The following is a 57,671-nucleotide window of genomic DNA, read 5'->3' on the forward strand; positions in this document are numbered from 1 at the left end:
CCACACCAACCAGCACAAAAGCACCCCGCAGGCCTCCGTCCGCGCCGCCGGCAACATCCTGAACAAATTCCTGCACAAAGCCATGGCCGCCGCCTGATCGGCCCTGGTTTTCCGGTCCGGCACCGGAAATGCGTCAACAGTACATTGGGGGAAATGAAATGGCGGTAGAAGCTGCTTTGGAACAGACACGGGTACTGGTAGTCGACGACCATACGACCTTCGCGGAACTGCTCATGGGAGCGCTCAACCGGGAGTCGGACCTGGTCAGCATCGGCCATGCGGAAAGCGTGGAGGCCGGGGTCAGGATGTCGCTGAGCCTGCGTCCCGACGTCGTCGTCATGGATTACCACCTGGCGGACGGCAACGGGCTGACCGCCGCGGAGCAGATCCTGGCGCGGGAGCCCTCCACCCGGATCGTGATGCTTACCGGCGACCCGTCCATCGAGGTACTGGAACAGGCCGCCGCGCTGGGGGCCTGTGCCTTCCTGCCCAAGGACGGTTCGCTGGCCACCATGCTTGACACGCTGCGGCAGGCACGGCCGGGGAGCATGATCACGCATCCGGCACTGCTGGCGCAGCTGGCCACGCGGCGGCAGCAGTCGGAAACGGACTCATCCATCCCGGCACTGACCCAGCGGGAACTGGATGTGCTGCGGCTGATGGCCACGGGCCAGGATGTCCGGACCAACGCCAAGACCCTGGGCATTTCCCAGAACACCTGCCGCGGCTACGTCAAATCCATCCTGGCCAAGCTGGACGCGCATTCCCAGCTGGAGGCAGTGGTCACCGCCACACGGCTAAAGCTGCTGTAGCTGCAGTTGCTGCGGCAGCAGCAGGCATTAAACGCGGAAGCGCTCCGGCTCCCCGCAAGGCGGAGATACGGAGCGCATGCGCGTTGATGCTGCGGAAGAAGTCTTACTTGGCCGGCAGCTGCAGGACCTGACCCACGAAGATGAGGTCGGGGTCGGCCACGGTGGCGGTGTTGGCGGCAGCCAGCTGCTCCCAGCCGCCGGTGATGCCCAGGGCAGTGGCGATCTTGCTGAGAGTGTCGCCGGCCTTGACAGTGTAGGTCTCGCCGCTGACCTGGACGGCAGTCTGGGCCACCGGAGCCTGGGCAACGGGAGCAGCCGGAGCCTGGGCAACCGGAGCGGCCTGGACCTGGACCGGAGCCTGAACCGGAGCGGCAGCGGGGGCCGGAGCCGGGGCGGGAGCAGGGGTGCCGGTGGGGGCACCGGAGAGGCCAAGCTTGGCGGAGCAGGCGGGCCATGCGCCCCAGCCCTGACCGGCCAGAACCCGCTCGGCAACCGCGATCTGCTCGGACTTGCTGGCGTTGGCGGCCGAACCCTGGCCACCGAACGCAGCCCAGGTGCTCGGGCTGAACTGCAGGCCGCCCTGGTAACCGTTTCCGGTGTTGATGCCCCAGTTGCCGCCGCTCTCACACTGGGCAAGCGCGTCCCAGGTGCCGGTGGCGGGGGCGGGTGCGGCGTTGGCGGCGGTTCCGGCGAATCCTACGGTGAGGCCGGAAAGGGCTACGACGGCAAGGCTGCGGCGAACGTTGCGGCTGAAAGTGGAGTTCTTCATGGGTGCGATGCTCCGGCGGGCCACCTTCGCTCAGTCCGTCCCCGGACTTCTTAGCGCGCCGTCTACCCAGACTGTTTGAGGTCTGTTGCGGTGGCTGCCATGTCGACGGCGTGAGGTGTAGGGCAGCACCGAGCATATGTAGCTGCGCGCATGACGGCCGCAGCATTCTGTAGGGTCCCCCCAAGGGACGTGGTCTACCGTAAAACATCCTCGCGCCGATACCAAATCGATATCGAAATATCGGAATCGTTAGGTGCCTGTTACCGCTTTTCCTGAACGGAGGATGTAAGGGATCCGGAGAGCTGCCTCGAAGCTGCGGATCCTGTCTCGATTTCCGCGGAATTCCGCGGTTTCGGGACATGGGGAGACATCGGAAACCGGTGGCCAGATCCGAGGCTAACGGCTTCTTGGGACTGCCTGGAAATCGGCGACGCGCCGTCTCGCATTCTGGACACCAGGAGAGAGCGCGCCGGCCAAGTTAAGCCGCCTCGCCGCCGTCGTGCTTGTCCGCCGCAAGACCCTTGGCCGATGCCGTGGCGCCCAGCACCAGGCATGAAAACCAGATGGCTCCCGACGGCCCCAGCGGAGCCGCCACCAGGCCGGCGGCCAGCGGCAATACCACTTGGCCAACCCGGTTCCCCAGCATCCGGACAGCCAGTGCGGCGCCGCGGGACTGCGGGCTGACGGCCTGGGTAATCAGGGACATGGTCAGCGGTTGGCCCAGGCCCAGGAAGAAACCCCCGACAAACAGTGTGATTCCTGCTACCCAGAAGTTGTCCATGAAGAACGGCGTGATGGTCAGTGCAATCCCGGAACCGGCAAGGCTGGACGTCACCAGCTGGCTGCGGGACCAGGTGACGAGGAACCGGGAGAGCAGCAGGCGGGACAGGATGGAGGCGGAAGCACGGATGGCCAGCAGGATTCCAACCCACAGCGGAGCCACATTGCGTTCCTCTCCGATCAGCGGCAGGAACGCCACCAGGATGTCCGCCGTGCACAGCAGCGCGATGCTGGCAACCATGTTGGATTTGACGCCCGGCCGCGCCAGGATGCTGCCGGCCGATTCGGCCGGCACCGGCTTCGCTGCAGACCGCTTGCTCGCCTTCCGCGGTCCTCCGGCCGCTCTGAGCGCCATCACGGGCACCGCCAGCACCGCGATGCCCGCCGCCAGGAACAGCGCGGCGTTGATGTCCGCCAGCCGGGACGAAGGCGTACTGTCCAACTGCCCGCCCAGCAGGAGGCCTGCCAGCAGCGGCCCCAGCAGCTGCCCGAAGGAAAATGCCGCCGTGTACCACCCGAAGCCGCTGTCCAGCTGGCTCGCCGTGGAGTGCCGGGCAATGGTTGATTGCCCGGCAATGGTGAACACCAACTGCCCCAAACCCAGTGCCGCGCTGGCCAGGGCAAGCCAGGCGATGGACGGCATCAGCGCCAGCGCACCTGCCGCCGCACTGAAAAGCACGACGCCGGCAATCACCAGCCCGCGCAAGGACCCAAGGCGGTCGCTGAGCCGGCCAAGCCACAGCGCAGCGATCATGGGGAGGAAGGAAAAGAGCGCGGTGACCAGGCCGATGGCCGCGGCGTCCCCGCCGAGGGCGAGGATCTTGTAGGAGATGAGCGGACGCGCCAGGTTCAGCGCTGTCTGGGCCAGCACCGCCGCCGCGACCAGTGCCCACAGCCATCCGCTGGAATTGCTGCTTCCGGCCGGTCTCTTGTTCATTCCTCCGAGACTAATATGTGGAAGGCCCAGTCCCGCTCAACCTTGTGCGAGGAAGCCGATGAACCGCTGCGGATATCACGACCCTGGACCAGCTCGCCGCGCGGACGGAGGCACAGCTTGCCGCCCTTCACGGCATGGGGCCGAAGGCTCTGGGACAACTCCGGGACGCACTGGCTGCGGAGGGCCTGTCCTTCGCCGCCGAATAGCCCGCGCGTCCGGCCGGCACGCCGGATCAGAGCCTGCCGGCGCGGCGGCTACCCGTGCTCGACCGCCATGTTGGAGAAGCGCGAATAGTGGCCCTGGAAGCCGACCACGATGGTCTTGGTCGGGCCGTTTCGGTGCTTGGCCACGATCACATCGGCCTCGCCCGCGCGCGGAGATTCCTTGTCGTAGATGTCCTCGCGGTGGAGCAGGATGACCATGTCCGCATCCTGCTCGATCGATCCACTTTCGCGAAGGTCGGAGACCATCGGCTTCTTGTCGGTGCGCTGCTCCGAACCACGGTTCAGCTGCGACAGCGCGATGACCGGAACCTCGAGTTCCTTGGCCAGGAGCTTGAGGGCACGGGAGAACTCGGAGACTTCCTGCTGGCGGGATTCCACGCGCTTGCCTGAGGACATCAGCTGGAGGTAATCGAGCACGATCAGCTTAAGGTCGTGGCGCTGCTTCAGGCGGCGGCACTTGGCCCGGATCTCCATCAGGGACATATTCGGGCTGTCATCGATGAACAGCGGCGCCTCGTTCATGCGGCCCATGGTGGTCGCGATCTTGCCCCACTGCTCGTCCTTGATGGTGCCTTTGCGCAGGTCCTGCAGGCCGATGGTTGCCTCGGCTGACAACAGGCGCATGGCAATTTCGTTGCGGCCCATTTCGAGCGAGAAGAATACCGTCGTCAGGTTGTGCTTGATAGCCGCGGAACGGGCGAAATCCAATGCGAAGGTAGATTTGCCCACGGCGGGTCTCGCCGCGATGACGATCATCTGCCCGCCGTGGAGGCCCTGGGTCAGCTCGTCCAGTTCGTAGAAGCCGGTGGGGACGCCGGTCATGCCTTCGCCGCGGTGGCCAGCGGACTCGATCTCATCGACGGTGCTCTCGATGATGTCCTTCAGCGGAACGTAGTCCTCCGCGGTCCGGCGTTCAGCGACGGCATAGACCTCCGCCTGGGCGGCGTTGACAATGTCATCCACTTCGCCATCGTTGGAGTAGCCCAGCTGGACAATCTTGGTGCCGGCATCCACCAGGCGGCGCAGCACGGCCCGCTCCCGGACGATCTCCGCATAGAAACCGGCGTTGGCCGCGGTAGGGACGGCTTGGATCAGGGTGTGCAGGTAGGCAGGACCGCCGACCCGGGTGATTTCACCACGCTTGGTCAGCTCATCGGAGACAGTCACGGCGTCCGCGGGTTCACCCCGGCCGTAGAGGTCGATGATGGCCTCGTAGATCGCCTCATGGGCCGGCCGGTAAAAGTCCACGCCGCGCAGGACTTCCACACAGTCCGCAATGGCGTCCTTGGACAGCATCATGCCGCCGAGGACGGACTGCTCGGCGACGAGATCCTGGGGAGGGGTGCGGGCGAACTGCGGTTCCCGACCGGCGTCTACTGCGTCTGCATGGGTCAACGACATGGTGTTAAGCCCTTCTCTCCCTATGGTCCTGCGGTCCGCGCCTGTGATTGGCTGGGCATTCTTTCTATCAACCGGCACTGACAAAAATGGTCCGGCTTCCACCTCACTTGGTGGCAGAACGCTTTGGTGCGGCCGAAGCCCGGACCGCAATCCCCCGCGGGGATACCCGGCAACGTTAGCCCCCTATCGGCGCCGCGCCAAGCGAGTTATCCACAGGCCTTGTGCATAGGGTGTGGATTAGTGGGCATATCTTGTGCACAGGATGGGGAGAACCCTGTGGATAATCTTTGAAACTGGGCAGTAACAGGCCCCTGACCTGCGGAAACGTGTATTCACACCTGTGGAGGAAAAGTATTTTTCCACAATTTTCATCCACATTGGCCGTGTTGACAGAAGCCGGACCGAGGGCTTAACGGGCGCTATCCACAGGGAATATCCACAATGTGAGTTATAAAACACACTGGATGCGAGGCAGCAACGGCAACCGTTTGCCGATCAGCCTGTATGCCGTCTGCCGCATGTTATTCAGGAAGAGCCGAGGCGCCACGGCGGCTCAGAAATCGACTCAGAAATCGAAGAGCTCGCCCAGCCAGTTGTCCTTCTTCCGGCGCCGTCCCTGGTCTCCGTATTTGCCGTACTTGCGGTCATAGCCGCGCTCGTCCCGGTGGTACCGGTCGTCGTCGTGCCTCGGCTGGTCGTAGCGCGGGCGGTCATAGCCGGGCTGTTCAAAGCGCTGGCCGTCGCGGGTCTGTTCACCGCGGGGCCGTTCATGGGTGGGCTGGCCAAAACGCTCTCCGCGCTCCCCGTACCGGCCGTCGCTGCCTGGTTCTTTCAGAAGCGGTGAAGGCAGGGGCGGCGGGGCCGCCGCGGGCCGGTACGTCGGCGGGGCGTCCTGCCCCGCTCCGGGATGGACCCGATCAGGCTGGACCTCCCGCATCAGCTGCGCAGAACGGTCGATGACCTTATCCAGTTCACCGCGGTCCAACCACACGCCGCGGCACTTGGGGCAGTAATCGATTTCCACTCCGGCGCGGTCCGTCATGACCAGGTCGGTATCGTCCACAGGACACTTCATTGTTCCTCCTCTGGCCTAAGAGGCCGGGACGCACTCCGGGCGGAAAAAGATCCGTCCGGAGAGTCCCACTGTAGTCCCCCAAAGGCCGGCACGACAGGGCAGGGGCGGTGCCGTCGTCGTGCTACCGGCTGCTGAGCTGTTCCTCGATCGGCACGCCGTTGACCAGGATCACCGCGAACCGCGCTCCTGCAGCCGTCAGAGCCGCCTGCTTCAGCATGTGCTCGATCCGCGGCACATCGCAGGTTCCGGCCGGCACCACCTCGCCGCCGAGTTCGACCGTGACCGTCGTCCCGTCGAACTGGCTGCCCATGTAGACGAGCCTGGATTGCCAGAGCGGGTTGTACAGCCCGGCCCGCCCCACGAAGGGCTGGGAGTTACCCAGGAGCCGGTCCATTGTCTCGGCCAGCGGATCGACGGTAGTAACCGGCTCAGTAGCAAGCGGGACCAGGCTGTCATTGCAGCCGATCAGCGCGCCGATGCGGCCGCCGTCGTCAATGGCAATGTAGAAGAGCGTCAGCGGAACAGAATAGCCGGCGGGGGTCCGCGGCATTTCAGGATCCGGAGCCGGCACCGGTGCGGGCACCGCGGTCGGAGGCAGCGCGGGAATCGGTGGCAGCGATGCGGACGGGGGCTCAGGGCCGAAGGATGGAGCCGGTGCAGGCTGCTGCGGGGAGGCAGACGGCGAAGGTTCCGCGGCCGTCGACGGCGTACCGGGCTGCAGGCCGTCGGCCGGCCCGGAGGCAGGCACCGAGGATGAGGCCGATGGCAGCTCCGACGGCATCCGGCCGTCGGGAACATCGATCTCGGGAGCGGATTCCGCGGGCGAGGACGCAGCGGGAGCGGATTCGCCAGGGCCGGATTCGTCAGGACCGGCCGCGCCCGGCGAGGAATCGGCCGGCACGGTGACCGCGGGGCCGGTATCGGCCGCTTCCGGCGGACTGCTGGCCGGCACGTTTGAGCCGGTACAGCCGGCAAGAGCCACGCAGACCAGCGCGGACGCGACTGCCAACCGAGGGGTCTTCATGGTTGCTCTCCAGCGTGCTTCAGCCCAGATACTGTGGATCGGCGGCTGAGGAAGGGGCGAGGGGAGACCGGCCGCGGAGTCCACCTATGGCAAGATTACGCCCGGAACCGCGGGCCGGACCGGGCCGCACCATTACCTTTTCATTGCAACTGCGTCTCGAGCCCGCCGTCCGAAGCGCACCGGCCTCCGTCGGCGGCTGGGATACTGGTGCCATGGCCGAAAACAAGACACAGCCCACTTCCGTCCCCGTCGAGGAGTTCCTCGCGGGGGTGGAAAACGACCGCCGCCGAAGCGATGCCGGCGTTCTGCTGGACATGATGAGCCGACTGACCGGCGAACCGGCCGTTATGTGGGGACCATCCATGGTCGGTTTCGGCGCCTACCACTACAAGTACGAAAGCGGCCGCGAAGGGGATGCCCTGGCCGTCGGCTTCTCGCCGCGCAAGTCGAACCTGGCGCTGTACGGCCTGACCTACGCGCCCGAGTCCGCTGGCCTGCTCGCCAGGCTCGGCAAGCACAAGACCGGCGCCGCCTGCCTCTACGTCAACAAGCTCGACGATGTGGACCTGCGGGTGCTGGAGGAGCTGATCACCATTGGATACCGGCACATGACGACGACACTGCAGCAGTCCCTGCAGAGCAGGAAGTAGCCCCTCCGGGACGGGGCTCAGATCCGGATGCTGCCGCGGATGCGCGTTTCGCTGTGTCCGCCCACCCAGATGTCGGCCCCCTCCTGCAGGATGTGGATGCGGCCGGCGTGCCCCACCCGGGTGCCCTGCCGGGCCGTGTACGACGACGGCGCGTGGCCGGCGTCGATCAGCCACCTCGCCACGCCGGCATTGAAGCTGCCGGTCACCGGGTCCTCGAAGCTCCCGTCGCCGACGAAGGTGCGGATCTCGAAGGCGTCCGATCCTTCTGCTACGGCTGCGCCGGCGTGGGGGCCGACCACGCCGACCTTCAGGCGGCCCAGGGCCTGCCAGTTGGGTTCTATCTCGAGGACCGTCCGGGCGGAGACCAGCCGCAGGCCGATCCATTCCGGCCCGTTCACCAGCCAGGAGGAGTCCAGCACATCCCAGGGCGAGAGCTGCAGTCCGTCCATGATCCGCTGCAGGGTGCCCTCATCCACCGGTTCGTAGCGGCTCAGCGGCGGGGCCGCAAAGGCCAGCCGGCCAGCGTCGCTGCGCAGCTGCACCAGTCCGACGCCGCACTCCTGCACCAGCAGGCCCGCGGTCCTCGGGGTTCCACCGGCCTCAAGCCAGGCGTGGGCGCTGCCGAGCGTCGGGTGCCCGGCGAACGGGAGTTCCTCCGCCGGCGTGAAAATACGCACCCGGAAGTCCGCCGAAGGGTCCGTCGGCGGCAGCAGGAACGTGGTTTCGGAGAGGTTGAGCCAGCGGGCCGTTGCCTGCAGCTGCGCGTCGGTCAGCCCCTGCGCCTCACTGATCACAGCCAGCGGATTACCGCTGAAGGCGTCCGTGGCGAAGACGTCCACCTGGGAAAACGCGTGTTCGGTCATGCGCTCCACCGTAGCAGCGGCCGGTGGGCATCTGCTGCGCACTGGCAGGGCAGGCCAAAGGCCGGGCTCCCGAAGGAACCCGGCCTCGTGCGGGATTCTGTGGTCGGCTCGACCGTCAGAAACTAGCTGGCAACAACATCCAGCTCGATGACGGCGGAAACGTCGTCATGCAGGCGGACGTTGGCCTGGTAGGAACCAACCGACTTGATGTGCGTCGGCAGTTCGACCTTGCGCTTGTCGATGGCGCCGAGGCCGGCGGCCTCAACGGCAGCGGCAACGTCGGCCGGCTTGACGGTACCGAACAGACGGCCGGCTTCGCCGGCCTTCACGACCAGCTTGACCGACTTGGAAGCCAGTGCGGCAGCCTGAGCCTGAGCGTCTTCCAGGGAAGCGTGCTCGCGAGCTGCGCGGGCAGCCTTGATGGACTCGACCTGCTTCTCGCCGCCCTTGGTCCAGGTCAGCGCGAAGCCGCGGGGCAGAAGGTAGTTACGGGCGTAACCGTTCTTCACCTCGACAACGTCGCCGGCAGCACCAAGACCGGTGACTTCATGGGTCAAAATGAGCTTTGCCATTGTTGTGGTTCCTTTCCTTAGCCGCGGCCAGCGCCGGAGTAGGGCAGGAGTGCAACTTCGCGGGCGTTCTTGATTGCCTGGGCGATCTTGCGCTGTTCCTGCACGGTTACGCCAGTTACGCGACGGGCGCGGATCTTGCCGCGGTCGGAAATGAACTTGCGCAGCAGTGCTACGTCCTTGTAGTCGATGACGGTGACGTCAGCGGCCTTCAGGGGGTTTTGCTTTGGTTTGGGCTTACGAAGTTCAGCCTTAGCCATCGTGGAGCTCCTTAGATCTGGTGGAGCCCGTGGATCTTTTCCACGGGATGGAATGGACGGCGGGTTCGCCGTCCGGGGTTGGAAGGTTTAGAAGGGCGGTTCGTTGGAATCCGGGCCGTTGCCCCAGCCACCGGAGGAGCTGCCGGAAGAGGCGCTCCACGGATCGTCTGCGGGCTGCGGCTGGCCGCCACCCTGGCCGTAGCCGGAGCCGCCCTGGTTGCCACCAAAGCCGCCCTGGTTCCCGCCGAAGCCGCCCTGGTTCCCGCCGAAGCCGCCGCCTCCACGCTGGGTGCGGTTGACCTTGGCGGACGCGTAGCGCAGCGAGGGGCCGATTTCGTCGACCTCAAGCTCAATTACGGTGCGCTTTTCGCCTTCCTTGGTTTCGTACGAACGCGACTTCAGGCGGCCCTGCGCAACGACACGGGTTCCCTTGGTCAGGGACTCCGCAACGTTTTCGGCAGCCTCACGCCAAACCGACGCACGGAGGAACAGCGTTTCGCCGTCCTTCCATTCGTTGGACTGGCGGTCGAAGGTCCGCGGCGTCGAGGCAATGGTGAAGTTCGCCACTGCTGAGCCGGACGGGGTGAACCGAAGTTCCGGATCGTTGGTGAGATTACCGACGACGGTAATCGTGGTCTCGCCTGCCATTGTGCCTCCTGAGATGTCGATTCAGCCCGTGCCCGGGCGAATCTGCGTTCCGAAGATTGAGTTCAGAATGAACCGCCAAACTACTTGGCGGAAACCTTCTGGTCTTCCGGGCGGATGATCTTGGTGCGCAGGATGGTCTCGTTGAGGCCAAGCTGGCGGTCAAGCTCAGCTGCAGTAGCAGGGGATGCGGTGAAGTTGACGACGGCGTAGATGCCCTCAGACTTCTTCTTGATGTCGTAGGCCAGGCGGCGACGGCCCCAGATGTCCACGTTGTCGATGGTTCCACCATCGTTGGTGACAACAGTCAGGAGCTTCTGAAGCGACGGCTCAACGGTACGCTCTTCGACCTCGGGGTCGATGATCACCATCAATTCATAAGGACGCATATGTGAACCCACCTCCTTTGGGCTAAGCGGTCACGGTCTTTCCGCAACAGGAGGTTCAATGCATATCCGTGCCGGATACCGGCGGAACCACTCAACCGCCGTCAGCACAGACTTCACCATCTTAGCGGATCAGCAGACCAGCTCCCAATTGCCTTCCTGCTTGCTCCCGCGCTCCGGGTTCCACTCTGGCAGGAACGCCTTGAGCAGCAGTAGCCGGGACGGCGGTTTGTGGACAAGACGGCCCGGCCAGGCTGCTGTGAAAGAGGAGACGCTCCGGACCGATGCGGACTGTGCTCCGAGTCGGACTACGCCGCCAGCCGGCCGAAGAAGGCCTGCACCACCCGCGCCAGCCGGTGGGGATCCTCCACCCCGCACAGTTCCCGGGCCGAATGCATGGACAGCAGGGGGATGCCGACGTCGACGGTGCGGATGCCCAGCCGCGTCGCCGTTAGCGGGCCGATCGTGGAACCGCACGGGATCCCGTTATGGGAAACGAATTCCTGGTACGGCACCTCCGCTTCCCGGCACAGCCGCGCCCACAGCGCCGCGCCGGCGGCGTCCGTGGCGTAGCGCTGGTTGGCGTTGATTTTCAGCAGTGGTCCGCCGTTGAGGACGGGTTGGTTGGCGGGATCATGCCGTTCCGCGTAGTTCGGGTGCACGGCGTGGCCGGCATCAGCGGACAGGCACACAGACGCGGCCAGGGCGCGACGGCGGCAGCTCGCCGAGGCGCCGAAGCCGTCACCGATGCGGAGCAGGACATCTTCCAGGAAGGGCCCGCTGGCACCGGAGCGAGAGGCGCTGCCGACCTCCTCATGGTCGAACGCGGCCAGGACGGGAATGGTTTCGGTACCTGCGCCGCCGTCGGCCACAGCCAACAGCGCAGCCAGTCCGGCATGCACCGAGGACAGATTGTCCAGCCGGCCGGAGGCGAAGAACTCACCCTTGGCCCCGAAGACCGCCGGTTCCTGCGCATCCGCCACGACGACGTCGTACCCGCCTACCTGGTCCGGCTCCAGCCCGGCCTCCGCCGCCAGCACGCCCAGGAGGTCCGCTTCCCCGGGGTGGCCGAGGCCCCAGACCGGGTTCAGATGGTACTGCTTGTCCAGCTTCAGCCCCTCGTTGACCTGCCGGTCCAGGTGGATGGCCAACTGCGGGAACCGCAGCAGGGGACCGGTGGCAACCAGGTGCTCGCCGCCGTCGTACGTCACCAGCCGCCCCGCCAGCCGCAGCTCGCGGTCCAGCCAGGAATTCAGCAGCGGTCCGCCGTAGATTTCGACGCCGGCCTGCAGCCAGCCGAACCGGCCCTGCGTGGGTTTGGGCTTGAGCTTGAAGGACGGCGAATCCGTGTGCGCACCCAGGATGCTGAAGCCGGTGGCTGCGGAGGCGCCCTCCGGGATCAGCCAGGCGATCAGCGCGCCGTCGCGGATGACGTAGTAGCCGCCGGGCGCGGAACCCCAGGCCTGAGCCTCGTCGAGGCGGGTGAAGCCCGCGGCGGCCAGGCGGGCGGCCGCTTCATGGGCGGCATGGAAGCTCGACGGCGACGCGGCGACGAACGCGCCCAGGTCGCGGATGTGGCTCAGGGCAGAAGACATACGTTGATTCAATCAGAAATCGAGCCCCCGGCTGGGCACCACCAGGCCCGTCTCGTAGGCATAGACCACCGCCTGGACGCGGTCGCGCAGGTGCAGCTTGGTCAGGATCCGCCGCACATGCGTCTTGACGGTCGCCTCGGACAGGAAAAGTTTGTGCGCGATCTCGGCGTTGGACAGGCCTTCGGCGATGGCCTCAAGCACTTCCAGCTCGCGTGGGGTCAGGTCGTCCAGCAACGGGTCGCGCCCCTGCCCGGCGGCCTGCAGGAGCTGCGGCTGGGCCCGGACATAGGTCTCCAGCAGCCGCTGGGTCACGCGCGGCGCCACGACGGCGTCGCCGCTGGCTACCAGCCGGACGGCCTGCACCAGTTCCGCGGGGCCCACGTCCTTGAGCAGGAAGGCCGAGGCCCCTGCATGCAGGCCGGCGAAGGCATATTCATCCAGGTCGAAGGTGGTCAGGATTATGATGCGCGGGCAGGAACCGGCCGAGGTGATCCGCCGCGTCGCCTCGATCCCGTCCATGACCGGCATCCGGATGTCCATCAGGACGACATCGGGTTTCAGGGCCGCCGTCTGGCTGATCGCCTGGGAGCCGTCGGAGGCCTCGCCGACGATGACCAGGTCCTCCTCGCCCTCGAGGATCAGCCGGAATCCCATCCGCAGCAGCGGCTGGTCATCCACCAGCAGGACCCTGGCCACGGGCTGCCCGCCTGGCTTCGGCCCTTCCACTGTTCCCCCATTCACTTGTCTTCCCCCGGTATCTCCAGCACGGCATGCACGGTCCAGCCGCCCTGCGGGGCCGGTCCGCAGTCGACGGTTCCGCCGTAGATTGCCGCACGTTCCTTCATCCCGGCGATACCGCGCCCCGTGCCCATGGGCGGCTGCGGCTCCAGAGCCGCATGGCCGTCGTCGGCCACGGTGATCCGCACCTGCCGGCCGGCACGCTCGATCTCCACGTCAACGATACCCACGCCCTTGGCGTAGCGAAGCACATTGGTCAGGGATTCCTGCACGATCCGGTAGATCGCCAGCCGGAAGTTTTGGTCCTGCGGAAGCGGCGGACCGGTCATGACGTAACGGAGGGGCAGCCCCGCTTTCCGGAAACCCTCCAGAAGGGATGCCAGCGACGTCGAGTCCGGCAGCGGCTGCAGCGGCGCGGCCTCCGAGCCGTTGGCTTCCCTGAGCACGCCCAGCACCCGCCGCATGTCCGCGAGGGCCGCCCGGCCGGTGGAGGACAGTTCCGCCAGCACGTCACCGGCCCGGGCCGGATCCTTCTTAAGTACGACGCCGGCCCCATCGGACAGCGCGATCATCACCGACAGTGAATGCGCCACTACATCGTGCATTTCCCGGGCGATCCGGTTGCGTTCATTGGCCGAGGCCAGCCGGGCATTGTCCTCGGCCCAGCGCTGGAGTTCGGCGTCGTGCAACCGGTCGCGGCGGACGGTGATGCCGATCCCGGCCGCGATGATGTTGAATAGCAGCAGGATCAGGCCGGAGATAACGCCGATGTAGGGCGGCAGGCGGCCCGCGGCAACCTCCTCGGCGATGCCTGGCGGGGTGAAACTGGCCAGCACCCCGATCATCGGCAGTCCGGCCAGCACCGCCGCGGCCAGGGCGAACTTGGCCGAACGGCTGACAGCCACGGTGTAGGCGGCGATCTGTGCTCCGATGGAACCGGCCGCCGTGGTGGTGGCCAGCACGCTGACCAGATCGCCGGCGCTCATCAGAACCAGCGTCAGCACCGGGACCCAGCGTCGGAACACCAGGACTGCGCCGCCGGCGAGCAGGACCACCAACGGAGTCCATTCGCCGAACATCACCTGGCTGGTGATCGCGTTGGGCAGGCCGAAGACCAGGTAGGCACCGATGACCACCCAGTCCATGGCGACCGGGTGGTCATGCAGGTAGCGGCGCAGCGGCCCCCTCCGCTGCGCCGCCAGTTCAGTGAAGGAGGCCGCGGCCGTTCGTTCCGTCGCCTCCTTGGCCGAACCCTCGTGCTTCACGGTGTCTTTGTCCATGAAGCGAGCTTAGCGAGGCTCAGACATCCCGCTGGCGGGTGACGATCAGGGAAACCACCAGGGCCACTACGGCCCAGGCCCCGAGCACCAGGCCGCCCTGGAACTGGGTCAGGGCGTCGTCGGTGATTTCGATGGCGACCAACTGCGCGCCGGCGTTGCTGGGCAGGAAGCGGGCCGCATCCTCGATCCAGTCGGCCAACCCCTGGATCAGCTGGGCGATGATGGGCACGACCATCAGCAGGCCGATCGTGGTGGTGATACCGCCGGCGGTGTTGCGCAGCAGGGTACCGATGGACATCGCCAGGATGGCGACCAGGGCCAGGTTGGTGCCGGCGTTGAAGATGCTGGGGAGCACGCCGTCCGCGGTGATGGCGAATTCCAGGTTCTCCTGGGCCAGGATGGGCTGTGCCACCAGGTAGCTGGCCCAGGCGGAGAAGGCTCCGACGACGAAGGCGACGACAGCGATGACGACGTTCTTCGCCAGCAGCGCGGGAATCCGGGTGGGCACGGCTACCATGGTGGAGCGGATCATTCCGGTCCCCCACTCGGAGGCGATCAGGACGACGGCCAGCGAGCCGATCAGCAGCTGCCCAAACACCAGGCCGGAGGAAGGCACTTCGTAGGCCATCGCCGCGATCTGGTCCGGAGTACCGATCTGGGCCTGCATTTCCGGGCTGGCTTCCCGCATGAACTGCAGGTTCGCTACGACGCTCCAGGCCGTGAGTGCACCGAGGCCGATCATGACGACGACGGTAATGGCCAGCAGGATGACGGTGGACCGCAGCGAGGATACTTTAATCCATTCCGAGCGCAGGACACGGAAGAAGTTGACGCCGCCGTTACCGGCGGTTGAGGGGCGGTACTGGGCGGGGGCATTCGTCGTGATAGTCATGGTTCCTAGAGTCCTTCCCGGGCGGAGGCGCCGGCAGTTACCGGTTCGGCCGGAGGGGCGTCCGGTTCCGCGGCTGCACTGGTGAGTGCGCCGGAGTGGTATTCGACTTCATCCTTGGTCAGCTTCATATAGGCCTCCTCGAGCGAGACCTGCAGGGGGGTCAGTTCGTAGACCAGCACCTGGTGGTGCAGTGCGGTGGCCGCGATGCGGCGCGGTTCGACGCCGGTTACCTCCAGCAGCTCGGCGTCAAGCTGCTCCAGGCTGACTCCCTCGCCGGCCAGGGCGTTCATCAGCACCTGCGGCTGGTCCGTGCGTACCCGGGCGCGCACCTTGCCCTGGCCATCAATGATGGACTGGATCGGCGCATCGGCGATGATGCGGCCGCGGCCGATGATGATCAGGTGGTCCGCCGTCTGCGCCATCTCGCTCATGAGGTGGGAGGAGAGGAAGACCGTGCGCCCTTCGGCGGCCAGGCCGCGGGCCAGGTTGCGCACCCAGAGTACGCCCTCCGGGTCCAGCCCGTTCACCGGCTCGTCGAGCACGACGGTGTGCGGATCACCGAGCATGGCCACCGCGATCCCGAGCCGCTGGCCCATGCCCAGCGAGAAGCCGCCGACGCGCTTTTTGGCCACCGGCCCCAGCCCGGTCAGTTCGATGACCTCCCTGACGCGGCTGCTGGGGATGCCGTGGGTGGCAGCCATGGCCCTCAGGTGGTTGTAGGCGCTGCGGCCGGTGTGGACCGCCTTGGCATCCAGCAGCGCGCCCACTTCGTGCAGCGGTGCCTTGTGCTGGGCGTAGTGCTTGCCGTTGATCCGCACGTCCCCCGCGGAGGGGCGGTCCAGTCCCATGATCATGCGCATGGTCGTGGACTTCCCGGCCCCGTTCGGTCCCAGGAACCCGGTCACTTTGCCGGGCTGGACGGTGAAGGAAATACCGTCCACGGCGGTCTTGGTGCCATAGCGCTTGGCCAGGCCACGTGCCTCAATCATTGGTCTTCATCCTTAGGAGATTGGGAATTCTCTTCGGCCGGGAAATCCCGGCGGGACAACCCTGTACCTCTAATCTATGGACCGGCTGCGGGCCCGTAACCACTCCTGCGGAGGATCTTCGCGGGCCCGCCCCTAGTCCCTAAGGATGACGCTACGGAGCGGGAACCCCCGCCCGCTACGGGGGTTCCCCTGAACGGACCCTGACCGGTCCCTGAGAGAAGCGCCGGCCTTCGAGGCGGACGGCGGCCTGCGTCAGCGCGTGCTGATCGATTCGAACTTGCGGATGGCCAGCGGGACGAAGACCAGCAGCATCACGGCAATGCCGATCAGCACGGTCAGGTACGGATTCTGCAGCATCCAGGTGTCGCCGGCCGGCGTGCCCGACGGAATATTGCCGAACAGCTGCCGGGCGGACTGCACCAGCGCGGAGACGGGGTTCCACTCGGCGAAGATCCGCAGCGGGGTGGGCAGGTTTTCGGACTGGACGAAGGCGTTGGAGACAAAGGTCAGCGGGAACAGGACCATGAACGCCGCGTTGTTGATGACCTCCGGACTCCGCACGCTCATGCCCAGCAGGCACATCACCCAGGAGAACGCGTAGGAAAAGAGCAGCAGCAGCCCGATGCCGGCCAGCATTTCCAGCGGCGACGAATGCACCCGCCAGCCCACCAGGAAACCGGTCAGCATCATGATCAGCATGGAGATACCGTTGATGACCAGATCCCCGTTGGTCCGGCCGATCAGCACGGCCGAGGTGCTCATGGGCAGTGTCCGGAAGCGGTCGATAATGCCGTCCTTGAGGTCCTGTGCCATCGCGGCACCGGACCACGTGGAGCCGAACACCACCGTCTGGGCGAAGATGCCCGCCATCAGGAACTCGGTGTAGTTGCTGCCCTCGACCTGGATGGAACCGCCGTAGACCTGGCTGAAGAGCAGCACGAACATAATCGGCTGCAGCAGCGTGAAGACCATGATGTCCGGGACGCGCCGGATCTTGACCAGGTTGCGCCGCGTAGCGACCCAGCCGTCGGAAATCCACAGGGCCAGCGGATGCGCCGCTGCCGGCTCCCCAGCCGTCGGCTTGGTGACGGTGCTGCTCATCGGGCTGCCTCCAGTTCAGCTTCTTCGGGGTTCTCCTCGATGTGCTCCGCCTTGTGCCCGGTGAGCGTCAGGAACACGTCATCCAGGGCGGGGCGGCGCATTCCGGCGTCGTGGACGGCAATGCCGGCGGCATTCAGGTCCGCCAGCACGCCCTGCAGCGCCCGCGGACCGTCGTCCACGGCTGCTTCAGCATTCCGGCCATCCCCGGACAGCCTGGGCGCGGAGCTTCCGTGCCGGTCCAGGATGTCCCGGACAACCGCCGCATCCGACGGGTCGACCAGCGTAACCTCGATCCGGTGCCCGCCGGTCTGGGCCTTCAGCTGGTCCGCGGACCCCTCCGCGATGACCCGGCCGCCGTCGATCACCGAAATGTCGTCCGCCAGCTGGTCCGCTTCCTCCAGGTACTGCGTCGTCAGCAGGACCGTGGTGCCGTCCGCCACGAGCTTCTTGATGACGTCCCAGAGGGCCAGCCGGCTGCGCGGATCCAGTCCGGTGGTCGGCTCGTCGAGGAAGAGCACCTTGGGATTGATGACCAGTGCCCCGGCCAAGTCGATGCGGCGCCGCATGCCGCCGGAGAAGCCCTTGACGGGACGGTTCTGCGCGGCGGTCAATTCGAAGAGTTCGATCAGTTCCGTGGCGCGCGCCTGGGCAGCCCGGGTTCCGAGGTGGTACAGTCGCCCCACCATTTCCAGGTTCTCGAATCCGGTCAGGTTTTCATCCACCGCCGCATACTGCCCGGAGACGCCGATGATGCGGCGGGCAGCCCGGGGATCGCGGACGACGTCAATCCCCGCAATCGAGGCACTGCCGGCATCCGGCTTGATCAGGGTGGTCAGCACTTTCACCGCGGTGGTCTTACCGGCGCCGTTGGGGCCCAGCAGGGCCTTGACGGTGCCCTGCGGAACGGAAAGGTCCAGGTCATCGAGCGCATGAACGGGCCCCGCTCCCCTGGGTCGGTAGGTCTTCCTCAGACCGTTGGCCTCAATCATTGTCATGCCTCTCAGGATCAGGGAGAACGGCCGGAGGGCAAACACCATTGCGGAAAGTTTCTGTCCGCTGCTTCCAGATTCTGGTTAACCAGCCGAGCGGGTGGAATCCGGGGCCGGACTGCCCGCCTGGCCGGCCCGCCGTTCGCGGGCCGCCGGAGCCAGCAGGACGGATGCCAGGACCGCCACGGCCACCGCGAGCAGGGCGTTCCGGATGCCGACTTGGTCGCCCAGGAAACCGAGCAGCGGGGGGCCGGCCAGGAAGGCCACGTAGCCGATCGTGGACACCACGGATACCCGGGCCGAAGCCATCGCCGGATCGTCGGCCGCCGCGGACATGCCCATCGGGAACCCCAGCGCCGCGCCGGCCCCCCACAGCACCGCCCCCACCGAGGCAAGCCAAACGGTCGGCGCCAACACGAAGAGCAGCAGCCCGGCCAAGGCGGTTGCCAGACTGGCACGCAGCACCGGGACCCTGCCGAAGCGGTCGATGAACCGCCCGCCGACGAAGCGGAAAGCAGTCATCGCGGCGACGAAGATACCGAACATCAGCGCTCCCACGGCCTCGGAGGTGCCCAGCCCGTCGACGGCGGCCTTCGCGACCCAGTCGTTGGCCGCACCCTCGGTGAGGGCCGCACCCAGCACAACCACGCCAATCAGCAGGGTCCGGCCCTCTGCCCACACGGCGAGCCGCCGGCGCGCGCGGTGCCCCGCGCCGTCGTCGTCCGTTTCCGGAACGTGCGGCAGGAAGCTGCGCGGAACCGACAGCGACACGGCCACGACAACGACGGCGACCCCCACCAGGTGCAGCGGCAGGCCGACTCCGAGGCCGGACAGGATGGCCCCGGCCAGCGCGCCGACGAAGGCGCCGCCGCTGAAGGCGGCATGGAACTGCGGCATGACGGTCCGCAGCAGGCGCCGTTCGACGTCCGCGCCCTCGACATTCTGGGCGACATCCCACAGCGCGATCCCCACGCCGAAGAGGAAAAGTCCGGCGGCGGTCAGCGGCACCGAGGCGATCTGAAGGCCGGCGGCCACCATCAGGGATGCGGCAGCGGCCAGCACGCCGCCGGCACGGACGGTGTTCGCCGTGCCGATGCGGCCGGAGATTCCGCCCGCCAAAGGCAGGGCGATAACGGAGCCGACCGCCAGCACCAACAGCAGCGCGCCGGTCTCGCCGGGACTGATCTCCAGGATGGCTGAAGCGGCGGGTATGCGGGCAGCCCAGCTGGCGAAAACCAGCCCGTTCAGGCCGAAGATCCAGAAGGTGGCGGACATTGCCGCGCGTACTGCCGAGGTGGTCATGGCACCAGACTAGGGGACCGCGTGTGCAATGCCCGGAACAGCCCCGGGACCGGAACAGCCCAATGGCCCGAAGCGAGGCTCCGGACCGGAACCCCACTTCGGGCCATTGCGGTGGCCGCCTTGGCGCAGCTGCTCCCCGGTGCTGTGCACCACGGCTGGTCCCTTGCGTTCCAGCCGCCCCCAACTGAACTGCGCCGCAGCCCCTATTCGTTTGTGTCCGATTGGTCTTTGCAGGCCCGGCCGTCCTTCTAGGTCCTTTTAGGTCCGTCCTCTGGGCTCAACTCGACACTATTAACAATGGCAGGGCCCGCGCTGGTTCTCCACTGGCAGGCACCCCAGTAACTAACTACTGGGGTGCCGGTGCTGGGGTCTCTGTGCTGGGGGCCTGCTAATCCGCCGGCTGTTCGGTGACGTTCATGATCGCCGGCAGATGCTTACGGGAGGTGATCTCCAGCTTCCCGAAGGACCGGGACAGATGCCACTCCACCGCCTTGATGGTGATGAACAGTTCGGCCGCGATCTGGCGGTTGGTCATGCCCTTGGCGGCCAGGGAACAGACCCGGTGCTCGGCGGCGGAGAGCCGGTCCGCCTTGTTTTCCGCGATCAGGGGCAGGTTCGCATCCACCGGCGCCAGCAGCAGCGTCATCCGGCGCGCCACTGCCGCCGCGCCGATCCGGTGGGCCAGCACCAGCGCCTTGCGCGCGGCGGCAAGCCCCTCCTGCCGGTGGAATCCCAGCTGGCCCGCGTTGTCCGGCGCCAGGCAAATCTCGGCCAGATCCGCCAGCGCGAGGGCATGTTCGTACCGCCCCTCGTGGGCAGCCAGCAGGTCGATGGCCTCACGGAGCATGACGACGACGGCCTGCGGCTGCTGCGTCAGCGCGGCCACCCGCAGGGTAAAGGCGGTGGTCCGCGGAGCACCGAAGGCGCGGGCCTTCTCCAGTGCGTCCCGCGACAGCGCGGCACCGAACTCCTTGTGGCCGGACCGCGCCGCGGACTCGATAGCCCCGCGGATCCACATATTGAAGAGCGGCCCCAGGCCTTCGGCAAGGTCCATTGCGGCCGAGAAATACTCCAGGGCGCTTTCATGGTTGCCGTGGGCCGCGGCGACGACGCCGTGGACCTGCAGCGCCATGGCCTGCACGGTGGGTGGCCGGGGCGGATCCAGCGGAACGCGGCGGAGCAGGCCGTCCGCAGCAGCAAGGTCATCGCGCGCAATATACACATTGGCCAGGATGTGTACTGCGGCCTCGAGGTAGGTCTGCCAGCCCATGTCATTGGCCCGTACGCTGGCTTCAAGGTCGACCTGCGCCAGCCGCAGCCGGCCGCGGTTGAAATGGATCGCACCGCGGCAATAGGCCAAGGTGGCATGGGCCATCAGTGACGAATCCGCCCGTGCCCGGGCAATGGCGGCATCAAGCAGCTCAAGCGCTTCCGCATCCCGCTCCGCTCCATTGAGCGCTCCGGTGGCGATGTTGATGATGTTCGATTCCGGGCCGTTCTCCACCAGCAGCTTGCCGCCGGCGTAGCTGCGCACCGCAAGCTCGCCGCTGCGCTTCGCATCAGCTCCCACGAGGCTTAGCCGCAACGCCTCCTGGGCCAATAGGAGCCTGTCCCCCGGCCCGTCCGCGGATGGCGGCTGCGCCAGGATTCCGGCCAGCTCGGCCGCCCATTTTTCCTCCAGCTGGAGGAGCTGGAACCCGGCGCCCTGGGCCAGGGCAATCACGCGCCGGTGCAGGTCCGTATGGTCCTCGCCGGATTCCTCCAGTTCCTGCAGAGCCTGGGCAAGGCACTCCGCCGCCTGCTCCAGCCGCTGGCTGCGGTACAGCGCATCGGCGAACACCAGCAGCTGCTCCACGCGCACCACCACATCGTCCGCCAGCCCCAGACCGCGGCGGAACAGCTCCGCGGCCGTCTCCGCCTTACCGGCTTCCTGGTGCGCCAAGGCGGTTTCGATCAGCATCCGCTGCTGGAGCAAAGTACCGTCGCCATCCTCAGCCAGGGCCCGTTCGCCCAGCTGGACGGCAATCTGCAGTGCACCCTTGAGCCGGGCTTCGGCCGCGGCGGCCAGCAGCACTTCGGCAGTCTGCGGATCATTGCCGGGTTCGGTGGCCAGCAGGTGGGCGGCCACGACGGCGGTGTCCGCTCCGGCGCCGCGCAGCGCATCCGCGGCGCGCTGGTGCAGCCGCGAAAGTTCCGCCGCAGGGACCTCCGCCATCAGGGCCTCGGCTACCAAGGCATGCCGGATTTTCGGCTGCGGCCGGGCTGCGGCGAGGAAGCCGGCGAAGAAGAGCCTCTCCAGTGCAGTGGCGACTGCCGCTTCCTCCAGCCCGGTCACGGCTGCCACCACCGGCACAGTCGCGTCTTCACCGAGCACGACGACGGCCCGCAGCACCACTTGCTCCGCTTCCGGCCGGCCGCTCAGCCGCTGCCTGAGCACCGCGTCCTCGGTCCCGGCAACGTGGCCGTGCGCCGGCAAGGGGTAGTGGCGTTCCAGCAGTTCGTGGATGTAGAAGGGCACCCCGCCGCTGGCGGCCTGGATGCGGGCCGCGTTGGTGGGAACCGAGCTGGCCTGGCGTTCAATGATCCAGTCCTCGATGGCTTCCGGCGCCAGCGGTTCCAGGTTCCAGTAGTAGCCCTTCCCTGCCGCCGGTTCCCCGCCGGGACCGGAACGCTCGGTGGTCCGCACCGTCCGTGCGAACAGGAGCGGGATGTCAAGGAGCAGGCTGTCGATGTTCCTCAGAGTGCCCAGGGAAATTTCGTCCAGCCACTGGGCGTCGTCGACGGCGGCGATCACCGGGCGTCCGTGCGCCAGCGAACGCAGGATCCAGGAGGCCGAATAGCTCAGGGCGTCCTGGTGGATCTGCGTGCCGGGAGCCATCAGGAACCTGTGGACCAGCGCACCCTGGCCGTCGAAGGGTGCCGTGCCTTCCGGGTGCTGCTGCGCCAGCGCTGCGAACCACTGCCACAGCATCGCCCCCGGCAGGTTGCGGTTGGCATCGCCGGAGGACCGCAGGATATGCCAGCCGCGGCCGGCCGCATCCTCGCAGACCGCGTCCAGCAGTGATGTCTTGCCGATGCCAGCCGGACCGGCGATGGTCAGCTCCGCGGTCTTTCCACCCGCCACGAAGGACGCGATCCCGCGCCACTGCGCCAGTTCGCGGTCCCGTCCGAAAAGCCTCGGTGCTGCCACTGTTCGATCGTATGCCGCCGCGCTATTTCCCGGCCACCTGCTCTGCCACGCAGCGGTTGCGCAGTTCGCCGATGCCTTCGATCCGCGTCACCAATTCGGCGCCCACGGGAATCCACTCGCGCCGGGGCTTGCGGGCCACGCCCACCCCCGCCGGGGTTCCGGTGGCGATGATGTCCCCCGCGTCCAGGGTCATGAACTCGGTGATGTAGGCCACCAGCGCGGCGGGGCTGAAGATCATGTCGCTGGTATTGCCGGACTGCTTGACCTCGCCGTCGATCACGCACTCGACGGCCAGGCCGTCCTCCGGATTGAGTTCATCCGCCGTGACGATCACGGGTCCGAACGGCGTCATTGCGTCCCAGTTCTTGCCTTGGAACCATTCCTCCGTGCGGCCCTGCCAGTCGCGGACGGAGACATCGTTGATGACGCTGTAGCCCAGGATCGCCTCCCGGGCGGCCGCCTCATCCGCGTGGCGCACCTTCCGCCCCATGACGACGGCGAGTTCTGCCTCCCAGTCGATCTTCTTGCTGGCCGCAGGCATGATGACATCGTCCACCGGGCCGATCAGCGCGTTGTCCATCTTGGCGAACAGCGTGGGAACCGAGGGGACGTCCTTGCCTACCTCCTCGGCGTGGGCATGGTAGTTCAGCCCGACACAGACGATCTTCCGCGGCCGCAGGATCGGCTGGTCCAGTTCGCGGGGCTCCGGTGCCGGCCCGTCCTCGCCGTCGAGGGTCCGCCAGTCCGGGCGCTCGAGGAGTTCGGCGACGTCCTTGGCCGGCAGATAGGTCGTCGTCGTGCCTTCCTGCCGGAAAGCCTGCGTGGCCCCGTTCCGCCGCACTGTACCCAGACGCATCTGTACCCTCCCCTGGCACCGCAGCCGGCGCCGTCGTTGTTTGCCGTGACCCGGCGCAGGAACTGCAAGCTGCGCCCCCACCGAATATACGCGCCCCCACCCCAACCCCGCGAAACCTCAGTTTTTGCTGGTTTTCGAGGGCATTTTCAACAAAAACTGAGGTTTCGGGGGTGTGGTGATGGGAGGGGAGGGACGAGCCTCGTTATCCCGTCATGCCGGTGGAATCGTGCGGCTCGCCGACCGGCTTCGATTCAGGGGACCCGCGCTGGCGCAGGTAGACGGACAGGATCACCATGGACCAGACGGCCAGGAACTCGGACTGCCAGTTCTGCAGCGTACGGTTCCAGAACTCCGGCGACCCCAGGTACTCCGTATAGGTGCCCGGATCCATGCGGCGCAGCAGCTGACCGCCAGCAGCACGGCGATCCCGGCAGCAGCACTCAACCGACGCATTGATAAGCCTCCTTGGCATTCCTTCCTCCAAGGTGCAGCTAAGGCACAAAAGGCGGAACATTGAGGCCGAAGACCTCCGCCAGCGCCCGGCGGGCGGCATGGAATCCTGACATCCCGTGCACTCCGGGCCCGGGCGGCGTCGAGGCCGAACACAGGTAGACGCCATCCAGCGGCGTTTTCCAGGGATTCGCGGACAGCACCGGACGGGCCACGACCTGCCGCAGCGATGTCGCCCCCGCCGCGAAATCACCGCCCACATAGTTGGCGTTGTAGCTGGCCAGCTGTGCCGCCGTCGTCACCTGGGAACGTACGACGACGTCCCGGAACCCGGGCGCGAAGCGCTCCACCTGGGCGGTGATCGCCTCGGTCATGTCGCGCGTGGAACCGGCCGGAACGTGGCAGTAGGTCCAGAGGATGTGCCGGCCGGCCGGGGCCCGGCCGGGATCGAAAGTAGACGGCTGCGACACCAGCACATAGGGGCTGTCCGGGTGCCGGCCGGCCGCGACCTGAGCTTCGCCGCGGGCGATTTCCGCGCGGCTGCCGCCCAGATGGATGGTTCCGGTCCGGGCCACCTCCGGGTGGGCCCACGGCACCGGACCGGACAGGATGAAGTCCACCTTGCAGGCCGCATTGCCGAACCGGAAGCTGCGCAACTGCCGTTCGTAGCGGGACGGCAAGGTGCCCCGGGAACCGTCGGAGATTTCCAGCAGGGCGGGCGCAGCGGTATCCAGCAGTACCGCCGGAGTGCCGGATAGGTCACCGAGCGAGCCGATCCGCTGTCCGGTGACCACCTCGCCGCCGTGGGCTTCGAGGTCGGAAACCAGCGCGGCGATGATGGCCTGCGACCCGCCCACCGGAATCGGCCATCCGACGGCGTGTGCCAGCATGCCCAGCATCAGCCCGGCAGCGGAGGAGGAGAGCGAGGGCATCCGTCCCACCGGGTGGGCCGCGACGCCGGTCAGCATGGCGGCGGCCGGGCTGTCCGCGCCGTGCCGGGACGGAAAACGGACGTTCCAGGCAGGACTGCCCTGCTCCAGCGCCGCCAGCCCGAACCGGAGCGCGTCCACCGGGTGGGGCGGCACGCGCAGCAACTGGTCCATGGTGAAGCCGACCATCGCCTCCCAGCGACGCACCAAGGGTGCCATCAGGCGGACGTAGGCGCCGCCGTCGTGCCCCAGCCCCTCCCCGGTGCGGTCCAGGTCCTGATAGGCGATGGCCGCCGCTCCGCCGTCAAGCGGATGCGCGTAGGAGATCTCCGGGATAGCCAGCTCGATCCTGTCCGACAGGCCGAAGGCCCGGAAGGCGGGCGAGGCCAGGGCCATTGGATGCACTGCGGAGCATATATCGTGCAGGTGGCCCGGCTCCATCAGCTCGGCGGTCCGCGCCCCGCCGCCGGCAGTGCTGCCCGATTCGAAGACGCGGACCTTCAGTCCGGCCCGCGCCATGGTGACGGCCGCGGTCAGTCCATTGGGTCCCGCCCCCACCACTGCCACGTCCGCCATGCCGTTCAGCTCCCTGTCCGGACCGGAAACCCGCGGGATTTTCCCGCAGCCAGCCCTTGGAGGGTCAGTTTATCGCGGGCACGGTCGAACGGACCGCCCTGCGGATCATCGGCGTCCAGCCGGCGGACCAGGTCATTGGCCGGATTCAGGATGTCCCGGACCACCCGGTACATAATGTATGCCGTAGCCAGCATATGTCCGATGATGGCGGCGACATAGTAGGGGCTGTCGATATTGTTCTGCGCCGCTCCTCCGCTGGTCTCCTTGGCCAGGAACATCCACACCGCCCACCAGTGCAGGACCTCGAAGAGCTGCCAGACCAGGAAGATGCGCCAGCGGGGATAGGCCAGCGCCACCAGCGGAACCAGCCACAGCACGAACTGGGGCGAGTACACCTTGTTGGTGAGGATGAACGCCGCCACGATCAGGAACACCAGCTGCGCCATGCGCGGACGCCGCGGGGCTGCCACGGCCAGCAGCGCAACAGCGGCGCAGGCCAGTACGAAGAGCAGCAGGGCCCAGGTATTGATGAATCCGGGAGCCATCATCGGCCAGCCCAGCCGCTCAGCGCTCTCGTTATAAGCGAACCATGGCGACGAGAAGCCCGCCGGACGGTCGCTGGAGAAACTGAAGAAATACCGCCAGCCGTCAAAGTTGATCAGGGCGACGGGGACATTGACGACCAGCCAGGTTGCGGTTGCGGCGGCCGCGGAAACCAGCAGCGGACGGAACTTCATGGTCCGGATGGACAGCACCAGGATGGCCCCGAAAATCAGCACCGGATACAGCTTCAGCGCCGTGCCCAGGCCCAGGAAGATGCCTGCCCACACTATGCGGTTGCGGGCGAACGCGAGCATGCCCAGCGTGGCCAGCATGACTGCCCACAGATCCCAGTTAATGGTGCCGGCCAGGATGATTCCCGGCGCCACCGCAACCATGGCCGCATCCCAGGGCCGGCGGTGGGTCATCCGCGCCGTGGCAATCACGGTGACGATCCAGACCGCGGCGACCAGTGCCGCATTGAGGTCGAAATATGCCAGCGCCCGGGCCGGCGTAGGACCCTCCCCCGGCACCAGCAGGGCGGTCAGGCCGGCCATCATGCCCAGCAGGACCGGATATTCGAACAGCGAACCCTGGGTGAGGTAGGGAAAGACGCCTTCGCCCAATCCGCGCGAATCGAAGAGCACCGGCCAGTCTGAATAGCACGCCATATAGAAGTGCCCGGGCGTCGACCAGCCGTTGATGCGGCAGGGCATCTTGACCAGCACGGAGAGCAGCGCGGCCATGGTGGTCAGGATAATGAGGACGCGTTCGACCGTGAAAAAGCCAGGACTGACAATTCCGGGGGCGGTATGGCGGCCCAACGGTCCACCGATCAGCTCCGTGAATCTGCGCAGCAGCGGATCGCTGCGGCTCGGCACCACAATCCGCATGGGTCGGCGCTGGGCATGGTTGTCCCGCTTCGTCGGCTCAGGCTGCATATCTGCAAGGGTACTCCGAGGCCACTGGCAGCGCCGCGGCGGCCTTTGCCGCCTCTTGTCCGGCCGCGGGCCCAGAGCGCAGATCGCGGAAGAGCCGGACCTGGCCGGGCATGGTGCTGGTTATCCTGGCCGCTGCCTTCCAGATCGTGCACATTCCGGCGCCCGGAAGTCAGGCCGTCCTGGTTCGCCTGCGGCGGAATTATGCCGGTCCTGAGTGTAATGCGCCGGTAATAGCACACATTCGGTAGAATCGGGTGGACGTTTAGGCGCCTCCGCCCCCGCTGGCCGGCGGACGTTATGCAATTTCTAAGGAGTTCGGGTGTCAGAAAACCCTATTCGGGTGGCAATTGTCGGCGTGGGCAACTGCGCAGCGTCGCTGGTGCAGGGCGTCCATTACTACCGGGACGCGGATCCCTCCGCAACCATCCCGGGACTGATGCATGTCAGCTTCGGTAAGTACCACGTCGGCGATGTCCAGTTCGTTGCCGCCTTCGATGTCGACAGCAAGAAGGTTGGCCTGGACCTGGCCGACGCGATCGGTGCCAGCGAGAACAACACCATCAAGATCGCCGAGGTTCCCGCATCCGGCGTCAAGGTCCAGCGCGGTCACACCCTCGACGGCCTGGGCAAGTACTACCGCGAGACGATCGTCGAATCGGATGATGAGCCGGTGGACATCGTCGCAGCTCTGCGCGACACCAAGGCCGATGTCCTGGTCTGCTATCTTCCGGTCGGCTCCGAAAAAGCCGCCAAGTTTTACGCGCAGTGCGCCATCGACGCCGGCGTGGCCTTCGTCAACGCCCTGCCGGTCTTCATCGCCGGCACTAAGGAATGGGCGGACAAGTTCACGGCCGCCGGTGTTCCGATCGTCGGCGACGATATCAAGAGCCAGATCGGCGCGACCATCACCCACCGCGTGCTGGCAAAGCTGTTCGAAGACCGCGGCGTGACAGTGGACCGCACCTACCAGCTGAACGTCGGCGGCAACATGGACTTCAAGAACATGCTGGAGCGGGACCGCCTGGAATCCAAGAAGGTGTCCAAGACCCAGGCCGTGACGTCCAACGTCGAAGCGGACCTGACCGAGCGCGACGTCCACATCGGCCCCAGCGACTATGTCGCCTGGCTCGACGACCGGAAGTGGGCCTTCGTCCGGCTCGAAGGCCGTAACTTCGGCGACGCCCCGGTCAGCCTGGAATACAAGCTTGAGGTCTGGGATTCGCCGAACTCGGCCGGCGTCATCATCGATGCCATCCGCGCCGCCAAGATTGCCCTGGACCGGGGCATCGGCGGGCCGATCCTGTCTGCCTCCAGCTACTTCATGAAGTCCCCGCCGGAGCAGTACAACGACGACATCGCCAAGGCGAAGGTGGAGCAGTTCATCCGCGGCGAGGTGGAGCGCTAGGACATCCGACGGCGGCGTCCCGGCAGGTCTATGCCAGACCGACCGGGACGCCGCCGTCGTCCACATCCATGTGCAGGGCGGCAGGCACCTTGGGCAGTCCGGGCATGGTCATGACCGCGCCGGTGAGCGCCACAATGAAGCCCGCGCCGGTCTTGGGAATCAGCTCGCGCACCGCAAGGGTGAAGCCGCTCGGGGCGCCCAGCCGGTCGGGGTGGTCGGAGAAGGAATACTGGGTCTTCGCCATGCAGACAGGCAGATCCTGCCAGCCGTTCGCCTCGATTTCCTCCAGCCGGCGCCGGGCCGCCGGCGAGAATTCGACGTCATCCGCCCGGTAGATTTCCGTGGCGATCGTGTGGATCTTTTCCTCCACTGACAGTTCCAGCCCGTAGAGCGGGTGGAAGGCCTGCGGCGTGGCGATCGCTTCGGCCACCCTGGCTGCCAGTTCGTCACCGCCGGCTCCGCCGCCGCCGTGCTCCCAGACATCCGTTACGGCCGACGCACAGCCATGCTCGGCGCACCAGGCCAGCAGCCACCGGAGTTCCTCGTCGGTGTCGGTGGCGAATTTGTTCACCGCCACCACCGGCGTGACCCCGAACTTCGCCACATTCTCCAGATGCCGTTCCAGATTGGCAGTGCCCAGTTCCAGCGCTTGGGAATTCGGCTCCGCCAGCCGGTCCAGGGGCACGCCCCCGTGCATCTTCAGTGCCCGGATGGTCGCCACAACCACGACGGCGGCAGGCGCGAATCCGGCATGCCTCGCCTTGATGTCCATGAACTTTTCCGCGCCCAGGTCCGCGCCGAAGCCTGCTTCGGTGACGACGATGTCGGCCAGGCGGCGGGCCGTCTGGGTGGCAATGAGCGAGTTGCAGCCGTGGGCGATGTTGGCGAACGGACCGCCGTGCACCAGCGCCGGCGTCCCGGCGATGGTCTGCACCAGGTTCGGTTTGATCGCATCATGCAGGAGCATGGTCAGCGGACCCTGGGCATGGAGATCACCGACGGTGACGGGACGGCGCCCGTAGGTATAGCCAATAGTGATCCTTGCCAGCCGCCGCTTCAGGTCCGCGGCATCCGTGGCCAGGCAAAAGACCGCCATGATCTCGGAGGCTGCCGTGATGTCGAACCCGTCCTGCCGCGGTACGCCCTGGCCCGCTCCGCCAAGCCCGATCACGATCTCCCGCAGTGCGCGGTCATTCATGTCCAGGGCCCGCTTGAACGTGATGCGCCGGGGATCAATGTTCAGCTCATTGCCCTGGTAGATGTGGTTGTCGACCAGGGCGCACAGGGCGTTGTTCGCGGACGTGATGGCATGGAAATCTCCGGTGAAGTGGAGGTTGATCTCATCCATCGGCAGCACCTGCGAGTAGCCGCCTCCGGTGGCTCCGCCCTTCATGCCCAGCACCGGTCCGACGCTCGGCTCGCGCAGGGCGATCATCACCCGGTGTCCGGCCCGGACCAGCGAATCCGCCAGCCCCACGGCCACTGTCGATTTCCCTTCGCCGGCCGGTGTCGGCGTCATGGCACTGACCAGCACCACTTTCCCGGGTTTCCGGGACGGGGCGCCGGGAACGGTCAGCCGGGCCGGATCGATTTTGGCTTTGTACCGCCCGTAGGGTTCGACGGCATCGACGGGGATTCCGGCGGCATCCGCGACCCAGGTAATCGGCCTGAGGGCGGCCCGGCGCGCGATCTGGAGATTGGTTGCCGGCTGGTGTTCAGACGTCATGGCTCAATGTACCAAGCGAGGGTCCCCGCAGCAGTGGTGAACGGAGCCGGAACCAGCAGCTCAGTCCGTTACGGCGCGGCGATAGCTCTGGGTTGTGAGCACTGCTGTGCGCTTCCAGCCAAAGGCACGGGCATGCAGGGCGGCGGAACGGCCCATCCCGGTGCGGCGTTCAGCGTCATCGTACAGCGATTCCAAAGCCTCGGACCAGCGCCGCGGAGCATGGCCGTCGATGAGCACGCCGGTCCGTCCGTCGCTGACGGCATCCGGCAGACCTCCGACGTTTGCGGCCACCACCGGCGTCCCGCAGGCCTGGGCCTCCAGTGCCACCAGTCCGAAAGACTCGCTGAAAGAGGGCATGGCCACCACGTCGGCGGCCCGGAACCAGCCGGCAAGTTCGTCCGCGGCTACGGGCGAATAGGTCCTGACAAAATCCGTCAGGTCCAGATCGTCCACGATCCGGCCTATATCAAACTCCCCGGCTCCGCTGGGTGAACCGAGGATGCTGACCCGCAATGGAATGTCGGGCCGCCGTGATCTCAGCTCCGCTGCGGCCTCGACCAGGATATGCGGCCCCTTCAGTCGCTGGAGCCGCCCCGCGAAGACAACATGGAAAACGTCAGGTTCAAAATCCAAGGATGCCCGTGACTCTTCACGGGAGCGAGGGGTAAATACGTCTAGGTCGACGCCGGGTGCCACTACATCTATAGCCTCGGGCCGCGCACCGTAGAGTTCCACCAGCTCATCCGCCTCCGTGCGCGTGTTGGCAATCAGCCGGGTGGCACGGTCCACGATGCGCTGCTCGCCATCGATCCGCTGAGCCGGCTCCGGCCGTTCGCCGGACTCCAGGCGCAGGTTCTTGACCTTCGCCATCGTATGCATCGTGTGGACCAGGGGAACCTTCCATTCACCGGCGATCAGCAGTCCGGCAGCCCCGGATACCCAATAGTGGGAATGGATGACATCGTAATGTTCCTCGGCGAGCACGGAACGGACCCGGTTGAGCGCATCCGCGAACGCGGACATCAAGGCCGGCAGCTGTTCCTTGGGAATCTTGCCCGGCGGTCCCGCTGGCACGTGGATGACCCTGACGCCGGGCGCCATGGTTTCGGTTTCGGTCTGCCCCGGCGCGGAAGCCCGGGTATAGATATCCACTTTGATGCCCATCGTGGCCAGTTCCAGGGCCAGGGAACGGACATAGACGTTCATGCCGCCTGCGTCTCCGGCGCCGGGCTGTTCCAGCGGCGAGGTGTGCAGCGAAAGCATCGCTACCCGGCGAACCTGGCGCACAAGAGTCCTTTCCTCGAACCTCGCCTCTGACGATATACGAGAACGTCCGGCAGCCGCCAAGCATGACGGGCCGAAGCACACCCGATGCAGACACCGCGGATGCCCGCACGCCGGTACGGGCCTCCGCGGTGTCCGCTGGAATGAGTGCGGTCCACCCAATCCTCCTGTAGTGGTGTCGCTCAGCGGATCATGGGAAAGGAAGCAAAGACGCTGGTCTTTGCTTCGTCTATGGCGTCCTCATCGAGGCGCAGATCCCATATTCGCTGCCAGACGGACAAGCTCTGGCGAAGCTTCTTGATCAATGTAGTCACCTCCTCTCCGTTCCCGGCAGGCAAGAGTTCTGGCTGCAGCGGATCGCAAGGCAGGAACAGGCAAACGAATCACGTCGGTCTGCGGGTGATGCAAGAATCCGAGGGGCCGAACCGGCAGTTGACGCACCAGGAGACTCAAGAGCGGTGCAGTCGGTTCGACCGGCGCACTCAACGGTGCGCGCAGGAGCGCGGTAAAGCGGGGGCTGCCGCCGTCAGCTGCCTAGATCCTCGGCTATCGGAGTGTCAGCAGGAGGCCGGAAAGGTTACTGTGCCTGCACTGCGGCGGCGAGGGCCGCCACGGGCGTGCGGGCAAGGGATCCCGGGTGGATGGCAACAGCGGTAACGACTTCGCTCAGGTTGATCATCACAATCCCCACCTCCCTTGCCGGGCCAGTCCCGGTACTGTGATTACTGACTTCCTTACGGTATCCCAGGCGCAAGGGCCTGGGCTAGGCTCTTGCCGGATTATCCGCCAGTCCCCACGAGTTTCCCTCTAAGACAATCCCGGCTCTCCAGCGAAGTCAGAGGCTCCAGTGCTCTATCGCGGGAGTGTGCTTGTCCCAGCCGAGCGTGCAGACGGCGGCAGTGCCGAGCACGAAGCGCCGGCCCTCCACAGGATCGAGTTCCAGCCACCGCGCCGCAAGGACACGCAGGAAGTGGCCGTGGGCCACCAGCAGCACATTCTCGACCGGATCCGCCCCGGGATCCTGGTCGGCCGCCGTGCCGCAGCCGGCCTGGACCCTGGCGATGATCCTGTCGGCCCGTTCACCGACCTGGGCAAGGGTTTCCCCGTTGGGCACACCGCTGGTCCAGATCAGGTAGCCGGGGTTCCGTTCGCGGATCTCGGCGCTCTTCTGGCCTTCATAGTCCCCGTAGTCCCACTCATGGGCGTGCGGGACCACCTCATAGTCGCTGAAGCCGACCAGTTCGACCGTCCGCCTGGCGCGGTGCAGGGGTGAGGAGAGCACTAGGTCGAAATCCACGCCGGCCAGCTTCTCCCGGGCATCCAGCGCCTGCTGTTCGCCGTTGGCGGTCAGGGGAAGATCGGTCAGTCCGGTGTAGTTGCCTGCCTTGGACCACTCGGTTTCACCGTGCCGCAGCAGCCACAGTTTGGGCAGCAGCGTGCCCTTCGGGGTACGGTCCGGTGCGGCCGCGCCGGAGGGCCTGGCGCTCTGGCACCCGGTGCCGGTCATGGCTGCCGCTCAGCGACCTGCGGCGCGGACTCCGGCTGGGCGGACTCCGGCTGCCGGGCCCACCATTCCAGCAGCTTCCGCTCGGCATCCTCCGGCGGCAGCGGCCCGTTGTCCATTCGCTCCTCCAGCAGGTATTTGTAGGCCCGGCCCACCACCGGCCCCGGCCTGATCCCCAGCAGGGCCATGATCTGCTGCCCGTCCAGGTCCGGGCGGATGGCCGCCAGCTCCTCCTGCTCCGCCAGCTGCGCGATCCGGGATTCCAGGTCGTCGTAGGCGAAGGCCAGCCGGTCCGCCTTCCGCCGGTTGCGCGTGGTGACGTCGGAGCGGGTCAGCCGGTGCAGTCGTTCCAGCAGCGGCCCGGCGTCGTTGACATAGCGCCGCACGGCCGAATCCGTCCAGCCAGCATCCCCGTAGCCATAGAAGCGCATGTGCAGTTCCACCAGCCGGGCCACCGCCTTAATAGTGTCGTTGTCGAACCGCAGTGCCTTCATCCGCTTGGCCGTCAGCTTCGCCCCCACCACCTCGTGGTGCCGGAAGCTGACCGCCCCGCTTGGTTCGAAGCGGCGAGTAGCCGGCTTGCCGACGTCGTGCATTAAGGCGGCGAACCGCAGCACGAAGTCCGGGCCCGGCACGGGCCCCTCCGCGTCCGTCTCCGCTCCGGCGGCCTGCTCCAGCACGGTCAGCGAGTGCTGGTAGACGTCCTTGTGCCGGTGGTGCTCGTCGATTTCCAGCCGCAGCGCGGGAACCTCCGGCAGTACGAAGTCCGCCAGGCCGCTGTCGACCAGGATGTCGATGCCTGCCCGCGGCGCCACACCGCAGATCAGCTTGACCAGCTCGTCCCGCACCCGCTCGGCGGAGATGATCTTGATCCGCTCCGCCATGTCGCTCATCGCCTCGGCCACCTCCGGCGCCACATCCACCTTGAGCTGGGACGCGAAGCGCGCCGCCCGCATCATGCGCAGCGGATCGTCGGAGAACGAATCCTGCGGGGAGCCGGGGGTCCGCAGCTGGCCGGCGTGAAGGTCCTTCACTCCGCCAAACGGATCCACCAGTTCCAGCGAAGGCAGCCGCAGCGCCATGGCGTTCATGGTGAAGTCGCGGCGGAAAAGGTCCTCCTCGAGGGAGGTGCCGAAGGCCACCTCCGGTTTGCGGGAATCCGGGTCATAAGCGTCGGCCCGGTAGGTGGTGATCTCCACCTGGTGCCTGCCCTTGCGCAGCCCGATGGTACCGAACGCACGGCCGATCTCCCAGTAGTTGTCGCACCACCTGCGGATCACGGAAATGGTCTGGTCCGGATCCGCGTCGGTGGTGAAATCCAGGTCCGGGGACACCCGGCCCAGGAACAGGTCACGGACAGGTCCGCCGACCAGGGACAGCTCATGACCGGCGCCGGCGAACAGCTCTCCCAGTTCGAGGACGATGGGAGGGAGCGTGGAACTGTCAAAAACGTGCACCATAGTCTCTTAAGCGTGCCAGAGATTCCGGCAAACTCCATGACCCGCGGCGCGGCCGCGGCCTCGCGGCGCGGGTAAGCAAGGTCATATTCGGTTCGAAAGATCGTTAGAGTGGAGTGCATGGCTCATCCAGTTCCGAGTGCTCCAAAGCGCACCCCATTGACGGCGGCGTCAATGGCCGGTGCCGCGGCGCACCCCGGACACCACCCGCTGCCGACGGTGGAGGAAGTCTCCGCCGGCGGGATCGTGGTGGACACCTCGGATGACGAACTGCGCGTGGCGATCATTGCCCGCCTCAACCGCGGCGGCAGGCTGGAATGGTGCCTGCCAAAGGGGCACCCGGAATTCGGCGAGACGATCGAGGACGCGGCGGTGCGGGAGATCGCCGAGGAGACCGGCATCAAGGGCGACGTGCTGGCCACCCTGGGCAGCATTGACTACTGGTTCACTGTCTCCGGCCACCGGGTGCACAAAACCGTGCACCATTTCCTGCTGCGCGCCACCGGCGGCGAGCTCACCATCGAGAACGATCCGGACCACGAGGCCGTGGACGTCGCCTGGGTTCCGTTGGAGGGCCTGGGCAAGCGGCTGTCCTTCCCGAACGAGCGCCGCATCGCGGATCTCGCCCGCGAGGTCCTCCCCGAACACCTATAGGTGCCGCCCGCCCCGGATGAAGGACGACGACGGCACTGCCGCCTGCGTGCGTAACCCGCCGGCCGCCGTCGTACTTCCGCGCCCGCACGAGTGAGACGATAGGACACGATGTCCCAGAAACAAGCAGCCCAGCCCGCTCCGGTCAACCCTGCCCGCGGCACCGCCCGGTCCAGCGCAATCATGGCCGCCGGCACCATGGCCTCGCGTGTGCTCGGTCTGGTCCGCAACGTCCTGCTCGCCGTGGCGATCGGTATCGACGGCCTGGTCTCCGACGTTTTCGCCTCCGCCAACACACTGCCCAACCTCATCTACCTGCTGGTCGCCGGGGGTGTGTTCAATGCCGTGCTGGTCCCGCAGATCATCAAGGCCAGCCGGGCGCCGGACCGTGGGGCGGACTACATCAGCCGGCTGCTGAGCCTGGCCATGATCGTCCTGGGCGTCCTGACCGTCCTCATTACCCTCGCCGCACCCTGGATCCTGCGCCTGCTGACCAGCTTCAACGACGAACAGATCGAGCTGGCCACCATTTTCGCCTACTGGTGCTTCCCGCAGATCTTCTTCTACGGGGTGTACGCGCTGATCGGGCAGATCCTGAACGCGAATGAGTCCTTCGGCCCCTATATGTGGGCGCCGGTGGTCAACAACATCGTGGCCATCATCAGCCTGGTGGTGTTTATCGGGCTGTTCGGCCGCGAAGTCGCCAGTCCGCACACGCTGGACAACTGGACCGCCGGGAACACGCTGGTCCTGGCCGGCGGCACCACGCTGGGCATCATCATCCAGTCCCTGGTGCTGCTGTGGCCGCTGCGGAAGCTCGGGCTGGGGCTGAGCCTGAAGTTCGGCTGGCGCGGTGTGGGTCTGGGCCAGGCCGGCAAGGTCGCCGGCTGGACCATTGCCACCATGGTGATCGGCCAGGGCGCCTACCTCGTCTACGGCAAGATCGCCACCATCGCCACCGAGGCCCGCCCGGAATACCTGGCCATGGAACCCCCGCAGAACATCGCCGGCCAGGCCACGTTCGACACTGCCCAGCTGGTCTACCTGCTGCCGCACTCGGTGATCGCCCTGTCCCTGGCCACGGTCCTGTTCAACCGGATGTCCCACGCCTTCACGCAGAAGGATCTGGCCGGGGTCCGCGGCACGCTCTCCTTCGGCCTGCGCACCACCGGCGTGGCCACCGTTTTCGCCGCCGCTGCCCTGATTGTCCTGGCCGGTCCGCTGGGCATGATCTTCTCCGGCGGCGACGCTGCCGCCGGCGCGATCCTGGGCCAGGTGATCGTGATCCTGGCCGCCAGCGCACCCTTCCTGAGCGCCAACTTCCTGATGAACCGCGTCTTCTATGCCAGCGAGAACGCCCGTACGCCGCTGGCCATCCAGAGCGTGCTGTCCGCGTTCGGGATCATCCTGGCCCTCGGCGCCAGCCTGCTGCCGCCGCATCTGGTCATCTTCGGCCTGGCGGTCGCCTTCGCGCTCGGGAACGTGGCGGCGGTGCTGGTCAGCCACCACTATCTCAAGCGGAAGATCGGCCATTACGACGCCGGCGGCATCGTCGACGTGCATGTCCGGCTGGGGTTCGCCGCGGCGGGATCGGCCGCCGCCGGCGCGCTGATGTTGTGGCTGCTGGGCGGCTACAGCGCCGCAGGCTTTGCCTGGCACTCAGTCTGGAGTGCCGCCGTCGTCATTGCCGTAGTGGGCACCGTCATGGCACCGGCGTACCTGCTGCTGCTGCGGGTGTTCCATGTCCGGGAACTCAAGGATTTCCTGGCGCCGGTCATGGCCAAGCTGGGGCGCGCGTAATCTTTCGACGCGGCCCAGCGCGGCGCGGCCGGAAGTCGGAATCCTGTCCGGGGCGGAAGGTAGCATGGAATGCAAAGTATCCTTGCCCGCCCAAGCCGGGCAGTCCGCTGATTCCGTCTGGAGGAGCACGTGCCACAGTCCGTCGACGTCGGATCCATACTGGGCGGCCGCTACAAGGTAACCGCGCACGTACTGGACTCAGCTGACCATGATCTGGTGCTCGAGGGCAGGGACCAGGTTCTCAACCGCCCCGTGAGCATCCTGGTGGCCGCGCCCGCCAACGCCAGCCAGGTGGCCACCAGCGCCCGCGAAATCGCCACCGGGGAACGCCCCGGAACCATGCAGGTGCTGGATCTGGGGGTCAGCGACGGACAGACCTATCTGGTGACCAACCAGGCCCAGGCTGCGGACCTCCTCGATCTGGTCATTACCCAGGACGAGCCCTACGTCGAACCCTTCTTCACGGATACCCTCGGCTCGGAGATCTTCGGCCAGCCGCGCTCCCGCGAACCGCAGACGTTCGAGGATGACGAGGAATATTACGAGGAACAGGAAGGCCGCCGGCCGGTGCTTTCGAACCTTCCGCAGTTCTCCGAACTCCCGAAGCCGCGGATGCCGCGTTTCCTTGGCCGGGCCCAGAAGCCCGACGACGGCGGTCCGGCGGGTGCCGCAGGTGCCGCCGCGGCGGGTGCTGCGGGTGTGGCAGCTGCAGGCGCCGCGGCTGCCGGTACCGCTGCGGGGGCCGGTGCCACACCGCCGCCGCCCAAAATGCCGCCCCGGCGCCCGGCGGCGGGCAAGCAGCCTGGAACCGCCCCGGTGGAACGTCCTGCCGCCACAGCTGGAGGGCGCCCCGCACCCGGGGCAGGAGAGCGGACAGAGACATCGGGCAAATCCAAGGTGTCGCTGTGGTCGGATGAGGACTACGGCTTCAGCAACGATGACCGTGACCGCGAAACGGCCAGCCGCCAAACCTCCACTGCCGGTGCTGCTGCCGGATCCGGACGAAACCGCGATGAGAAGGACCGGGACTACCAGCCGCGGCGGGCTGCGTCCACCTTCCCCTCCTCGGCCGTCGCTGCCGGAGGCAGCCTTGATGAGTACTTCGAAGAAGAGGAAGAAACCCGCCGGAAGCCGAAACCTGCGCGGTTCCTCCTGGTCGGGGTCATCGGCGCGATGCTGATCGTCTTCGTCGTCCTTGCGGTCACGCAGCTTGGCGGCATGTTCCGCCAGCCTGTTGCCGGACCGGCAGATGAAACCGCTACACAGGCGCCGCAGAGCCCGGAGGCCTCGGAAAGCGCACCGGCGCCCAGCGAGCCGGCGGCGGAGGCCGCCGCGCCCGTCCCGGTCAACGTCACCCGCCAGGTCCCGGGCAACCAGAACCTGAATTCGGAAACCGACTCCGATCTGTCCAACGTCGTGGACGGAAATCCCGCCAGCTTCTGGGCAAGCTATTTCTACTCGTCAGATGCCTTCGGCGGTCTGGCACAGAACATGGCCCTCGTCGTCGAACTTGAAGAAGAGTCGGACATCAACCAGGTCGACGTAACCCAGCTGAATGGATCAGGCGGCAGCTTCACCGTGAGGCTGAATGACCAGCCGACGCTGGAAGGTTCAACACAGGTAGGACAGGGCAGCTTCACGGCCCCGCGGATCACCATCCCGGTCGACGAAACCAACGGTGAGGCCGCCAGGGCCAAGTACGTCATCATTGACTTCACCCGGCTTCCGCGGACCTCGGCCCCCAGTGCGCCGTTCCCGTTCGGAGTGCAGATCGCCGAAGTCAAAGTTTCCTAACCCGCCAAGCGGCCCATTGGCAAGCGCTGCCTTCAGGCTGCTGGCCGCCGCGGAATAAGCTTGGTTCCAGTCTGGTTGTGTCGAATGTCGGGCGCCGTTGAAATTCTCGGGCGCCCGACGATCAATATCTGAGAAGGAAGAGGTCCACCGTTCACGTGAGCACCGAAAACACAGCGCCTGCTCAGGGCGTCGAGACCCTTGACGGTACTATCCGCGATGTCATCATCGTCGGCTCGGGACCTGCGGGCTACACCGCCGCCGTCTACACCGCCCGTGCCAATCTGAACCCGCTGCTGATTGCCAGCTCCGTGGAAGCAGGCGGCGAACTGATGAACACCACCGATGTGGAGAACTACCCCGGGTTCCCCGAGGGGATCATGGGTCCGGACCTCATGGAACAGTTCGAAAAGCAGGCCTCCCGTTTTGGTGCGGAAATTCTGTTCGAGGACGTCACCAGCGTTGAGCTTGAGGGACCGATTAAGAAGGTCACGATCGGCACCGGCCAAACGTTCCTGGCCCGCACGGTGATCATTTCGACCGGCTCTGCCTACCGCGAACTGGGCTTGGAGGATGAGAAGCGCCTTTCGGGACGAGGCATCAGCTGGTGCGCCACCTGCGATGGATTCTTCTTCAAGGATCAGGACATCGCTGTCATCGGCGGCGGTGACTCGGCGATGGAGGAGGCGCTCTTCCTGACGAAGTTCGCCCGGTCCGTCACTGTAGTGCATCGCCGGGACACACTCCGCGCGTCCAAGATCATGCAGGACCGCGCAGTGAACCATGACAAGATCAGCTTTGCTTGGAATTCCGAGGTTGCCGGCATTGACGGCACGGATAAGGTCACGGGCCTGAAGCTGCGCAGCACCGTTGACAGCTCCGAAAGTACCCTTGCTGTATCCGGCGTATTCGTCGCCATCGGAAACGACCCGCGTATCAGCCTGGTCAAGGACCAGCTGGCCCTGACCGCGGAAGGCACGATCGCCGTCGACGGCCGCTCTTCACGGACCTCCCTTCCGGGCGTCTTCGCCGCTGGGGATGTCATCGACCCGACCTACCGCCAAGCGATCACCGCATCCGGATCGGGTTGCGTGGCGGCGATCGACGTAGAACATTACCTCGCCGATCTGGGCCACGCCGAATCCCTCGCGATGGCTGCAGAAGCAACCGTCTAAGCACCTCGCCACTAAGGAGAAAACAACTATGAGCAGCGCAAAAGACGTAACGGACGCTTCCTTCGAGGCTGACGTGCTGAAGTCCGAGAAGCCGGTAATCGTGGATTTCTGGGCTGAATGGTGTGGACCGTGCCGCAAGCTATCCCCGATCCTGGACGACATCGCCGCCGAGCACTCCGGCAAGGTCGAAGTTGTCAAGCTTAACGTCGATGACAACCCGGCTACCGCCGCCCAGTACGGCATCACATCCATTCCGGCTGTCTACGTCTTCAAGGACGGACAGGTGGCTGCAACCTCTATCGGCGCCAAGCCAAAGCAGGTCATCGAGCAGGAATTCGCTGAGTTCCTCCAGTAGCCACGAGAAACTACGACGCCACGGGTAGTAAACCAGGGCGTCTGATGAAGCAGCCGGAGGGCGACGCCTTGCTATAGGGAGTCGCCCTCCGGTTGTTTTTGTCCCCTTCACAGTGTTGACGTCCGTTGAGCTTCCTCCTCCCGCTCTCACCAGCACTGTCAGTAGTGGGAACTCAGTCCCTGCGCAGACTTAGTCCTACCGTAGGATCGGTTACTCCCACCTGCTGTACCTTCCCTCCCCACGGTGTCGGCTGAAGCCGCCCTGTCAGTGCAGCACTCGTGGGGTCTCGCAGACAAGTGAACGCGAAGTTTCACGTGAAACATGAGAACTGCTGGCGCAGCACATTTCGTCACACTCGCTGCTTGTCACGTGGTGCTCCCGGCTGTTCGAACCCACCGCTTCGACCTCAAGCCAGTGAGACGTCCGAAGAAGGACGACCACCACACTGCGTCTGTTGCGTCACGTCAGAGACAACTCTGCGTTGGAAGAGACCGAAACATTGCCGGACGGACAGGCACTACCGCGCCGGAAGACTGTCACGGACTCGTGGTTCGGGCGCGGTTCTACCGGTAGCCGCATTCGCTAACCAAGCGGATGCCTGCCGTGTCCCGCAGTCCGTATCGCCCGAGTCGCATCCAATGCGATCACGGCGCCCATGCAACTGATGCTCGAAACAGACCATCTGTGGCCTAAGTCCTGCCTCGACATTCCATGCCACACTCCCTCAAGCGAACCTCCATTCGCTTGCACTGGGCGCCGATCGCCTACACCTGCCTGGTGTTCCCCTCAAGCATGGAGGCAGCATCGTTCGCCTTGACTGCTGTGCTCGTGCAGACGGCGCAATCCGAGTTACGCGCAGGATTGCTGCTGCTACTCTGGGCCGACGAAGTGTTGCTGTGTTTCACGTGAAACACACGTCATTCTCATTTGTAGCCGTACGCAGACAGCCCCCATACCGTCTTCACTGTCAGTTCGACCACCCGGCCCGGGTGGCATCCAGGGATTGTGGACAACAGTTGGTCATCTATCGAAGAGATTATGTCCGTCCGCCCTCTATAGACGGTATAGACGGTGCCGCGGGAGGACAGAGTTCGAAGGGGAGTGCTGGTTAGCATTCGCTGTACAGGTGGAGGAACACAAACTGGAGACTCCTTGGCAGCAGGCAGAGCCAGGCCGGTGCGGAGAGCTGTGCGTGCCGAACGCCGGTCATGCCGAACGTCCGAAGCCCTCGCCGCCTGTGAACGAGCTACTTGTGAGCATTCCCTACGGCAAGAGAGAAAGGACATGGATAACGTTTCACGTGAAACGCGCGCTGCCGATTCTGTTGGTGCCCTAGGCTGTCACGGGTCGCCATGATCTCAGCACACGACTTGAGTCATAACCAGCGCTTTCACGCCCCGATGCATCAACAGGATATGCCCCTTTCACATCGGCTTTCACATCGGCCTCCCTCCGTTCTGCGGTCTTGACGACATAGCGGCCGACACGGGACTACCCTTTCCCGCTCAGCTTGCTCAGAGCTTCGACGAGAACTGGACCGGTCACTGACCTGTGACACTTGAGCACGTTTCACGTGAAACGGAATGGTGGGCTCCATCGGGCTGTAACACGGTCTCGCGGTCGGCTCCCGGTTCTGCGACCAACTCTTGAAGGCCCCCGGTGGCCGGCATGCGGTTTCTGAAGCCGCCGGTCAAGCGACCACTGGGCAACAAGCATCGTCGCTTCGAATTGCCTTGGTTTCAACGGTTGAAGATCGGGAACAGAACGTGCCTAGGATTGGCGATGGTGTCCGGCCTTTCGGAGTCGCGGCGGCCCGTCTGCCCAGGACCTGGCCGGTCAATGGTCATGGAAGTCGCGCTACACGCCATTTGCTGTTCCTGGGCCCATTCCGGATCGAAGCACGCGAGTGACAAGCGGCGGCCACCTCAGTCGACACCGACGTTTCACGTGAAACCGAAGAGCTTGCCGAACCTGTGAGCAGGCTTGTCTGCATTCATGCAGTCCCCATTGAGGACCCCTGTCCGGGGGCGCACGCCCATGGGGGCGCTGACAAATGGTTCCCCACAGGTTATCCACAGCAAGGAGGCCGTTCTGTGCGCCAAAAACCGCGGAAACTCAAGGATTTTGACCAAGACGTACTGTCCTTCGGGAGATAGCCTGTGCATAACTGTGAGGACTTCACGTGAGGGGCCTAGGATAGCCAACTTGGGAACCGCCAGCAGACAGGTCCATGAGAAATGTCGTTCCCCGAAGTGCTGGGCAGTGCCACTAAGCAACTGGGCGTCCGCCAGGGTGATACGCTGCCGCAGGCCTCGTCGTTGCACCTGGCAACGGCCAAAGCGACATACCGGATGGCCAGCAGTAAACGGACAACGTCGGCTGTCTTCGGGCGCCGTTTCCGCAAGGACCGCGCGTTGCCTGGCCGCCCCGCAGACAACGTAGAGAATGAACAGCTCAGAAAGACCAGACACCGTACGCTCCCAGAAGGATCACGGGGTGGACGTTACAACTACCAAGTTGTCCCCGATAATGCCGGAAGAAGCGAGGTGGGCCGCTGTTTCACGTGAAACAGCGGCCCACCCAATCTATTGGCCCAACTACAGCCGCTAGCCGTCTGCCCCTGGGTTGATCACGGTCATGATGCGGTTCAGGTCATCGACGCTGGCAAACTCAATGCTGAGCTTGCCCTTTCGGGCCCCCAGGGTAATCTTCACATTCGTATCAAGGCGATCAGACAACGAATTCGCCAGGTAGTCGAGCCGCTCATGCCTAGCGCCTGCCCTGGGCTTCGATTCACGTGCTGGCCTTCGCAGCCCGTCAGCCAAGGAAACGATCTCCTCTGTGGCGCGGACGGAAAGCCCCTCCGCAACAATTCGTTGCGCCAGCTTCTCCATCTCCGCGAGATCACCGAGCGCAAGCAGCGCACGGGCATGACCGGCAGACAACACACCAGCCGCCACGCGCCGCTGGACAAGCGGGGGGAGCTTCATCAACCTCAGCGTGTTGGAAATCTGTGGCCGGGAACGGCCGATTCGTTCGGCCAGTTCATCGTGGGTACAGCCAAAGTCGTCCAGCAACTGCTGATAGGCGGCAGCCTCTTCAAGGGGATTAAGCTGGCTCCGGTGGAGGTTCTCCAGGAGCGCGTCACGAAGCAGATCATCGTCGGAGGTCGAACGAATAATGGCAGGAACGCTGTCAAGGCCGGCCTGCTGTGCTGCCCGCCAGCGGCGTTCACCCATGACGAGTTCATAGTTCCGTTCACCACCCTCTGCTGAGGGACGAAGAACAATTGGTTGAAGAATCCCGATCTCCCGAACGGAATGCACAAGTTCCAGCATGTCATCCTCGTCGAACACAGTGCGAGGCTGCTTCCGGTTCGGATGAATCTCCTCCACTGGGACCTCGGCGAAGCGCGCACCAGGAACCTCTACGAGCGTTTCACGTGAAACAGCCGCAATGGGCTCGAGCTCCGCAACAGAAGCAGCATCTGCGTCCCCAGGGCCGGTAGGGTCAGTGGACGACTCGCTGTCGCTGGCCCCGGCCGGCTGGTCCTCACTCTTCTTGCCGGCCGTAGTCTTACTGGCTGCGTCTTCCTCAGCATTGGCGCCCCCTGCGGAGGCACTACCTGTGACGGAATCTGATCCCACGGCGTCGCCAACGGTCCGCGTATCGTCGACAGCCGCCGCAGCCGGTACTGCCTTGGCCGCCTCGGCCGTCGCGCCCGGCTCCTGGGCCTGCTCCGGCTTCTTCTTCGAGGCCGCCTTCGTGCCGGCCTTCTTGTTGGTTCCGGCGCTCAGATCTACTGCCGGCTCTTCCGGGCTGATCGCGTCCTGCATGTCGGCTGGGGAGGACGACTCCGTCTCCGGCTCGCTGGCGCTGGAGGTGGTGAAGAAAAGGTCGACGGGCCGCCCGACACGTCCTGCAGAGTTACGGCCCTGCCCGGCTGCCGGTGTTGTGGTTGCCGGGCTGCTGGGGATCAGTGCACCCAGGCCCCGCCCCAGGCCACGACGCTTTTCAGCCATAAAAATAAGTCCTTCCGCATTGCGTCCATGCGTAGCCGCATAAAACCTCTGCAGACAAGTCTAACGGGGCCATGCAAACCGGAAGCGGCAACGACCCCGCAGCCAGCGCTAGGAGCGCTCGGAAATCTCGGCAGCCGCTTCGAGATACGACAACGCGCCGCTGGAGGACGGATCATATGTCATGACGGTCTGCTGGTAGCTCGGTGCTTCCGAGATGCGTACGGACCGGGGTACGACGGCATTGAGGACCTGGTCGGGGAAGTGCTGGCGTACTTCGGCTGCGACCTGGGCCGCAAGGTTGGTTCGCCCGTCATACATGGTCAGCAGGATCGTAGAGACAACCAGATCGCTGTTGAGGTGCTTCTGGATCATCTCGATGTTCTTCAGCAACTGGCTGAGGCCTTCCAGCGCGTAGTACTCGCACTGGATCGGAATCAGGACTTCCTTGGCCGCGACGAACGCATTGACGGTCAGCAGGCCCAGGCTTGGCGGGCAGTCGATGAAGATGTAATCGAGCCGCTCTTCGCCCCTCGCTTCCCGCTCCTTGGCATAGACCTCGATGGCGCGACGCAGGCGCTGTTCCCTTGCCACCAGGGAGACGAGTTCAATCTCCGCACCGGCCAGGTGGATGGTTGCGGGGGCACACACCAGACGGGCGATGTCGGGGCATTGTGCGACCACATCCGCCAGCGGCAGGTCATTGATCAGCACGTCGTAGATGCTGTCCACTTCGGCGTGGTGCTCAATCCCCAACGCCGTGGACGCATTGCCCTGGGGATCGATGTCGATCACCAGCACGTTCAGGCCGGCGGTGGCCAGGGCTGCCGCTATGTTCACGGTCGTCGTGGTCTTGCCCACGCCGCCCTTCTGGTTACTGACCGTCAGGATGCGGGTTGCCTTGGGCTTGGGCAGTTCCCGGCCCCGGAGCTTCTCTCGGCGCCTGGTCTCGCTGGCAAGTTCCTTCGCCAGGGGCGTGCTTTCATCCATCGAGTCCATGACGCTGCCGGAGACCGCCACCGGCTGGACGGCCGTGCCGGCTTCGTCCCCTTCGGACGGCTCCTTAGATGCTTCCTCACCGGAAGCGGGCTTTGCCGCTTCGGGGGCAGTCGGTTCAGCAACAACGGCTGTTTCACGTGAAACCATCGCGAGGTTCCCTGGATCGGAAAGCGCTTCCGGTTTAATTTCGCGGTACTGGGAGGTAAGCGAAGACCCAATGGCCGCTAACGACGGAATTCTCCTGGCGGCTGAATCTTTCATACCCACTTCGACTCGCTCACTTTCGAAAAACCTGCACCAATTCCTCTAGACTATCGGCTCCGCCGCGGTATCCCTGACAGGGCAGGCCTGCACCCCGCCGTTTCGCCGGGACAGGCAAGGAAGAGTCAGCCAACGACGATCTTCACCACGGTGGTGTACTCATCCAGGATCTCGCCGCCCACGGTCACGACGGATGTCTCGGTGCCGCCGAGCTTCCGGATGTTCTTTGCGGCCTTTTCAACTTCTTCGGCGGCGCTGCGGCCCTTGATGGCCAGGACCTCACCCTTGCCGCCGAGCAGCGGCATGGTCAGTCCTGCCAGGCCGCTCAGCGCGGATACGGCACGGGCGGTGACGACGTCCACGTCGACCTTGCCGACTGCCTGCTCGGCCCGGCCGCGGAGGACCTGCACGTTATCCAGCCCCAGATCCTCAATCACCTCATTGAGCCAGGTCACCCGTCGCTCCAGCGGCTCGATCAGGATCAACTGGAGGTCCGGCCGGGCAATCGCAAAGGTCAGGCCGGGAAGGCCGGCACCGCTGCCGACGTCGGCGACGCGGCTTCCCTCGGGGATCAGGTCGGCGACCACCGCGCAGTTGAGTACGTGGCGGCTCCACAGGCGCGGCACCTCGCGGGGCCCCAGCAGACCCCGTTCCATTCCGGAAGTCGCCAGATGCTCAACGTAACGCTTGGCCAGATCGAGCCGGTCCCCAAAAATCTTCTCGGCTGCGGCTTGTTCCGATGCAGTTATCTCAACCACGATTCATTCCTCGGCTACGGCGCGGCCCGGGGCCGCCGGCGGACGCTTGTTCAGGAGGCCGACAGCGAAACGACGATGTGGCGGTTCGAGCCTTCGCCCTCGGATTCGCTCAGGAGGCCCAGAGCTGCAACAGCGTCGTGGACAATCTTGCGCTCATAGGCGCTCATGGGTGCCAAGGCAACATCCTCGCCGGATTCCTTGGCACGCTTCACCGCGTCTTCAGCGATGCGCTGCAGTTCAGAGCCTCGCTGCTGCCGGTAGCCCAGGATGTCCAGCACCAGCCGGGACCTGGCGTCCGTCGAGCTGAGCACGGAGAGCCGGGCCAGTTCCTGCAGTGCCTCCAGGACTTCGCCGTCGGGGCCGATCAGTGCTTCCAGCGCGCTGTTGTCGGTTTCCTCCGACACGATCGAAATATAGGTGCGCCCGTTGCGGACCTCAATGTCGATGTCGCCGTCGATATCCGCGATGTCCAGCAGTTCCTCAAGGTAGTCGGCGGCGACGTCGCCTTCCTCTTCCAGCCTGCCGATGGTTGCCGATGTCCTGGGCTCTTCCTCAGGCAGGTCCGCGGGCTCTTCGATGCGCTCAGTGGTCATTTCTTTTTCCTGTTCTTACGCTGTGGCTGCTGACGCTGGCCCTTAGGGGCCGCCGGGGCCTCGGCGACCGGCTCGGACTTCCGTTCGCCCAGAATAGGCGCCGCCGGCAGGCCCTTCCTGGCCCGGCGTTCCTGCAAGGCCTTGGCGGCCGGCGAGCCAGGTGTTGGCATCCGCCGGATGACAAAGAACTGCTGTCCCATGGTCCACAGGTTCGTCGTGGTCCAGTAGATGAGAACACCGATCGGGAAGTTGATGCCCCCGACACCGAAGACGATGGGCAGGATGTACAGGAGCATCTTCTGCTGGCGCATGAACGGGCTCTGCAGTGCCTGCTCGGACATGTTCTTCGCCATGATCTGCTTCTGCGTGATGAACTGGGACGCAGTCATCGCCAGGATCATGATGATGGAAAGAACGACGACGGAAACGTAGTTGGGTGCGTCCGGATTGTGCAGCAGGGAAGCCGAAAGCGGAGCCCCGAAAATGGACGCCGCATCGAACTGCCTGACGTCAGCCGCGTCCAGGGCCCCGATTCCCTCGCCCGCAGCGCTGGCATTGGAGACACCGTTGAGCACGGTGAACAGCGCAAAGAAGAACGGCATCTGGATCAGCATTGGCAGGCAGGCGGCAAACGGGTTGGTGCCGTGCTTCTTGTACAGCGCCATCTGCTCCTGCGTCATTGCCTGACGGGAGAGCTGGTCGGTCTTGCCCTTGTACTTGGCCTGAAGCTTCAGCAGGTCCGGCTGCAGCGCCTGCATGCCGCGCTGTGCCTTGATCTGCTTGACGAACACTGGAATCAGCGCAGCGCGGATGATCAGGACCAGGCCGATGATGGACAGCGTCCAGGTCCAGCCGTTGGCCGGATCCATGCCCAGAAACGTGAACCCCTCATGGAATGCCCACATGATCCAGGACACCAACCACCTGAACGGGGTCAGCAGCATGTCGAAGAATTCAAACATTTAGTCTCCTCAGGCCGCGCTGCGGCTTTCCTCATCCGCTGGAATCTCGGGGTGATTCAGCACAATAATCTTGGGGGGATTCGCCGGATCCCAGTGCCGGCGGCCGTGCGGTGACGCAACGGGCACATGGTCCACGCCGCCGTCGTTCCACGGATGACAGCGCGCCAGGCGGCGCATGGCCAGCCAGCTGCCCTTCAGCGCGCCGTGAACGGTGACTGCTTCGAGCGCATAGGCGGAACAGGACGGAAAGAACCGGCAGACCTGCCCGTAGAGCGGTGAAACAGCGGCGCGGTAGCCCTTCAGAAAAATAATCAGGATGTTGCGGGGAAGGCCCAGCAGGAAACCGCAGACTGCCCCAGGGAAACCGCGCAGGAACCGGGCAGTGCGGCTCATCGGTTCCCTTCCTTTCCTGGTGCAGCGTCCCGGCGGCCTGTACGCCGCGGGGCTTCCAGCTTCTCGAGGGAAGACGTGAAGGCCCGGCGGTAGTCGGTGGCCAGCTGGTCCCAGCTGGCGCCGGCCGCCGGGGGCAGCGCCCGCACAACGACGGAGATCCCCTCCGGCCGCTCCCGCAGGCTCTGAACGGCAGCAGCCCTCAGCCTTCTCTTAACGAGGTTGCGCGTGACAGCGTTCCCGACGGCCTTGGCGACGATGAACCCGAACCGACTGGGCTCGCCCACACCGGTACCGGCCACATATAACACTAAGTTCCGGCGCCCAGAGCGGGCGCCGGAACGTACAGTCAGTGAGAAGTCCGCCGAAGTACGCATTCTGTTCTCAGATGCCAGCATCCAGGACACCGACTCCTAATCGAAGGCGCAGCTGCACAGGGGCAGCATCGACAAACTACAGGCTGGTTAGGCCGACAGGGCCGTACGGCCCTTGCTGCGGCGTGCGGAAAGAATCGCACGGCCTGCGCGGGTACGCATACGCAGACGGAAGCCGTGCTTCTTGGCACGACGGCGGTTATTCGGCTGAAAAGTCCGCTTGCTCACGGTGGTTACTCCAAGACACTCAAGGATGCGCCTACCCGAACACCAGGAAAACAGGCCGACGCTTTATTCAGATGCCGGCCGCATCTTCCACGCGGACGTTGGTGGTGTTCCAACATCCATCAAGGCGTGCAGGGGTGCAAAAAAACAGGCACAAAGGACTACATAACGGTAGGGGAACCCGGCCGCGTCAGTCAAACCGGACGCCGCTCCCGGCTGCAGCGGCCGCACGGCGGCGTGACATCCAAAGTTCATCAACAGCTGTGGGTGATTTCGTCAACAGCTGTGGACAACCGGCCTGCAGGATACCAACCTGTGAGTATTCTCCCAACTTATCCACAAGCTGCTTCCCAGCTATCTTCTGGCCAAACCATCCCTTACCCTTACCAGGTGGCTGTTATCCACTGACTGTGAATAACTCTGTGGATGAACGGCCGGGATCCGGGCTTCCGGATCCCTTTAGTTTTGTTCCAGCGGCGGCAGTATGAGGGGTGACAATGGGCACGGACGAAATCAACGACCTTGGCAGTTCATGGCGGAAGGTCGTCCGTACCCTGGAACAGGATCACCGGGTCTCGCCGCGCCAGCGCGCATTCGTTGTCCTGGCCCAGCCGCAAGGACTGATCGGCACCACCCTGCTGGTGGCGGTGCCCAATGAACTGACCCGCGAGGTCCTGCAGACCCAGCTGAAGACACCCCTTGATGATGCCCTCCGCGGCGTCTTCCAGGCCGACATTCTGTGTGCGTTCAGCATCAATGCCGACCTGACGCCGGTACTCGAAGACGAGCCGGAACCTGAACCGGTCCAGCCGTTGCCCGCAGCCAGCGGAGAAATGGCGCCTGCGCCCACCCCGCCGAGCACTTCCCAGGAGTTCGGCCGGCTCAACCCCAAATATGTCTTCGACACCTTCGTCATCGGAGCCTCCAACCGCTTCGCGCATGCGGCCGCTGTCGCTGTCGCCGAGGCTCCGGCCAAGGCCTACAATCCGCTGTTCATCTACGGTGATTCCGGTCTGGGCAAGACCCATCTGCTGCACGCGATCGGCCACTACGCCCGGCACCTCTACAACGGCATCCGTGTGCGGTATGTGAATTCAGAGGAATTCACTAACGACTTCATCAACTCCATCCGGGATGACGAGGGATCCAGCTTCAAGCAGCTTTACCGGAATGTGGACATCCTCCTGATCGACGACATCCAGTTCCTCTCCGGCAAGGAAGCCACCCAGGAGGAGTTCTTCCACACCTTCAATGCGCTGCACAACCACAACAAGCAGGTCGTGATCACCTCCGACCTGCCACCCAAGCAGCTGTCCGGTTTCGAAGACCGCATGCGTTCCCGCTTCGAATGGGGCCTGCTGACCGATGTCCAGCCGCCGGAACTGGAAACCCGTATTGCGATTCTCCGCAAGAAGGCCATAGGCGAAGGGCTCTCCGCACCGGAGGATGTGCTCGAATACATCGCCTCCAAGATCTCCACCAACATCCGCGAGCTCGAAGGTGCCCTTATCCGGGTGACGGCCTTCGCCAGCCTGAACCGCCAGCCGGTGGATGTCGGCCTGGCTGAAATGGTGCTGAAGGACCTGATTACCGACGACGGTGCTCAGGAGATCACGTCCGCGGCCATTCTTGGCCAGACCGCTGCATACTTCAACCTCAGCATGGACGAACTGTGCAGCAAATCCCGGACCCGGACACTGGTGACCGCCCGGCAGATTGCCATGTACCTGTGCCGTGAGCTCACCGATATGTCGTTGCCGAAGATCGGCCAGGAGCTCGGCGGGCGCGACCACACCACCGTGATCCACGCGGACCGCAAGATCCGTGAGCTGATGGCGGAGCGCCGTGTGATCTACAACCAAGTCACGGAATTGACCAACCGGATCAAGCAGCAGCAGCGCGAAGGCTGACCCAGACCGGCCGGCGGGCCCGGGGTTCCGGGGTTTTTACCGCCGCAGGCGGTCGAATTAAAAAATAATTAACAGCTGTGGACAGTTCTGTGGATAACCCGGTGGACAACCCACAGGGTGTGGAGGATAAGTCCGGGTGCGTCTGTGGATTCGCAAAACGGCCCCGTTTTTTATCCACTGGCTGCCGGAAGCGCCACCGGCGGCTGTGCACAGACTGTGAACAGGCAACTTCCGCAGATTCGCGGCGCGGAACCGAGTTATCCACAGAATCCACAGATGTTATTAACACTACTAATCCCAAGAATTTGAAAATCCACCAAATAACATCTGCCCGTCCGCCCAGCACCTGCACCCCGAACGCCAAAACCCGGTCTCTGGCCGCACCGATCCGACCGTTCCACCGGCCGCCGGTGCAGGAACCCACCGCCGGACGCTAAGCTGTCACAGAGAATCGTTTCCGCCGGCTGTGCCGTGCCCTCGTCAAAGGATCCCCGCCTGGAACCTTTTGGCGAGCCGCCGTACCCGGGCCGGGGAACCCAGCAAATTCACGTTGTTCGTTGTGAAAGGCGGAACCCTTCAGTGAAGTTCAGAGTTGAGCGGGACGTACTTGCCGAGGCAGTCACGTGGACGGCCCGCTCACTGTCTCCGCGTCCGCCTGTGCCGGTGCTTTCAGGACTGCTCATCAGGGCCGAAGCCGGAACATTGAGCCTGGCCAGTTTCGATTACGAAATTTCGGCGCGGCTGCAGATCCCCGCCGATATCAGCGAAGAAGGCACCATTCTGGTTTCCGGCCGCCTCCTGGCGGACATCTGCCGCAGCCTTCCCTCCGCGCCGGTGGAAGTTGAAACCGAAGGACCAAAAGTCACCCTGACCTGCCGCAGCAGCCGGTTCAATCTGGCTACCATGCCGGTGGCGGACTATCCGGAGCTGCCGGCGCTGCCGGAGGTCAGCGGAGTTATCGACGGCGATGCCTTCGCCCAGGCGGTATCCCAGGTCATCATTGCCGCGAGCAAGGACGACACACTGCCCATCCTCACCGGCGTTCGAATGGAAATCGAGGATGACCTGATCACCTTCCTGGCCACCGACCGGTACCGTCTGGCCCTGCGCGAAGTGGCCTGGAAACCCACCAATCCGGGCATCTCGACCAGCGCGCTGGTGAAGGCCAAGACACTCAACGAAGTCGCCAAGACGCTCGGTGGCGCCGGCGACCTCCACATCGCCTTTTCCGACGACAGCGAACTCATCGGCTTCGAAAGCGGCGGCCGCCGGACCACCTCGCTGCTGGTCGACGGCGAATATCCCAAGATCCGCTCACTCTTCCCCGAAAACACACCGATCCATGCCACCGTGGAAACCAGCACCCTGGTCGAAGCCGTGCGCCGGGTTTCGCTCGTTGCCGAGCGGAATACGCCGGTCCGGCTGGCCTTCACGGACGGACAGCTCACCCTCGATGCCGGCACCGGCGAAGACGCCCAGGCTTCCGAGGCTATCGAGGCGACCCTGGTCGGGGACGAGATCACCGTTGCCTTCAACCCGGCCTATCTCAGTGAGGGCCTGAGTGCATTCAACAGCAAATACGTGCGTTTCTCCTTCACCACTCCGCCGAAACCGGCCGTGATTTCGGCCCAGGAGGAACCCACCGGCGAGGACAAGGAAGACTACCGCTACCTGCTGATGCCGGTCCGCCTTCCCAACCAGTAGCCGGCAGCCGGCCCGGCCCAAAGCCCCGAAGTACCCACCGTCGGAAAGAGTGATCAAGATGCATATCGGACTCATTGGACTCGGCAAGATGGGCTTCAACATGCGCGAACGCCTGCGCAAGTCAGGCGTGGACGTCACCGGCTACGACCGCAGTCCGGAGGTCACCGACGTCGGATCGCTGCGGGAACTGGTGGCGGCGCTGCCTATTCCCCGCACGGTCTGGGTTATGGTTCCGGCCGGAGCCGTTACGGACAGCGTCATCACCGAACTGTCCGCCGAGCTGGCTCCGGGCGACCTGGTGATCGACGGTGGAAACACCCGTTTCACGGAGGATCTGCGGCACTTCGAACTGCTGGACCAGGCAGGGATCGGATTCATTGACGTCGGCGTATCCGGCGGCATCTGGGGCCTGGAAAACGGCTACGGGCTGATGGCCGGCGGCGATGCGGAACTGGTCAACCGGGTCATGCCGGTCTTTGATGCGCTCCGGCCCGAAGGCGAACGGGCAGACAGCTTTGTCCATGTCGGCGGGGTGGGTGCGGGCCACTACGCCAAGATGGTGCACAACGGCATCGAGTATGGGCTGATGCAGTCCTACGCGGAAGGCTATGAACTGCTGGCCGCGAAGGACATCGTCAAGGACCTTCCCGGGACTTTCCGCGCCTGGCAGAAGGGCACCGTCGTGCGTTCCTGGCTGCTGGACCTGCTGGTCCGGGCCCTCGATGAAGATCCGGGGCTGTCCCGGATCGATGACTATGTGGAGGATTCCGGCGAAGGCAGATGGACCGTCGAGGAGGCCATCGCCAATGCGGTGCCGGCCCCGGCGATCACGGCTGCTCTGTTCGCTCGGTTCGCTTCCCGGGAAGATGTATCTCCGGCCATGAAAATGGTCGCGGCGCTGCGCAACCAGTTCGGCGGCCACGCGACGCGGCCAGCGGGCCAGGACGCCGGAGAGTGAACCAGCCCCGCCAGCCAGCCCCGCGAGCAGTAAGCCGATTGACAACGCGTGTACATTGATTTTCTTTCCCTGACCGATTTCCGCAGCTACGAGCAGCTCGACCTGCGGCTCGAGCCCGGCATCACGGTACTGGTGGGTCCCAATGGCACAGGAAAAACCAACATTGTGGAGGCCATCGGGTACCTGGCTACCCTGTCCTCACACCGGGTCAGTTCGGATGGGCCGCTGCTGCGCTTCGGAACCGAACGCGCCATGGTCCGGGCGCGCGTGGTGCGCGGAAGCCAGGTGACCGCCGTCGAACTTGAACTGAACAGCGGGCGGGCCAACCGCGCACGGATCAACCGCGCCAATCCTGTCCGCGCCCGTGATGCGCTGGGCATCTGCCGGACCGTGTTGTTCGCCCCGGAGGACCTGGCGCTGGTCAAGGGAGATCCGTCCAGCCGGCGCCGGTTCATTGACGACCTTCTTGTCACGCTGGTTCCGCACCACGCAGCGACCCGCAGCGACTATGACCGCGTGCTGAAGCAGCGCAACGCGCTGCTGAAATCGGCCCGGGCCAGCGGCAGGTTCAGTGCCGCGCACGAATCAACACTCGAGGTGTGGGACCAGCACATGGCCGTCGCGGGTGCGCAGCTGCTGCGCGCCCGGCTGGACGCGCTGCGCCGGCTCCAGCCGCATCTGCAATCCGCCTACGCGCAGCTGACCGACGGCACCAAGGCGGCCTCGGCCGTCTACCGGTCCACCCTGCAGACGGCTCTGTCCGACGACGGCGCGGTGGAGTCCGGCGCGGAACCTGCCGAGGACCTTGACGATTTGGCCGTCCCTCAGCTGGCGGAGCGCTACCTTGCCGCCTTTGCCGCGCACCGGAAGAAGGAACTGGAGCGGGGCCTGTCGCTGGTGGGACCACACCGGGACGAGATCGAGCTGGTGCTCGGCCAGGCCCCGGCCAAAGGGTATGCCTCCCACGGTGAAACCTGGTCCATGGCGCTGTCCCTGCGGCTGGCTTCCTATTATCTGCTGTGCGACGACGATCCCTCGCCGGGTGCCACGCCGGTCCTGATCCTGGATGATGTTTTCGCCGAACTCGATGTGCAGCGGCGCCGGAAACTCGCCGCGATTGTGACCTGCGCGGAACAGGTGCTGGTCACCGCCGCGGTGCCGGGCGACGTCCCGGAACAGCTGGCGGGGCGGCAGGTCACGGTGGTGCCCGGCGGTGTCGAAGAACGGGCGACGGCGGAGGTCCGGGGAGGTGCCGATGCCGGCACTGAATGAACCCGGAGGCCGGGACGGCGGCGCCGAGGAGCAGGGTTCCCGCGAGTACGAGGACATCGATGCCGCCCGCGCGATGCTGAACCGCATGCGCGAGGCCGCACACACCCGCGGTGAGCGGCGGGCTGCGGCGCGCCATGGCGGGCTGGAAGCGGATCCCGCCTCCCGGCGTCGTAATGCCCGCAAACGCCAGGGGGCGGAAACCGGCCAGACAGCCGGCGGCAGGGATCCGCAGGGACTGGGCGCCGTGTTCACGCGCCTGGTCCGGGAGCGGGGCTGGAGTTCGCCCGTCGCCGTGGGATCGGTGATCGGCCGCTGGGCCGAACTGGTCGGTCCCGAGATCGCGGCGCACTGCCAGCCGGAATCCTTTGCGGACACCACCGTCCAGGTCCGCTGCGACTCCACCGCCTGGGCCACCCAGCTGCGGCTGCTCAGCCCCAATCTGCTGGCGAAGTTCGACGCGGAGCTGGGCGCTGGCGTCGTCACCAGGATTCAGGTGATCGGTCCGGCCGCACCCAACTGGCGCAAGGGCCATCGCCGGGTGAGTGGTCGTGGGCCGCGGGACACCTACGGCTGAACCCGGTTTTCCACTGGCCGCGGACGAAGCTATTGCGCAATGGCTCAACGGCATGTAGAGCGATGGGAACCTCCAGGGACATAGAGTCCCTCATCCGGCACCATGCCATTGCCTCCAAAGGCGGATTACTGCCCGTTTAGGCCGTTCTGGTGCGGGACCCACCCTCCGTCCACGGTAGAATTGAACATTGGGGCGCCTTTCCCTGACCGGGAGGCGAAATATTGTGTCCGTCACTAGAGGAGTCGACAACGCCTGTGGCTAACGAGAGCGTGCCCGAGGGCACCGAGAGCATGGAACAGAATGCGCCGGAGCCCGTAAAACCCAGGGAATACGGCGCCAGCGACATCACCGTCCTTGAAGGTCTGGAAGCGGTCCGCAAACGCCCCGGCATGTACATTGGCTCCACGGGCCCCCGCGGCCTCCACCATTTGGTGTATGAGGTCGTGGATAACTCCGTCGACGAGGCACTGGCCGGCTACTGCACGCACATCGAAATCACGCTGCTGGAGGACGGTGGCGTCCGCGTGGTCGATGATGGCCGCGGCATCCCGGTGGATATGCACCCGACAGAGGGCAAGCCGACCGTCGAGGTCGTCATGACGATTCTGCACGCCGGCGGCAAGTTCGGCGGCGGCGGCTACGCGGTGTCGGGCGGTCTGCACGGCGTCGGCATTTCCGTAGTGAACGCTCTGTCCAGGCGTGTGGAAACTGTCATCAAGCGTCAGGGCTATATCTGGTACCAGTCCTTCGCCGACGGCGGCCGGCCGGTCGGCGGTCTGCGCAAGGGCGAGCCGACCACCGAAACCGGAACATCCCAGACGTTCTACCCGGATCCGGAAATCTTCGAGACCACCGAGTTCGACTTCGAAACCCTGCGCGCCCGCTTCCAGCAGATGGCCTTCCTCAACAAGGGCCTGCGGATCACGCTGACCGACGAGCGTGCGCTGCAGGTGGAGGACGAGGTCACCGCCGAGCACGAGGACGGGGAGCCGGAAGCCCCGAAGCACCGCCAGGTGGTCTACCAGTACGACCGGGGCCTGCTGGACTATGTAACGTACCTGAATTCCTCCAAGAAGGTGGACGTCATCCATCCGGAGGTCATCGCCTTCGAAACGGAGGACACCGACAAGAAGATCGCCGTCGAGTTGGCGATGCAGTGGACCACTGCGTACTCCGAAAGCGTCCACACCTATGCGAACACCATCAACACCCATGAGGGCGGGACCCACGAAGAGGGTTTCCGCGCCGCGATGACGTCGCTGATCAACCGCTATGCGCGCGAGAAGAACATCATCAAGGAAAAGGAAGAAAACCTCACCGGTGATGACATCCGCGAGGGCCTGACCGCGGTGGTTTCGGTCAAGCTGGCCGAACCGCAGTTCGAAGGCCAGACCAAAACCAAGCTGGGCAATTCGGAGGCCAAGGGCTTTGTCCAGCGCGTGGTGACGGATGGTCTCGGCGACTGGCTGGAGCGCAATCCCGGTCCGGCACGCGACGTGATCCGCAAATCGATCCAAGCCGCGCAGGCGCGGATGGCCGCCCGGAAGGCCCGTGAATCCACGCGGCGCAAGGGCCTGCTCGAATCCGGCGGAATGCCCGGCAAACTCAAGGACTGCTCGTCGAAGGATCCGTCGAAGTCGGAAATCTACATCGTGGAGGGCGATTCGGCCGGCGGTTCGGCCGTCCGCGGGCGCAACCCGGAGACCCAGGCGATCCTGCCGCTGCGCGGCAAGATCCTGAATGTGGAACGTGCCCGTCTGGACCGGGCGCTGGGCAACGCCGAGGTCCAGGCGATGATCACGGCTTTCGGAGCAGGCATCGGCGAGGATTTCGACGTCGAGAAGGCCCGCTACCACAAGATCGTGCTGATGGCCGATGCCGACGTCGATGGCCAGCACATCACGACGCTCCTGCTGACGCTGCTGTTCCGCTACATGCGCCCGCTGATCGAAACCGGCTACGTGTATCTGGCCCAGCCTCCGCTGTACCGGATCAAGTGGTCCAATGCAGCGCATGATTACGTGTACAGCGACCGTGAACGGGACGCTGTGGTGCAGAAGGGACTGGGCGCCGGCCGCCGCCTGCCCAAGGAGAACGGCATCCAGCGCTACAAGGGCCTGGGCGAAATGGACTACACGGAGCTGTGGGACACCACCATGGATCCGGACCACCGCACCCTGCTGCAGGTGACGATGGACGATGCCGCCGCGGCGGACCAGGTGTTCTCCGTGCTGATGGGCGAAGACGTGGAGAGCCGCCGCACCTTCATCCAGCAGAACGCCAAGGACGTCCGCTTCCTTGATATTTAGGGCCAGCAGCCCCTTTATATACGCGGACCGACATATTTCTAGAACGGAATTTATTAGACCATGAGTGACGAAACTCCCAAGGTTCCCGCCGAGGATTTTCCGGTGGACGGTGATGTGCTGACCGACCGGGTGGAGCAGATCGACCTGCAGACGGAGATGCAGCGGTCCTACCTGGACTACGCCATGGCCGTGATCGTCGGCCGTGCACTGCCGGATGTCCGCGACGGCCTGAAGCCCGTCCATCGGCGTGTGCTGTACGCGATGTTCGACGGCGGCTACCGTCCGGAGCGCGCCTTCAACAAGTGCGCCCGCGTCGTCGGTGAAGTAATGGGCCAGTACCACCCCCACGGCGACTCTGCGATCTACGATGCGCTGGTCCGCCTGATCCAGGACTGGACCATGCGGTATCCGCTGGCACTGGGCCAAGGCAATTTCGGCTCCCCCGGCAACGA

Annotated in this window: 50 protein-coding genes and 1 pseudogene (1 of these 51 running past the window's edge); 15 read left to right on the top strand and 36 right to left on the bottom strand. The window is 65.3% G+C overall.

The features are described 5' to 3' along the window. The first annotated feature begins 176 nt into the window (after nt 1-176). Nucleotides 177-812, top strand: a complete 636-nt coding sequence (locus AC5RWU_RS08010) for a response regulator (RefSeq protein ID WP_494036953.1) — start codon at nt 177-179, stop codon at nt 810-812. Nucleotides 813-915: 103 nt separating this feature from the next. Here AC5RWU_RS08010 and AC5RWU_RS08015 read toward each other — a convergent pair whose 3' ends face one another. The 5 genes from AC5RWU_RS08015 to AC5RWU_RS08035 all read right to left on the bottom strand — a co-directional run bounded on the left by AC5RWU_RS08015 (nt 916) and on the right by AC5RWU_RS08035 (nt 7,022). After that, nucleotides 916-1,581 carry a transglycosylase family protein gene (locus AC5RWU_RS08015; protein ID WP_494030522.1) on the bottom strand — a complete coding sequence of 222 codons (666 nt, stop codon included), beginning with the start codon at nt 1,579-1,581 and terminating at the stop codon, nt 916-918. 478 nt (nt 1,582-2,059) lie between these two features. Next, nucleotides 2,060-3,298, bottom strand: coding sequence for an MFS transporter (locus tag AC5RWU_RS08020; protein ID WP_494030521.1), 1,239 nt, complete (start codon nt 3,296-3,298; stop codon nt 2,060-2,062). Nucleotides 3,299-3,552: 254 nt separating this feature from the next. Then, nucleotides 3,553-4,923 carry a replicative DNA helicase gene (gene dnaB / locus AC5RWU_RS08025; RefSeq protein WP_494030520.1) on the bottom strand — a complete coding sequence of 457 codons (1,371 nt, stop codon included), beginning with the start codon at nt 4,921-4,923 and terminating at the stop codon, nt 3,553-3,555. Nucleotides 4,924-5,488: 565 nt separating this feature from the next. Beyond that, nucleotides 5,489-5,986: a TFIIB-type zinc ribbon-containing protein gene (locus tag AC5RWU_RS08030; RefSeq protein ID WP_494036954.1), complete on the bottom strand. Its 498-nt coding sequence runs from the start codon at nt 5,984-5,986 to the stop codon at nt 5,489-5,491. A 133-nt stretch (nt 5,987-6,119) separates the two neighbouring features. Continuing rightward, on the bottom strand, nt 6,120-7,022 hold the full coding sequence (locus AC5RWU_RS08035) for a hypothetical protein (protein ID WP_494030518.1): 903 nt from the start codon (nt 7,020-7,022) through the stop codon (nt 6,120-6,122). A 212-nt stretch (nt 7,023-7,234) separates the two neighbouring features. Between AC5RWU_RS08035 and AC5RWU_RS08040 the strand changes: the two genes are divergently transcribed. Continuing rightward, a complete protein-coding gene (locus AC5RWU_RS08040) occupies nt 7,235-7,672 on the top strand; it encodes a DUF1801 domain-containing protein (RefSeq protein ID WP_494030517.1) in 438 nt (145 codons plus the stop codon). A gap of 17 nt (nt 7,673-7,689) precedes the next feature. On the opposite strand, the gene AC5RWU_RS08045 is transcribed toward AC5RWU_RS08040, so the two are convergent. The 18 genes and pseudogenes from AC5RWU_RS08045 to AC5RWU_RS08130 all read right to left on the bottom strand — a co-directional run bounded on the left by AC5RWU_RS08045 (nt 7,690) and on the right by AC5RWU_RS08130 (nt 26,763). After that, on the bottom strand, nt 7,690-8,535 hold the full coding sequence (locus tag AC5RWU_RS08045; RefSeq protein ID WP_494030516.1) for a PhzF family phenazine biosynthesis protein: 846 nt from the start codon (nt 8,533-8,535) through the stop codon (nt 7,690-7,692). Between the two features lie 122 nt (nt 8,536-8,657). Further along, on the bottom strand, nt 8,658-9,107 hold the full coding sequence (gene rplI / locus AC5RWU_RS08050; RefSeq protein ID WP_494030515.1) for a 50S ribosomal protein L9: 450 nt from the start codon (nt 9,105-9,107) through the stop codon (nt 8,658-8,660). A 17-nt stretch (nt 9,108-9,124) separates the two neighbouring features. Next, nucleotides 9,125-9,364 (bottom strand): 30S ribosomal protein S18, encoded by a 240-nt coding sequence (rpsR, locus tag AC5RWU_RS08055; protein WP_494030514.1) that lies wholly within the window; start codon nt 9,362-9,364, stop codon nt 9,125-9,127. An 87-nt stretch (nt 9,365-9,451) separates the two neighbouring features. Beyond that, nucleotides 9,452-10,012, bottom strand: a complete 561-nt coding sequence (locus AC5RWU_RS08060; RefSeq protein WP_494030513.1) for a single-stranded DNA-binding protein — start codon at nt 10,010-10,012, stop codon at nt 9,452-9,454. Nucleotides 10,013-10,092: 80 nt separating this feature from the next. Continuing rightward, entirely contained in the window at nt 10,093-10,398 is a 306-nt protein-coding gene (rpsF, locus tag AC5RWU_RS08065; RefSeq protein ID WP_494030512.1) for a 30S ribosomal protein S6, read from the bottom strand. A 305-nt stretch (nt 10,399-10,703) separates the two neighbouring features. Continuing rightward, nucleotides 10,704-11,990: a M18 family aminopeptidase gene (locus AC5RWU_RS08070; RefSeq protein ID WP_494030511.1), complete on the bottom strand. Its 1,287-nt coding sequence runs from the start codon at nt 11,988-11,990 to the stop codon at nt 10,704-10,706. 12 nt (nt 11,991-12,002) lie between these two features. Continuing rightward, complete coding sequence (locus AC5RWU_RS08075) at nt 12,003-12,686, bottom strand: response regulator (protein ID WP_494036955.1); 684 nt, start codon at nt 12,684-12,686, stop codon at nt 12,003-12,005. 41 nt (nt 12,687-12,727) lie between these two features. Beyond that, a complete protein-coding gene (locus AC5RWU_RS08080) occupies nt 12,728-14,008 on the bottom strand; it encodes a sensor histidine kinase (protein ID WP_494030509.1) in 1,281 nt (426 codons plus the stop codon). A gap of 19 nt (nt 14,009-14,027) precedes the next feature. Next, entirely contained in the window at nt 14,028-14,900 is an 873-nt protein-coding gene (locus tag AC5RWU_RS08085; RefSeq protein WP_494030508.1) for an ABC transporter permease, read from the bottom strand. 5 nt (nt 14,901-14,905) lie between these two features. Then, nucleotides 14,906-15,889, bottom strand: a complete 984-nt coding sequence (locus tag AC5RWU_RS08090; protein ID WP_494030507.1) for an ATP-binding cassette domain-containing protein — start codon at nt 15,887-15,889, stop codon at nt 14,906-14,908. A gap of 252 nt (nt 15,890-16,141) precedes the next feature. Further along, nucleotides 16,142-16,990, bottom strand: a complete 849-nt coding sequence (locus AC5RWU_RS08095) for an ABC transporter permease (RefSeq protein ID WP_494030506.1) — start codon at nt 16,988-16,990, stop codon at nt 16,142-16,144. Then, nucleotides 16,987-17,985, bottom strand: coding sequence for an ATP-binding cassette domain-containing protein (locus AC5RWU_RS08100; RefSeq protein ID WP_494030505.1), 999 nt, complete (start codon nt 17,983-17,985; stop codon nt 16,987-16,989). Before AC5RWU_RS08100 ends, AC5RWU_RS08095 begins: the two co-directional genes overlap by 4 nt. A 78-nt stretch (nt 17,986-18,063) precedes the next feature. Continuing rightward, nucleotides 18,064-19,281 (bottom strand): MFS transporter, encoded by a 1,218-nt coding sequence (locus tag AC5RWU_RS08105; RefSeq protein WP_494030504.1) that lies wholly within the window; start codon nt 19,279-19,281, stop codon nt 18,064-18,066. 388 nt (nt 19,282-19,669) lie between these two features. Beyond that, complete coding sequence (locus AC5RWU_RS08110) at nt 19,670-22,471, bottom strand: helix-turn-helix transcriptional regulator (protein WP_494030503.1); 2,802 nt, start codon at nt 22,469-22,471, stop codon at nt 19,670-19,672. 22 nt (nt 22,472-22,493) lie between these two features. After that, the gene (locus tag AC5RWU_RS08115; protein WP_494030502.1) at nt 22,494-23,327 is read right to left on the bottom strand and encodes a fumarylacetoacetate hydrolase family protein; all 834 of its coding nucleotides are present in this window, start codon (nt 23,325-23,327) and stop codon (nt 22,494-22,496) included. A 202-nt stretch (nt 23,328-23,529) separates the two neighbouring features. Next, nucleotides 23,530-23,724: pseudogene (locus AC5RWU_RS08120) on the bottom strand (DUF6766 family protein); the annotation flags it as partial. 94 nt (nt 23,725-23,818) lie between these two features. Then, nucleotides 23,819-25,282, bottom strand: a complete 1,464-nt coding sequence (locus tag AC5RWU_RS08125) for a phytoene desaturase family protein (protein ID WP_494030501.1) — start codon at nt 25,280-25,282, stop codon at nt 23,819-23,821. A 5-nt stretch (nt 25,283-25,287) separates the two neighbouring features. Further along, nucleotides 25,288-26,763: a glycosyltransferase family 87 protein gene (locus AC5RWU_RS08130; RefSeq protein WP_494030500.1), complete on the bottom strand. Its 1,476-nt coding sequence runs from the start codon at nt 26,761-26,763 to the stop codon at nt 25,288-25,290. A 319-nt stretch (nt 26,764-27,082) separates the two neighbouring features. Here AC5RWU_RS08130 and AC5RWU_RS08135 point away from each other — a divergent pair, with 319 nt between their 5' ends. Beyond that, complete coding sequence (locus tag AC5RWU_RS08135) at nt 27,083-28,168, top strand: inositol-3-phosphate synthase (protein WP_494030499.1); 1,086 nt, start codon at nt 27,083-27,085, stop codon at nt 28,166-28,168. A gap of 28 nt (nt 28,169-28,196) precedes the next feature. On the opposite strand, the gene AC5RWU_RS08140 is transcribed toward AC5RWU_RS08135, so the two are convergent. The 5 genes from AC5RWU_RS08140 to AC5RWU_RS08160 all read right to left on the bottom strand — a co-directional run bounded on the left by AC5RWU_RS08140 (nt 28,197) and on the right by AC5RWU_RS08160 (nt 34,142). Further along, on the bottom strand, nt 28,197-29,894 hold the full coding sequence (locus tag AC5RWU_RS08140) for a formate--tetrahydrofolate ligase (protein WP_494030498.1): 1,698 nt from the start codon (nt 29,892-29,894) through the stop codon (nt 28,197-28,199). Between the two features lie 60 nt (nt 29,895-29,954). Then, nucleotides 29,955-31,181, bottom strand: a complete 1,227-nt coding sequence (mshA, locus tag AC5RWU_RS08145; protein WP_494030497.1) for a D-inositol-3-phosphate glycosyltransferase — start codon at nt 31,179-31,181, stop codon at nt 29,955-29,957. A 179-nt stretch (nt 31,182-31,360) separates the two neighbouring features. Beyond that, entirely contained in the window at nt 31,361-31,492 is a 132-nt protein-coding gene (locus AC5RWU_RS08150) for a hypothetical protein (RefSeq protein WP_494030496.1), read from the bottom strand. Between the two features lie 521 nt (nt 31,493-32,013). Beyond that, nucleotides 32,014-32,685 (bottom strand): histidine phosphatase family protein, encoded by a 672-nt coding sequence (locus AC5RWU_RS08155; RefSeq protein ID WP_494030495.1) that lies wholly within the window; start codon nt 32,683-32,685, stop codon nt 32,014-32,016. After that, on the bottom strand, nt 32,682-34,142 hold the full coding sequence (locus AC5RWU_RS08160) for a CCA tRNA nucleotidyltransferase (protein ID WP_494030494.1): 1,461 nt from the start codon (nt 34,140-34,142) through the stop codon (nt 32,682-32,684). The genes AC5RWU_RS08155 and AC5RWU_RS08160 overlap by 4 nt, the downstream gene beginning before the upstream one ends. A gap of 117 nt (nt 34,143-34,259) precedes the next feature. Between AC5RWU_RS08160 and AC5RWU_RS08165 the strand changes: the two genes are divergently transcribed. The 5 genes from AC5RWU_RS08165 to trxA all read left to right on the top strand — a co-directional run bounded on the left by AC5RWU_RS08165 (nt 34,260) and on the right by trxA (nt 39,911). Next, nucleotides 34,260-34,793, top strand: coding sequence for an NUDIX hydrolase (locus AC5RWU_RS08165; RefSeq protein WP_494030493.1), 534 nt, complete (start codon nt 34,260-34,262; stop codon nt 34,791-34,793). A 108-nt stretch (nt 34,794-34,901) separates the two neighbouring features. Further along, nucleotides 34,902-36,590, top strand: coding sequence for a murein biosynthesis integral membrane protein MurJ (gene murJ, locus AC5RWU_RS08170; protein ID WP_494030492.1), 1,689 nt, complete (start codon nt 34,902-34,904; stop codon nt 36,588-36,590). Nucleotides 36,591-36,719: 129 nt separating this feature from the next. After that, nucleotides 36,720-38,384 (top strand): ABC transporter substrate-binding protein, encoded by a 1,665-nt coding sequence (locus AC5RWU_RS08175; RefSeq protein WP_494030491.1) that lies wholly within the window; start codon nt 36,720-36,722, stop codon nt 38,382-38,384. Between the two features lie 155 nt (nt 38,385-38,539). Then, nucleotides 38,540-39,556, top strand: a complete 1,017-nt coding sequence (gene trxB / locus AC5RWU_RS08180; protein ID WP_494030490.1) for a thioredoxin-disulfide reductase — start codon at nt 38,540-38,542, stop codon at nt 39,554-39,556. Between the two features lie 28 nt (nt 39,557-39,584). After that, a complete protein-coding gene (trxA, locus tag AC5RWU_RS08185) occupies nt 39,585-39,911 on the top strand; it encodes a thioredoxin (RefSeq protein WP_494030489.1) in 327 nt (108 codons plus the stop codon). Nucleotides 39,912-42,517: 2,606 nt separating this feature from the next. Here the strand turns inward: trxA and AC5RWU_RS08190 are convergent. From AC5RWU_RS08190 to rpmH, 8 genes are all read right to left on the bottom strand, one after another. Further along, nucleotides 42,518-43,933, bottom strand: a complete 1,416-nt coding sequence (locus tag AC5RWU_RS08190; protein WP_494030488.1) for a ParB/RepB/Spo0J family partition protein — start codon at nt 43,931-43,933, stop codon at nt 42,518-42,520. A gap of 108 nt (nt 43,934-44,041) precedes the next feature. Then, nucleotides 44,042-45,076, bottom strand: coding sequence for a ParA family protein (locus AC5RWU_RS08195; RefSeq protein WP_494030487.1), 1,035 nt, complete (start codon nt 45,074-45,076; stop codon nt 44,042-44,044). A 239-nt stretch (nt 45,077-45,315) separates the two neighbouring features. Then, entirely contained in the window at nt 45,316-45,948 is a 633-nt protein-coding gene (gene rsmG / locus AC5RWU_RS08200) for a 16S rRNA (guanine(527)-N(7))-methyltransferase RsmG (protein ID WP_494030486.1), read from the bottom strand. A gap of 50 nt (nt 45,949-45,998) precedes the next feature. Next, the gene (locus tag AC5RWU_RS08205) at nt 45,999-46,541 is read right to left on the bottom strand and encodes a Jag family protein (protein WP_494030485.1); all 543 of its coding nucleotides are present in this window, start codon (nt 46,539-46,541) and stop codon (nt 45,999-46,001) included. After that, complete coding sequence (gene yidC / locus AC5RWU_RS08210) at nt 46,538-47,503, bottom strand: membrane protein insertase YidC (protein WP_494030484.1); 966 nt, start codon at nt 47,501-47,503, stop codon at nt 46,538-46,540. The genes AC5RWU_RS08205 and yidC overlap by 4 nt, the downstream gene beginning before the upstream one ends. Nucleotides 47,504-47,512: 9 nt before the next feature. Beyond that, nucleotides 47,513-47,896 (bottom strand): membrane protein insertion efficiency factor YidD, encoded by a 384-nt coding sequence (yidD, locus tag AC5RWU_RS08215; RefSeq protein WP_494030483.1) that lies wholly within the window; start codon nt 47,894-47,896, stop codon nt 47,513-47,515. Beyond that, nucleotides 47,893-48,291: a ribonuclease P protein component gene (rnpA, locus tag AC5RWU_RS08220; RefSeq protein WP_494036957.1), complete on the bottom strand. Its 399-nt coding sequence runs from the start codon at nt 48,289-48,291 to the stop codon at nt 47,893-47,895. The genes yidD and rnpA overlap by 4 nt, the downstream gene beginning before the upstream one ends. 66 nt (nt 48,292-48,357) lie before the next feature. Beyond that, entirely contained in the window at nt 48,358-48,495 is a 138-nt protein-coding gene (rpmH, locus tag AC5RWU_RS08225) for a 50S ribosomal protein L34 (RefSeq protein ID WP_494030481.1), read from the bottom strand. 494 nt (nt 48,496-48,989) lie between these two features. Between rpmH and dnaA the strand changes: the two genes are divergently transcribed. The 7 genes from dnaA to gyrA form a co-directional block, all read left to right on the top strand. Continuing rightward, the gene (gene dnaA, locus AC5RWU_RS08230; protein ID WP_494030480.1) at nt 48,990-50,402 is read left to right on the top strand and encodes a chromosomal replication initiator protein DnaA; all 1,413 of its coding nucleotides are present in this window, start codon (nt 48,990-48,992) and stop codon (nt 50,400-50,402) included. A gap of 579 nt (nt 50,403-50,981) precedes the next feature. Continuing rightward, entirely contained in the window at nt 50,982-52,106 is a 1,125-nt protein-coding gene (dnaN, locus tag AC5RWU_RS08235; protein WP_494030479.1) for a DNA polymerase III subunit beta, read from the top strand. Nucleotides 52,107-52,164: 58 nt separating this feature from the next. After that, nucleotides 52,165-53,064, top strand: a complete 900-nt coding sequence (gene gnd / locus AC5RWU_RS08240; RefSeq protein WP_494030478.1) for a phosphogluconate dehydrogenase (NAD(+)-dependent, decarboxylating) — start codon at nt 52,165-52,167, stop codon at nt 53,062-53,064. A gap of 48 nt (nt 53,065-53,112) precedes the next feature. Continuing rightward, nucleotides 53,113-54,336, top strand: a complete 1,224-nt coding sequence (gene recF / locus AC5RWU_RS08245) for a DNA replication/repair protein RecF (RefSeq protein ID WP_494030477.1) — start codon at nt 53,113-53,115, stop codon at nt 54,334-54,336. Then, a complete protein-coding gene (locus tag AC5RWU_RS08250) occupies nt 54,320-54,910 on the top strand; it encodes a DciA family protein (protein ID WP_494030476.1) in 591 nt (196 codons plus the stop codon). The genes recF and AC5RWU_RS08250 overlap by 17 nt, the downstream gene beginning before the upstream one ends. 290 nt (nt 54,911-55,200) lie before the next feature. Further along, nucleotides 55,201-57,219 carry a DNA topoisomerase (ATP-hydrolyzing) subunit B gene (gyrB, locus tag AC5RWU_RS08255; RefSeq protein ID WP_494030526.1) on the top strand — a complete coding sequence of 673 codons (2,019 nt, stop codon included), beginning with the start codon at nt 55,201-55,203 and terminating at the stop codon, nt 57,217-57,219. A gap of 60 nt (nt 57,220-57,279) precedes the next feature. After that, nucleotides 57,280-57,671, top strand: partial view of a DNA gyrase subunit A gene (gene gyrA / locus AC5RWU_RS08260; RefSeq protein WP_494030475.1) — the 5' portion only. Its footprint extends 2,335 nt past the window's final position; 392 of the gene's 2,727 nt are visible here — the first part of the coding sequence; its start codon is at nt 57,280-57,282; the stop codon falls past the right edge of the window.

Source organism: Arthrobacter sp. B0427-1-12 (genome assembly GCF_059092905.1).

Excerpts from the sequence above, each read along its gene's own strand:
- gyrB (WP_494030526.1), top strand. The coding sequence starts at position 55,201 with ATGGAACAGAATGCGCCGGAGCCCGTAAAACCCAGGGAATACGGCGCC.
- AC5RWU_RS08070 (WP_494030511.1), bottom strand. The coding sequence starts at position 11,990 with ATGTCTTCTGCCCTGAGCCACATCCGCGACCTGGGCGCGTTCGTCGCC.
- murJ (WP_494030492.1), top strand. The coding sequence starts at position 34,902 with ATGTCCCAGAAACAAGCAGCCCAGCCCGCTCCGGTCAACCCTGCCCGC.
- dnaB (WP_494030520.1), bottom strand. The coding sequence starts at position 4,923 with ATGTCGTTGACCCATGCAGACGCAGTAGACGCCGGTCGGGAACCGCAG.
- AC5RWU_RS08035 (WP_494030518.1), bottom strand. The coding sequence starts at position 7,022 with ATGAAGACCCCTCGGTTGGCAGTCGCGTCCGCGCTGGTCTGCGTGGCT.
- AC5RWU_RS08250 (WP_494030476.1), top strand. The coding sequence starts at position 54,320 with ATGCCGGCACTGAATGAACCCGGAGGCCGGGACGGCGGCGCCGAGGAG.
- trxA (WP_494030489.1), top strand. The coding sequence starts at position 39,585 with ATGAGCAGCGCAAAAGACGTAACGGACGCTTCCTTCGAGGCTGACGTG.
- yidC (WP_494030484.1), bottom strand. The coding sequence starts at position 47,503 with ATGTTTGAATTCTTCGACATGCTGCTGACCCCGTTCAGGTGGTTGGTG.
- AC5RWU_RS08105 (WP_494030504.1), bottom strand. The coding sequence starts at position 19,281 with ATGACCACCTCGGCAGTACGCGCGGCAATGTCCGCCACCTTCTGGATC.
- AC5RWU_RS08190 (WP_494030488.1), bottom strand. The coding sequence starts at position 43,933 with ATGGCTGAAAAGCGTCGTGGCCTGGGGCGGGGCCTGGGTGCACTGATC.
- AC5RWU_RS08015 (WP_494030522.1), bottom strand. The coding sequence starts at position 1,581 with ATGAAGAACTCCACTTTCAGCCGCAACGTTCGCCGCAGCCTTGCCGTC.
- AC5RWU_RS08095 (WP_494030506.1), bottom strand. The coding sequence starts at position 16,990 with ATGAGCAGCACCGTCACCAAGCCGACGGCTGGGGAGCCGGCAGCGGCG.
- AC5RWU_RS08165 (WP_494030493.1), top strand. The coding sequence starts at position 34,260 with ATGGCTCATCCAGTTCCGAGTGCTCCAAAGCGCACCCCATTGACGGCG.
- AC5RWU_RS08125 (WP_494030501.1), bottom strand. The coding sequence starts at position 25,282 with ATGGCGGACGTGGCAGTGGTGGGGGCGGGACCCAATGGACTGACCGCG.
- AC5RWU_RS08130 (WP_494030500.1), bottom strand. The coding sequence starts at position 26,763 with ATGCAGCCTGAGCCGACGAAGCGGGACAACCATGCCCAGCGCCGACCC.
- gnd (WP_494030478.1), top strand. The coding sequence starts at position 52,165 with ATGCATATCGGACTCATTGGACTCGGCAAGATGGGCTTCAACATGCGC.
- rpsR (WP_494030514.1), bottom strand. The coding sequence starts at position 9,364 with ATGGCTAAGGCTGAACTTCGTAAGCCCAAACCAAAGCAAAACCCCCTG.
- rpsF (WP_494030512.1), bottom strand. The coding sequence starts at position 10,398 with ATGCGTCCTTATGAATTGATGGTGATCATCGACCCCGAGGTCGAAGAG.
- AC5RWU_RS08090 (WP_494030507.1), bottom strand. The coding sequence starts at position 15,889 with ATGATTGAGGCACGTGGCCTGGCCAAGCGCTATGGCACCAAGACCGCC.
- AC5RWU_RS08045 (WP_494030516.1), bottom strand. The coding sequence starts at position 8,535 with ATGACCGAACACGCGTTTTCCCAGGTGGACGTCTTCGCCACGGACGCC.
- rplI (WP_494030515.1), bottom strand. The coding sequence starts at position 9,107 with ATGGCAAAGCTCATTTTGACCCATGAAGTCACCGGTCTTGGTGCTGCC.
- AC5RWU_RS08160 (WP_494030494.1), bottom strand. The coding sequence starts at position 34,142 with ATGGTGCACGTTTTTGACAGTTCCACGCTCCCTCCCATCGTCCTCGAA.
- AC5RWU_RS08115 (WP_494030502.1), bottom strand. The coding sequence starts at position 23,327 with ATGCGTCTGGGTACAGTGCGGCGGAACGGGGCCACGCAGGCTTTCCGG.
- dnaA (WP_494030480.1), top strand. The coding sequence starts at position 48,990 with ATGGGCACGGACGAAATCAACGACCTTGGCAGTTCATGGCGGAAGGTC.
- AC5RWU_RS08155 (WP_494030495.1), bottom strand. The coding sequence starts at position 32,685 with ATGACCGGCACCGGGTGCCAGAGCGCCAGGCCCTCCGGCGCGGCCGCA.
- AC5RWU_RS08040 (WP_494030517.1), top strand. The coding sequence starts at position 7,235 with ATGGCCGAAAACAAGACACAGCCCACTTCCGTCCCCGTCGAGGAGTTC.
- yidD (WP_494030483.1), bottom strand. The coding sequence starts at position 47,896 with ATGAGCCGCACTGCCCGGTTCCTGCGCGGTTTCCCTGGGGCAGTCTGC.
- AC5RWU_RS08060 (WP_494030513.1), bottom strand. The coding sequence starts at position 10,012 with ATGGCAGGCGAGACCACGATTACCGTCGTCGGTAATCTCACCAACGAT.
- AC5RWU_RS08195 (WP_494030487.1), bottom strand. The coding sequence starts at position 45,076 with ATGGTTTCACGTGAAACAGCCGTTGTTGCTGAACCGACTGCCCCCGAA.
- AC5RWU_RS08080 (WP_494030509.1), bottom strand. The coding sequence starts at position 14,008 with ATGGACAAAGACACCGTGAAGCACGAGGGTTCGGCCAAGGAGGCGACG.
- AC5RWU_RS08140 (WP_494030498.1), bottom strand. The coding sequence starts at position 29,894 with ATGACGTCTGAACACCAGCCGGCAACCAATCTCCAGATCGCGCGCCGG.
- rnpA (WP_494036957.1), bottom strand. The coding sequence starts at position 48,291 with ATGCTGGCATCTGAGAACAGAATGCGTACTTCGGCGGACTTCTCACTG.
- AC5RWU_RS08100 (WP_494030505.1), bottom strand. The coding sequence starts at position 17,985 with ATGACAATGATTGAGGCCAACGGTCTGAGGAAGACCTACCGACCCAGG.
- AC5RWU_RS08205 (WP_494030485.1), bottom strand. The coding sequence starts at position 46,541 with ATGACCACTGAGCGCATCGAAGAGCCCGCGGACCTGCCTGAGGAAGAG.
- AC5RWU_RS08085 (WP_494030508.1), bottom strand. The coding sequence starts at position 14,900 with ATGACTATCACGACGAATGCCCCCGCCCAGTACCGCCCCTCAACCGCC.
- AC5RWU_RS08020 (WP_494030521.1), bottom strand. The coding sequence starts at position 3,298 with ATGAACAAGAGACCGGCCGGAAGCAGCAATTCCAGCGGATGGCTGTGG.